The sequence below is a fragment of the Veillonella orientalis genome (assembly GCF_018406505.1).
Lineage (GTDB): Bacteria > Bacillota > Negativicutes > Veillonellales > Veillonellaceae > Veillonella > Veillonella nakazawae.
Genome location: NZ_AP022322.1, coordinates 173,015 through 230,685, shown reverse-complemented (window position 1 = coordinate 230,685; position 57,671 = coordinate 173,015). Strand labels below are relative to the sequence as shown.

The 57,671-nt window shown below is 39.0% G+C and carries 49 protein-coding genes and 1 pseudogene (2 of these 50 running past the window's edge); 13 read left to right on the top strand and 37 right to left on the bottom strand.

Going from position 1 to position 57,671, the window contains the following annotated elements; all coding sequences use genetic code 11:
• The 4 genes from VEIS1202513_RS00960 to VEIS1202513_RS00945 all read right to left on the bottom strand — a co-directional run.
• Positions 1-826, bottom strand: the 5' portion of a protein-coding gene (locus VEIS1202513_RS00960) for a phosphoenolpyruvate carboxykinase (ATP) (protein ID WP_105094600.1). Its footprint begins 803 nt before the window's first position; only the first 826 of its 1,629 coding nucleotides appear in the window; it begins with the start codon at positions 824-826; its stop codon lies off the left edge, out of view.
• A gap of 393 nt (positions 827-1,219) precedes the next feature.
• Complete coding sequence (locus VEIS1202513_RS00955) at positions 1,220-2,848, bottom strand: PAS domain-containing protein (RefSeq protein ID WP_213467584.1); 1,629 nt, start codon at positions 2,846-2,848, stop codon at positions 1,220-1,222.
• A gap of 223 nt (positions 2,849-3,071) precedes the next feature.
• Positions 3,072-3,419 (bottom strand): energy transducer TonB, encoded by a 348-nt coding sequence (locus VEIS1202513_RS00950; protein ID WP_213467582.1) that lies wholly within the window; start codon positions 3,417-3,419, stop codon positions 3,072-3,074.
• A 10-nt stretch (positions 3,420-3,429) separates the two neighbouring features.
• Positions 3,430-3,807, bottom strand: a complete 378-nt coding sequence (locus VEIS1202513_RS00945; RefSeq protein ID WP_024064750.1) for an energy transducer TonB — start codon at positions 3,805-3,807, stop codon at positions 3,430-3,432.
• A gap of 460 nt (positions 3,808-4,267) precedes the next feature.
• On the opposite strand from VEIS1202513_RS00945, the gene VEIS1202513_RS00940 reads away from it, so the two are divergent.
• From VEIS1202513_RS00940 to VEIS1202513_RS00925, 4 genes are all read left to right on the top strand, one after another.
• Entirely contained in the window at positions 4,268-5,209 is a 942-nt protein-coding gene (locus VEIS1202513_RS00940) for a metal ABC transporter solute-binding protein, Zn/Mn family (RefSeq protein WP_213467580.1), read from the top strand.
• A 106-nt stretch (positions 5,210-5,315) separates the two neighbouring features.
• Positions 5,316-6,047 carry a metal ABC transporter ATP-binding protein gene (locus tag VEIS1202513_RS00935; protein WP_213467579.1) on the top strand — a complete coding sequence of 244 codons (732 nt, stop codon included), beginning with the start codon at positions 5,316-5,318 and terminating at the stop codon, positions 6,045-6,047.
• Positions 6,044-7,009: a metal ABC transporter permease gene (locus tag VEIS1202513_RS00930; RefSeq protein ID WP_213467578.1), complete on the top strand. Its 966-nt coding sequence runs from the start codon at positions 6,044-6,046 to the stop codon at positions 7,007-7,009. Before VEIS1202513_RS00935 ends, VEIS1202513_RS00930 begins: the two co-directional genes overlap by 4 nt.
• Entirely contained in the window at positions 7,006-8,106 is a 1,101-nt protein-coding gene (locus VEIS1202513_RS00925; RefSeq protein ID WP_213467577.1) for a metal ABC transporter permease, read from the top strand. Before VEIS1202513_RS00930 ends, VEIS1202513_RS00925 begins: the two co-directional genes overlap by 4 nt.
• A 109-nt stretch (positions 8,107-8,215) precedes the next feature.
• Here the strand turns inward: VEIS1202513_RS00925 and VEIS1202513_RS00920 are convergent, their stop codons facing one another.
• The 13 genes and pseudogenes from VEIS1202513_RS00920 to VEIS1202513_RS00860 form a co-directional block, all read right to left on the bottom strand.
• Positions 8,216-8,704: a GNAT family N-acetyltransferase gene (locus tag VEIS1202513_RS00920; protein WP_213467575.1), complete on the bottom strand. Its 489-nt coding sequence runs from the start codon at positions 8,702-8,704 to the stop codon at positions 8,216-8,218.
• Between the two features lie 136 nt (positions 8,705-8,840).
• Positions 8,841-9,260, bottom strand: a complete 420-nt coding sequence (locus tag VEIS1202513_RS00915) for a GNAT family N-acetyltransferase (protein ID WP_213467574.1) — start codon at positions 9,258-9,260, stop codon at positions 8,841-8,843.
• A gap of 80 nt (positions 9,261-9,340) precedes the next feature.
• On the bottom strand, positions 9,341-9,805 hold the full coding sequence (locus tag VEIS1202513_RS00910) for a GNAT family N-acetyltransferase (RefSeq protein WP_213467573.1): 465 nt from the start codon (positions 9,803-9,805) through the stop codon (positions 9,341-9,343).
• A 30-nt stretch (positions 9,806-9,835) separates the two neighbouring features.
• A complete protein-coding gene (locus tag VEIS1202513_RS00905) occupies positions 9,836-10,159 on the bottom strand; it encodes a hypothetical protein (protein WP_213467571.1) in 324 nt (107 codons plus the stop codon).
• Between the two features lies 1 nt (position 10,160).
• Positions 10,161-10,577 (bottom strand): hypothetical protein, encoded by a 417-nt coding sequence (locus tag VEIS1202513_RS00900; protein ID WP_213467570.1) that lies wholly within the window; start codon positions 10,575-10,577, stop codon positions 10,161-10,163.
• A gap of 234 nt (positions 10,578-10,811) precedes the next feature.
• Positions 10,812-11,218, bottom strand: a pseudogene (gene tnpA / locus VEIS1202513_RS00895) (IS200/IS605 family transposase).
• A 109-nt stretch (positions 11,219-11,327) separates the two neighbouring features.
• Complete coding sequence (locus VEIS1202513_RS00890; protein ID WP_213467569.1) at positions 11,328-12,431, bottom strand: DUF3644 domain-containing protein; 1,104 nt, start codon at positions 12,429-12,431, stop codon at positions 11,328-11,330.
• 155 nt (positions 12,432-12,586) lie between these two features.
• Positions 12,587-15,733, bottom strand: coding sequence for a type I restriction endonuclease subunit R (locus VEIS1202513_RS00885; RefSeq protein WP_213467568.1), 3,147 nt, complete (start codon positions 15,731-15,733; stop codon positions 12,587-12,589).
• A 140-nt stretch (positions 15,734-15,873) separates the two neighbouring features.
• Positions 15,874-17,052: a restriction endonuclease subunit S gene (locus tag VEIS1202513_RS00880; RefSeq protein WP_213467567.1), complete on the bottom strand. Its 1,179-nt coding sequence runs from the start codon at positions 17,050-17,052 to the stop codon at positions 15,874-15,876.
• Positions 17,042-18,574, bottom strand: a complete 1,533-nt coding sequence (locus VEIS1202513_RS00875) for a type I restriction-modification system subunit M (protein WP_213467565.1) — start codon at positions 18,572-18,574, stop codon at positions 17,042-17,044. Before VEIS1202513_RS00875 ends, VEIS1202513_RS00880 begins: the two co-directional genes overlap by 11 nt.
• Before the next feature lie 324 nt (positions 18,575-18,898).
• Positions 18,899-20,434, bottom strand: a complete 1,536-nt coding sequence (guaA, locus tag VEIS1202513_RS00870; protein ID WP_039969514.1) for a glutamine-hydrolyzing GMP synthase — start codon at positions 20,432-20,434, stop codon at positions 18,899-18,901.
• Between the two features lie 257 nt (positions 20,435-20,691).
• Positions 20,692-20,889, bottom strand: coding sequence for a DUF362 domain-containing protein (locus tag VEIS1202513_RS00865; RefSeq protein ID WP_119206251.1), 198 nt, complete (start codon positions 20,887-20,889; stop codon positions 20,692-20,694).
• 276 nt (positions 20,890-21,165) lie between these two features.
• Complete coding sequence (locus VEIS1202513_RS00860) at positions 21,166-22,305, bottom strand: HAD family hydrolase (RefSeq protein WP_213467564.1); 1,140 nt, start codon at positions 22,303-22,305, stop codon at positions 21,166-21,168.
• A gap of 149 nt (positions 22,306-22,454) precedes the next feature.
• On the opposite strand from VEIS1202513_RS00860, the gene VEIS1202513_RS00855 reads away from it, so the two are divergent.
• On the top strand, positions 22,455-22,805 hold the full coding sequence (locus VEIS1202513_RS00855; RefSeq protein ID WP_178884265.1) for a hypothetical protein: 351 nt from the start codon (positions 22,455-22,457) through the stop codon (positions 22,803-22,805).
• Positions 22,806-22,853: 48 nt separating this feature from the next.
• Here the strand turns inward: VEIS1202513_RS00855 and VEIS1202513_RS00850 are convergent, their stop codons facing one another.
• Positions 22,854-24,035: an amidohydrolase gene (locus VEIS1202513_RS00850; RefSeq protein WP_213467563.1), complete on the bottom strand. Its 1,182-nt coding sequence runs from the start codon at positions 24,033-24,035 to the stop codon at positions 22,854-22,856.
• A 173-nt stretch (positions 24,036-24,208) separates the two neighbouring features.
• On the opposite strand from VEIS1202513_RS00850, the gene VEIS1202513_RS00845 reads away from it, so the two are divergent.
• A complete protein-coding gene (locus VEIS1202513_RS00845) occupies positions 24,209-24,991 on the top strand; it encodes a basic amino acid ABC transporter substrate-binding protein (RefSeq protein WP_105094582.1) in 783 nt (260 codons plus the stop codon).
• A 140-nt stretch (positions 24,992-25,131) separates the two neighbouring features.
• Entirely contained in the window at positions 25,132-27,501 is a 2,370-nt protein-coding gene (locus VEIS1202513_RS00840) for a tetratricopeptide repeat protein (protein WP_213467562.1), read from the top strand.
• 114 nt (positions 27,502-27,615) lie between these two features.
• On the opposite strand, the gene VEIS1202513_RS00835 is transcribed toward VEIS1202513_RS00840, so the two are convergent.
• From VEIS1202513_RS00835 to VEIS1202513_RS00815, 5 genes are all read right to left on the bottom strand, one after another.
• A complete protein-coding gene (locus VEIS1202513_RS00835) occupies positions 27,616-28,866 on the bottom strand; it encodes an inverse autotransporter beta domain-containing protein (RefSeq protein ID WP_155086872.1) in 1,251 nt (416 codons plus the stop codon).
• A gap of 62 nt (positions 28,867-28,928) precedes the next feature.
• Positions 28,929-30,194: an inverse autotransporter beta domain-containing protein gene (locus VEIS1202513_RS00830; RefSeq protein WP_213467561.1), complete on the bottom strand. Its 1,266-nt coding sequence runs from the start codon at positions 30,192-30,194 to the stop codon at positions 28,929-28,931.
• A 24-nt stretch (positions 30,195-30,218) separates the two neighbouring features.
• Entirely contained in the window at positions 30,219-31,349 is a 1,131-nt protein-coding gene (locus tag VEIS1202513_RS00825) for an inverse autotransporter beta domain-containing protein (RefSeq protein ID WP_024065912.1), read from the bottom strand.
• Between the two features lie 513 nt (positions 31,350-31,862).
• Positions 31,863-34,697, bottom strand: a complete 2,835-nt coding sequence (gene ileS, locus VEIS1202513_RS00820) for an isoleucine--tRNA ligase (RefSeq protein WP_213467560.1) — start codon at positions 34,695-34,697, stop codon at positions 31,863-31,865.
• Between the two features lie 433 nt (positions 34,698-35,130).
• Positions 35,131-35,784 (bottom strand): hypothetical protein, encoded by a 654-nt coding sequence (locus VEIS1202513_RS00815; protein ID WP_238672597.1) that lies wholly within the window; start codon positions 35,782-35,784, stop codon positions 35,131-35,133.
• Between the two features lie 121 nt (positions 35,785-35,905).
• Between VEIS1202513_RS00815 and VEIS1202513_RS00810 the strand changes: the two genes are divergently transcribed.
• Genes VEIS1202513_RS00810 through VEIS1202513_RS00800 form a run of 3 tightly spaced genes read left to right on the top strand, consistent with a single transcriptional unit; the run spans position 35,906 to position 37,829 of the window.
• On the top strand, positions 35,906-36,547 hold the full coding sequence (locus VEIS1202513_RS00810; RefSeq protein WP_119206242.1) for a hypothetical protein: 642 nt from the start codon (positions 35,906-35,908) through the stop codon (positions 36,545-36,547).
• Between the two features lie 9 nt (positions 36,548-36,556).
• Complete coding sequence (locus VEIS1202513_RS00805; protein WP_213467559.1) at positions 36,557-37,171, top strand: hypothetical protein; 615 nt, start codon at positions 36,557-36,559, stop codon at positions 37,169-37,171.
• 13 nt (positions 37,172-37,184) lie between these two features.
• Complete coding sequence (locus VEIS1202513_RS00800; protein WP_213467558.1) at positions 37,185-37,829, top strand: hypothetical protein; 645 nt, start codon at positions 37,185-37,187, stop codon at positions 37,827-37,829.
• A 62-nt stretch (positions 37,830-37,891) separates the two neighbouring features.
• Here VEIS1202513_RS00800 and VEIS1202513_RS00795 read toward each other — a convergent pair whose 3' ends face one another.
• From VEIS1202513_RS00795 to VEIS1202513_RS00785, 3 genes are all read right to left on the bottom strand, one after another.
• The gene (locus tag VEIS1202513_RS00795) at positions 37,892-38,527 is read right to left on the bottom strand and encodes a DUF805 domain-containing protein (RefSeq protein ID WP_213467557.1); all 636 of its coding nucleotides are present in this window, start codon (positions 38,525-38,527) and stop codon (positions 37,892-37,894) included.
• 218 nt (positions 38,528-38,745) lie between these two features.
• A complete protein-coding gene (locus tag VEIS1202513_RS00790) occupies positions 38,746-39,315 on the bottom strand; it encodes a DUF805 domain-containing protein (RefSeq protein ID WP_213467555.1) in 570 nt (189 codons plus the stop codon).
• A gap of 1 nt (position 39,316) precedes the next feature.
• Positions 39,317-40,240: a DUF805 domain-containing protein gene (locus VEIS1202513_RS00785; RefSeq protein ID WP_213467553.1), complete on the bottom strand. Its 924-nt coding sequence runs from the start codon at positions 40,238-40,240 to the stop codon at positions 39,317-39,319.
• A 166-nt stretch (positions 40,241-40,406) separates the two neighbouring features.
• Between VEIS1202513_RS00785 and VEIS1202513_RS00780 the strand changes: the two genes are divergently transcribed.
• Positions 40,407-40,697 (top strand): hypothetical protein, encoded by a 291-nt coding sequence (locus VEIS1202513_RS00780; protein WP_156719402.1) that lies wholly within the window; start codon positions 40,407-40,409, stop codon positions 40,695-40,697.
• A gap of 120 nt (positions 40,698-40,817) precedes the next feature.
• Here the strand turns inward: VEIS1202513_RS00780 and trpA are convergent, their stop codons facing one another.
• The 7 genes from trpA to VEIS1202513_RS00745 all read right to left on the bottom strand — a co-directional run bounded on the left by trpA (position 40,818) and on the right by VEIS1202513_RS00745 (position 49,240).
• On the bottom strand, positions 40,818-41,609 hold the full coding sequence (gene trpA, locus VEIS1202513_RS00775; RefSeq protein WP_213467552.1) for a tryptophan synthase subunit alpha: 792 nt from the start codon (positions 41,607-41,609) through the stop codon (positions 40,818-40,820).
• On the bottom strand, positions 41,602-42,795 hold the full coding sequence (gene trpB / locus VEIS1202513_RS00770; RefSeq protein ID WP_213467550.1) for a tryptophan synthase subunit beta: 1,194 nt from the start codon (positions 42,793-42,795) through the stop codon (positions 41,602-41,604). Before trpB ends, trpA begins: the two co-directional genes overlap by 8 nt.
• Before the next feature lie 138 nt (positions 42,796-42,933).
• Positions 42,934-44,433 (bottom strand): bifunctional indole-3-glycerol-phosphate synthase TrpC/phosphoribosylanthranilate isomerase TrpF, encoded by a 1,500-nt coding sequence (gene trpCF, locus VEIS1202513_RS00765; protein WP_213467549.1) that lies wholly within the window; start codon positions 44,431-44,433, stop codon positions 42,934-42,936.
• 3 nt (positions 44,434-44,436) lie between these two features.
• Positions 44,437-45,447: an anthranilate phosphoribosyltransferase gene (trpD, locus tag VEIS1202513_RS00760; protein WP_213467547.1), complete on the bottom strand. Its 1,011-nt coding sequence runs from the start codon at positions 45,445-45,447 to the stop codon at positions 44,437-44,439.
• 417 nt (positions 45,448-45,864) lie between these two features.
• Complete coding sequence (locus VEIS1202513_RS00755) at positions 45,865-46,431, bottom strand: anthranilate synthase component II (RefSeq protein ID WP_213467546.1); 567 nt, start codon at positions 46,429-46,431, stop codon at positions 45,865-45,867.
• Complete coding sequence (locus tag VEIS1202513_RS00750; RefSeq protein WP_213467545.1) at positions 46,431-47,900, bottom strand: anthranilate synthase component I family protein; 1,470 nt, start codon at positions 47,898-47,900, stop codon at positions 46,431-46,433. The genes VEIS1202513_RS00755 and VEIS1202513_RS00750 overlap by 1 nt, the downstream gene beginning before the upstream one ends.
• A gap of 410 nt (positions 47,901-48,310) precedes the next feature.
• Positions 48,311-49,240 carry a DUF805 domain-containing protein gene (locus VEIS1202513_RS00745; protein ID WP_005387551.1) on the bottom strand — a complete coding sequence of 310 codons (930 nt, stop codon included), beginning with the start codon at positions 49,238-49,240 and terminating at the stop codon, positions 48,311-48,313.
• A 327-nt stretch (positions 49,241-49,567) separates the two neighbouring features.
• Here VEIS1202513_RS00745 and VEIS1202513_RS00740 point away from each other — a divergent pair, with 327 nt between their 5' ends.
• Positions 49,568-51,781, top strand: a complete 2,214-nt coding sequence (locus VEIS1202513_RS00740) for an SEL1-like repeat protein (RefSeq protein ID WP_213467544.1) — start codon at positions 49,568-49,570, stop codon at positions 51,779-51,781.
• Positions 51,782-51,830: 49 nt separating this feature from the next.
• Positions 51,831-53,009: an MFS transporter gene (locus VEIS1202513_RS00735; RefSeq protein ID WP_039969502.1), complete on the top strand. Its 1,179-nt coding sequence runs from the start codon at positions 51,831-51,833 to the stop codon at positions 53,007-53,009.
• Positions 53,010-53,193: 184 nt separating this feature from the next.
• On the opposite strand, the gene dcuC is transcribed toward VEIS1202513_RS00735, so the two are convergent.
• The 4 genes from dcuC to VEIS1202513_RS00715 form a co-directional block, all read right to left on the bottom strand.
• Positions 53,194-54,447, bottom strand: coding sequence for a C4-dicarboxylate transporter DcuC (gene dcuC, locus VEIS1202513_RS00730; RefSeq protein WP_213467543.1), 1,254 nt, complete (start codon positions 54,445-54,447; stop codon positions 53,194-53,196).
• A gap of 156 nt (positions 54,448-54,603) precedes the next feature.
• Positions 54,604-55,848: a M20 family metallo-hydrolase gene (locus VEIS1202513_RS00725; RefSeq protein WP_213467542.1), complete on the bottom strand. Its 1,245-nt coding sequence runs from the start codon at positions 55,846-55,848 to the stop codon at positions 54,604-54,606.
• A gap of 132 nt (positions 55,849-55,980) precedes the next feature.
• The gene (locus tag VEIS1202513_RS00720; RefSeq protein ID WP_213467541.1) at positions 55,981-57,276 is read right to left on the bottom strand and encodes an amidohydrolase; all 1,296 of its coding nucleotides are present in this window, start codon (positions 57,274-57,276) and stop codon (positions 55,981-55,983) included.
• Between the two features lie 192 nt (positions 57,277-57,468).
• Positions 57,469-57,671, bottom strand: partial view of a DMT family transporter gene (locus VEIS1202513_RS00715; RefSeq protein WP_213467540.1) — the 3' end only. 739 nt of this gene lie beyond the right edge of the window; only the last 203 of its 942 coding nucleotides appear in the window; its start codon lies beyond the right edge, outside the window; the stop codon is at positions 57,469-57,471.

The following is a 57,671-nucleotide window of genomic DNA, read 5'->3' as shown; positions in this document are numbered from 1 at the left end:
TATCATAACGACCATCATGCTTTTCATGAGTTAATGTGGATTTACCAGAACCGGACAAGCCAAATACACCGATTGTATAGCTTTTACCATTGTCAAGATTGTAACGTTTCATACCACCGTGGCATGCTACATAGTCGAAGCGGTTCGCCAAGGACCACGCCAATGTAAGGGTACCTTTTTTATGTTCACCGAAGTAGCGCATACCAAGAATCATAGCGCAGTTATGAGCTGGGTCAAAAATAGCAAGCCCACCTGGATGGCCTGGTACCACATAGTCAGGATCAGAATAGATATAAATGTCGCCTTCTGGAATTTCTACGCTATCATTGTAGAATTCTTTTACAGCTGCATCAAAGAACTTAAAGTTCATGATCCAAGAATACAAAATAGATGCGTGATCTTTTGGAATCATCAAATGAGCACGAGCAGTAAATTTTTTATCAAGACCTACGATAGTATCAGCAGAAATCCATTCTTTACCACGGCTATCATAGACTGCATCACGTGCAATATTAGCGAGTTCCACTTCGTCAATGCCTTCATCGCCAATAATACGACGAGCTTTTGCATAACGACCTGTAGTTTTACCATCATTTGTAACAAGTACCTTTGCATCAGCTGGCAAACCTTGCTCGCATGGTTTATATACAGGCATATCGAGGACGATAACGCCAGGTTCTTCAGTGGCAAATTGGTACGCTTGTGCCACAGATGTAATAGGCGTTACATTGTTTCCATAAAATGCAGTTTCAATAGTACTGCGCATCTTAGAAAATAATGGGTTTGTTTTAATTTCACTTTGCTTCCAAACGCGTCTTGTCGACATAGTATCCAGATCCTCACCTTTAATATATACGTAATTTCTCTTGTAAAAGTAGTTTAAGATAAGAAAATACTGCATCCGCAAATACTTTCATTATGTTTTATTGTACCCTTTTCAGACAAATTTGTATACACAAAACAGATGAATTATAAGAAATTAATGCATGCTTTTTTTAAATTAGTGCAACACATTTTATATAAAATATTTTAATAACTCTATCTGTTTTATTGAATTTATTCTAATAATGATTAATATAAAAGAGCTAACTGAATATACATCAACTAATAAAAAATAAAATGAGGCTAGGTCATATGACCTAGCCTTTTATTCTAGAAAAACAAATATTTATCTTCTAAATTCAAGTTCCAAATATATCCTCTATATCTATTTTCTAGTTTACTTTTTATTTCTATTAATAAATCCATCAATTTTACCGACTAAATCATCTACATTAAAATCACCGCGCTCTGCAATCATCTTAATAGTAGCTACCTTTGCCATCACTTTTACCATCGGCGTTTTCAACTTCTCAAATTTAGGATTTAAGGAAATCAAATAATCTACCACTTCAGGGCTCTGTTTAATCAAGTTAGATAGAGTTGTCTTTGCATCGATATGGAAACGACCGTCAGCATCGGTAGTGAGTGGTTCTTCATCTACTTCTTCTGCAGCCTCTTGAGCTAGGGATTTATCATTACCATTACTATTGTCTGTATTTCCTACAAAATCAGTCTTATCCCAAGTCAACAATGTACGAGAGCCTTCAAGTTCACGAATATGAGTACAATCTTGCATCATTTCTAAGACACCGCGGAATTTACCATTTTCATCACGTACCGCTGTATAAATAACGTAGATAAACAATCCCGGTTTATTGATCCAGAATTCAGCTTGGTTTTGCTCACCAGAACGGAATTTCTCTACGATTTCCTCTACAATGTGAACAGACTTTGCAGGGTGACAATTCTTTACCTCACGACCGATAACATTGGCACTGCGAGGGAAAATGCGATGTGGCGTATCGCTATAGAACTTAACAAGTTCGTTTTCATCTACATAGGATAAATCTACTGGAAGATGACGGAACAGCAAATTGATTTGCTCTAAGGTTAATTTACCTGTCGCCACATCGAGGACTGTATCCTTGCCAACTTGTGCTCCACCTACAGGACCTACATACTTAGATAACAAGCCTGCCAAATCATTTAGAAACTCATTAGATACTGCACTATTTTGACTAGCAGCATTTCCATTTAATGAGGCTGCGGAATCGTTAATACCTGGCACGACATATAAACCTGGTGCGTTAATAATAGCATAGCCGATTTCATGATCATTTTTACTCATGCGCACAAACTCTTCATCGCTTAATAATTTAAAGGATGTTGGCAATAAAACCTCTAACTCCTTAGAGTTCAAATCACGTAACTTTGCCAATGTTTCTGGAACAGATGCTAAAAACTCCTCATATTTATCTTCCCGAAGCAAAGCATAGGATGCAGAGATAGCATCGCGTACGCCGTCATCAAAGGTCCACATAATACGGGTAGGACGATCAAACCCATGATTTTCTAACATTGGATATAATTGATTTTGCTTACGAGATAGATGGATACGCCATTCTGCTAAGGAATCAAATATGCCAAGCCAAGGATTTTTAATAAACTTATCTTGTTTTAATAATTCATCCGCTTCAAGAGCTACTTTTTCAACAGCATTGATTTCTTCTAAATAAGCCCACAATGGATGATTCTCTGGGTACTCATTTTCGGCACGCACTAATACACCGTCAAATAAATTCAACAAATCATCCATCTTGTCTAGTATTTCTTCATCCTTATAGACACCTTTCAAACTTTGCTCTGCATAAGCAAATTCGTCAGGCGTGCAAGTACCTAACTTTTCTTTTAAAATACGATTACCCTCTTCCAAGGATAATTTACCGTCTAAATAATCCTCTTTAATAGATACAATAATTCTGTACCGTTCGTTATTAATGTCTAGCTTTTGCTGTAATGGATTCATATGCTTATACCTCCACGGGTCAAAGACTATTAGTATATACAATATATTATTACTATATTAAATATACATTTATTATACTTATTTTGAAAGTAATTTTCAGTTGCTGTGGATACATTTCTCAAGATAATTGAGCCACAAAATACTTTCACCCCATATAATTAAACCCTTAAGTACTTTCACCAGCACATAAAAAAGCACCCATACAATGTATGAGTGCCTTCTATTAATTTCTAAAATCAATATATTCAGTTTTAGAAGATGCTACTGGATTACCATTAGAATCTGTAGCAGGGGTAAAACGCCATGTAGAAATTTTTTCAACAAGCGCTTCGTCAAGGGCAGTAACGCCACTAGATTTTACGACCTCTATATCCCCTACAGAACCATCTTCATTAATGGTAAAACGCACATCTGCACTATGAATCGAATCGCCATAACCAGTAATATTAATTTGATCTACAGATGGAGTAGATATGGCTACAGGCAATTGAAATGGAGCCGCCAACACAGAGGCTACCATACTAGTTACAAACAATGCGCTTAATACAGTACAACGCAACACTTTTTTCATCACATTCTCCTTATTTAGCTGTTACAGCTTGTTTAGGTAGAGTAATTGTCATTCCAATAATAGATTCATGAGCCTTTTGGTCCACTCCAATAGCAGGTGTGAATTTCCATTGAAGGATTGCCTTTTTCACAGCTTCATCTACTGGTGCATAACCAGAAGAACGTTCTACGAATACATTTTTAACATTACCTTTTTTATCAATTAAGAAGCGTACGCGCATATTAGGCGCTACTGTAGCTGTTTGAGGAACCTCAGGCAACTCAGGTTTTACAATTTCCACTTCGCGCGGAGATTCTAAGAACTTAGCGGCATCAGCTGTATAGTTACCTAATACGCCAAAGGATGCAACAAGTAAAGCCGCCGCAGTGAATCGGAATAATTTATTCATAATATGCCTCCTTAGTTATTGTAAGTCTATAAATAATATCATACTAAATAAAGATGAATATTTAAAGAATATTTTCTTATTGATAAATTTTCTCATTTATGATATATTGAGTTCAAGATAACTGTTCGGACTTACATATCAGGTAGATATGACAAAAAACTACACAAAGGAGGTTCATCATGAGACGTAGAAAGCGTATTCAAATGAAGGTCATGATGGTACTTGGTATCGTTGCCCTCATTGGGCCAAACCATCTACAAGCTCTCATCCACTAATGGATCGTGACCCAAGCAGACGAACGTATTACTGCCAATAGCCGCTACGTTAGTAGCGGCTATTTTTCCGTTTAAATTCAGAGAAATATTCCTTTTCAAATTAATTCATTATTAGAGCAAAATATTTCCCTCAAACAAGATTGTTAAGGTTTTTAAAATTAGTATCTATAAAAAGGAGGTTTATTATGAAGTTCAACCGAGTCGTATTAGTCGTCGTATCATTAGCACTTATGCTATTAGCTCTTGCAGGTTGTGGTAAAGATGCAGCACAAGATAGTCAAAAGAAATTAAATGTTGTTGCTACAACGACAATGTTAACGGATTTAGTAAAAGAAATTGGCGGTGACCATGTAGCAGTACAAGGTCTCATGGGCCCAGGCGTAGACCCTCACCTCTATCAAGCGAGCGCTGGCGATGTAACAACTATGTCTAAGGCAGATGTTGTGGTGTACAACGGCATTCATTTAGAAGGTAAAATGGGTTCCATTTTTGACAATTTAACAAAACAAAATAAAGCTACCATCCGCGTATCCGACGCTATTGATCCAGCTACTTTACTCGACTTTGACGAAGAAGATGGCGTGAAAACTAAAGACCCTCATATTTGGTTCGATGTAGCTAACTGGAAACTAGCTGCTAAAGCGGTTTACGAAGGTCTTGCGAAAGCAGATCCAGCTCACAAAGAGGATTTCAAAAAACGGTATGATGCGTACCTCACTAAATTAGATGAAACAGATGCATACATCAAAGCTCAAGCAGAATCTATTCCAAAAGAATCTCGCGTTCTCGTAACAGCACACGATGCCTTCCAATACTTTGCTCGCGCGTACGGCTTTGAAGTAAAAGGTTTGCAAGGTGTTAGCACTGCTACAGAAGCAGGCACACAAGATGTGAATGAACTTGTTCAATTCATCGTAGATCACAAAATCAAAGCGATCTTCGTAGAATCTTCTGTACCACACAAAACAATTGAAGCCGTTCAAGAAGCAGCTAAGGCTAAAGGCTGGAATGTTGCCATTGGCGGTGAATTATATTCCGACTCCCTCGGTTCTGAAGGCACTGAAGGCGGCACATATATCGGCATGGTGAAAGCCAATATCGATACCATCGCTAAAGCACTTAAATAACAAATAACGTTTCAAAACAAGGACGACATACAGTGTACGCCCTATGTAAATACAAGTACTACTAACAATACAGCGATAGTAGCACTATTGATAAAAGGAGGTCTCTATGGAATGGGCCGTTGAAGTTGAAGATATGACCGTAGCTTATACGACAAAACCCGTATTATGGGACGTAGATATGAAGGTACCCATCGGTTCCTTAGCGGCCATCGTCGGCCCGAATGGGGCCGGTAAATCTACATTATTAAAGGCCATGTTAGGCCTATTAACAGTTATCTCAGGTAGTGTTAAGTTTTATATCGACCACCACCTTGCAATGGACAAAAAGGATTACAAGAAAATCGCCTATGTACCTCAAAGCGGTAGCGTAGACTGGGACTTTCCTACTACCGTATTAGACGTTGTACTTATGGGTCGCTATGGTCATCTAGGTTGGTTCAAACGACCAAGTAAAAAGGATAAGGAGCTGGCCCTCTCCATGATTGAAAAGATGGGCATGAGCGACTATGTAAATAGGCAAATCCGTCAACTTTCAGGGGGCCAACAACAGCGTGTATTCCTCGCGAGAGCCCTCGTACAAGAGGCAGATATTTACCTCATGGACGAGCCTTTCAAGGGCGTCGACAAAACGACGGAGCACGCCATTATCTCGCTTTTACAAGAAATGAAAGCGCGCGGCAAAACGGTGATCGTCGTACACCACGATTTAAATACGGTACCTCAATATTTCGACTGGGTAACGATGGTCAATAAGCAAACTGTTGCCAATGGCCCCGTAGCAGATACCTTTACTGATGAGGCCATCGAGCGCACCTACGGCAAGGGGAGGATTGTATGACCATTCTCCAATCCTACACGACACAGATGGTATTGCTCGGCACAGCTCTCTTGGGCCTTGCCAGTGGTATTGCAGGCACCTTCGCAGTACTGCGCAAGGAAAGCCTCATCGGTGACGGCCTCTCCCACGCAGCACTGCCTGGTGTAGTCATCGCATTCTTGCTGACAGGCATCAAAGATATTGAGGTTCTCATCTTGGGCGCCGCACTATCCTCTATCACTGCGGCGTGGCTCATTACCATCACCGTAGAAAATAGTAAAATCAAATTTGATGGTGCTCTAGCTACTATACTATCTGCTTTCTTTGGTCTTGGTATGGTTCTACTCACCTACCTTCAAAGTCTAAACAATGCAGGTCAGGCGGGGCTTTCAAAATTTATATTTGGACAGGCCGCCACCATATTAGCTCGCGATGTGTACATTACATCGGCGGCAGCGCTCATCATTATCGTTTTAACAGCCTTATTTTGGAAAGAACTAAAGCTCATTTCCTTTGACGTAGAATACGCTAAAACATTGCAAACTCCCGTCACCTTTACACTCATTTTATATCGTTCACTATTGATCATGACCATCATCATCGGCATTCAATCAGTAGGTGCTATCTTGATTAGTTCCTTACTCATTGCACCGGCCGTAGGGGCCCGTCAGTGGACGAACAAGTTAGGTACCATGTGTGTACTAGCAGGATGTTTCGGCATGGTATCTGCTATCGGCGGTACCATTTGGAGTACAACAGTACAAAAACTGCCTACAGGTCCTGCGATCATCGTCATTCTGTCGGTTATCGTACTGTTGAGCCTCATATTTGCACCTAATAGAGGCATCTTGTGGCAATATCGTAGAAACAAACAATCAAAACAAGCTTTATTATCAGAAACCGCAAGGATAAGTCCCGCCGATTTACAACAAAAGATATATAGAGCAGAGGGTGGACAGCCTCGCATAGGAGGTGCCCCATGACAGTACATACAGAGATTTTACTCATCGCCATCGCAGTATCCATCGCGTGCGCTATCCCTGGTGTATTCCTCGTGCTGCGCCGCATGTCCATGATGGCTGACGCCATTACGCATACCGTATTCCTCGGCATCGTGCTCGCTTTCTTTGTAACGGAAGACTTAAACTCTCCCTTGCTTTTAGTAGGGGCAACACTAGTCGGCGTAGGAACGGTATGGCTTACAGAGATGATTCATAATACGGGCCTCGTCAACGAAGACGCATCCATTGGTATCATCTTTCCCCTTCTATTCTCCATTGCCATCATCCTCGTCAGTCTCTATAGCGGCAACGCACACCTTGATGTAGATACGGCACTTCTAGGGGAAATCGCGTTCGCTCCATTCGACAGATGGATTGTAAACTCCACCGACTTAGGTCCTGTATCTCTATGGATTTCCCTAGGGGTAGCGGTCATCAACCTCGTATTAGTTATGCTCTTCTACAAGGAATTGCAGCTATCTACCTTCGATCCACTATTGGCAGGGCTCTTCGGCTTCATGCCCGCCCTCATCCACTACGTGCTGATGACCATGGTGTCCCTTACCGTGGTGGCTTCATTCCAAGCAGTAGGCGCTATCCTCGTTATTGGACTCATGATTGGACCAGCAGTTATCGCTTATTTATGGACTGATTCTGTGAAAGCCATGCTCACTAGCAGTATCATCATCGGTATTATCTGTGCCGTTATCGGTACGGAAGTCGCTTTCACCCTAGACGTATCCATTGCAGGTGCTATCGCAACAACAATCGGTCTCGCATTATTAATTGCCGTTATTTGCACACCAAAGACAGGCTATATTGCAACCTATCTTCGCCAACGCCACTTGCGTCGTCACTATCGAGAAACGATGATGCTCTGCCACATCTATACCCATATGAATACACCTGTGGCGGCCATCGAAAATGGTATCGGCACCATTCATGAACACTTGAACTGGAAGCCAGACTATACCCACCAAGCCGCATCACACCTTAAGAAACAAGGCCTATTGTATGTAACAAATGGGTACTATATGCTGACCGATAAAGGCGTGGCACAAGTTAAAGAAATTATTTAATTAATTTTAATCAGACTCCTTCAAAATACATATCTTCCCAACAAAAAGAAGCTGAAATCAATGTTAGTCTGCAAGATTTCAGCTTCTTCTTTTGTATTTAATTATATGGCTAGAACACAATACGCATCTGATACCACTTAGCACCGCCATGATCAGATACAGATTCACCTTCGTTCACAAAGCCAAACTTTGCGTAATAATGAATCTTTTCTTCCTTGCATGTCAAAATAACACCCTTACGCTTTTCCTCTCTCGCAAGATCGATGAAAGCTTCAATTAACTTACCGCCTACGCCACGATTCCGATACGCTGGCAATGTATTTAGTCCAAATATCATCTGCCAAGCACCGTTTGGATTGTGCAAGGAAGCATCAGCGAACATCTCATCTGTTAAGATTTCATCATCAGATACAAAACCATCGATAAAACCGATTGGCGTATCGCCGTCAAAAGCAATTAAAAACTGCCCTGCATAATGGTCTAATCTTTCCTTAAATGCCTCACGAGGGGCCGCCTCCGCAGGAGGAAAGCAAGTTGCTTCAATATGTGTCACTAAATCTAGATCTTTGGTTGTTGCTTTTCGTATTAAAATATCCATATCCTTCTCCATCGTATCTACATATCCGTTTTAGTATATACTGTTTTACATAACAAAGGCTACACGTAATGATATGTACGTGTAGCCTTTTATTAACAATTTGACCACTTACTTGCTATACAGATTATCCCACCAATTATCTTTTTGTATATTTCGGCACATTACGATATTGCATTGGCAAGGAATCTTCTTTAATTTTAAATCCATGCTTCTCGTAAAATGGTGCATTCTTGCTATCACCAATCATAACATTAATGTACAAGTAAGACTTGTAAGCCTCTTTCACCATTTCTAGCAAATGACCTGCAATACCTTGACCATGATAATCAGGATGTACCAGAACATAATTGATGAAGCACACCAACTCGCTATCATCCATGACACGAATAAGACCAACTAAACGGTCACCATCCCAAGCAGAAATCACACGAGAAGAATTCATGAGCGCCTTGTGTAATCGATCAGGATACTTGCCTACCACCCAACGAACAGATAGAAACAAATCTGCTACCTGTTGAGGCGTAAAACTCTTTTCTTCGGTATACGTAATCGCCATAAAAGCCCTCCAATGAATTCCTAGCTTCTTAGAATTCTTGATCCCAAGATTATTATACATACATTATCTAATAGATGATATCAAATAAGTGATTTACTCATATAGATAACATCATCCATTGGATTATGATAATACGGCTCACATTCAACAAAACCATGCTTCTTATACAAATGGATTGCTGCTTGCAACGGTTCAATTGTATCCAACACCATTTCTTTATATCCAGATGCCTTAGCATGGTCCATAATACTTTCAATCAGACGATCACCGATAGCATGACCACGCCCCTCGGGACGCACATATAAACGTTTCATTTCACAACGAGTATCGCTATGCTGATAATACGCCACCATGCCAAGCAGCACATCATTATCATCGATAGCCACCAATAATTCACCATTTGGCGCCGTATACTTCTCACTAATATCTGCTAATTCCTTATCTAAATTCTGAAATGACAAATCGCGACCGAGCCACTGCGTATATTCTTGAATCAGCTCTTTTACTTGATCTAAATACGGTTTGCCATCAATAATATGAATCATATAAACTCCAACGGATATAATACTCTACAATTATTTCTTCCCATACGGTTTATGCTGAAAGATTTCTTTTACAATCCCTTCACCAACAACATTGCCATCTTCCATGATAAGGAACTCTGTACCTGCTTGTAGAGCAGAATATTCTACAGTTTCATACAGTGGCAACGCATTAGCTCGTATTGACCGATCAAAGATGACATCGTCACCATCAATAAAGTTTACTCCTAACAGCTGTTCAGAGCCCTTTATAACAAGATGAGGGCAATACTTTCCATTATTCAAATTCGGTGGAGTTCTCCTCTTCTTGCTGAAGAAAGTAACTGTACAGCAAATAGTAAAATCTAAATCACTCATTTCAAGCCTCATCAACTACATATACCATATCCCCTTTAAAGTATATGTTCATTATACAATGTACGGGATTTCCTTCGGTCCATAACCACCCTTGGAATACTGCTCGGCCCCAGTTATAAGTCTCTGTAATGACCTCGAATTCACTTTCACTATATTTCTGCTGATACTGAGATAACTCAATCCTTTTACCTGTGAAAGCATCTAATATTGTACTATTAAAGACAAGAATTTCTAAATCATCAACATCACATCTCTCAAATACAATCTTGGCCTTATGAGTTTGTTCAACACCATTCTCATAAGAAAAAATATAGTCAAATGTAAAGATTAAACTATCGTCTACGTATTCTATTTTCTGTACCCTTGCATCGTGGAGAGAATATTTGGGATACTCGCCAAAAGATCTTGTGGTTTTCATAGTTCCTCAATTTCACGATCTAACATCTAAAACATAATATTTATTAACCTAAAATCAGTATACCAATTTTTTAGACTAATCAGAACCACCCGTAAAACGGGTGGTTTGCTCACGGGCTATAAGCCCGTAGTGAAAGCCGCATAGCCATTGAATCGTAACGGTCCCCTTAAAGAGGATATGTATTACTTGCCACCCTAAAAAGGGTTATTCTTTTACACTAAGTTTATCTTTCATTTAGTCATGTAACTCTTGCTCACGTATATATTTTTTTACGGTAGCTTCATTTAAATCTACTGTACTTACATAATCCCCCTTGGACCAAAAGCTTCTATTTCCAAATTTATACTTTAAGTTTGCGTGTTTATCGAACATCATTAGTGCACTTTTACCTTTTAAATATCCCATAAAAGATGAAGCTGATATTTTAGGTGGGATTAATACTAGCATATGCACATGATCTACCATAAGCTCCCCCCCTCTATAATCTTGACACCCTTATATTCGCATAAATGTCGCAGTATTTCACGTAAACTATTTCTATATTGATTATATATAACTTTACGTCTATACTTAGGTGTAAATACTATGTGGTATTTGCATAACCATTTTGTGTGCGCAAGGCTCTGTGTCTTTGTTGTCATATAAAATCACCTTTCTTTTGCATATAATGCGGCTTGAACACCTACATTATACTTAAGCAAGGTGATTTTTTGTATAACTTTCGTTGCCGCAACCGCATAGCAGGTGGTTTTATGATTCCACAATATAATCTGATACGTTAATCCCACCCTTACAGTTAGTATGTATATTCTCCTTATTAAATCCATGATTTTCAATCAGAACAGAAAGTAACTCTACCCATTCAATTGTATATAAATAATCATTATGTGCTTCATCATAAATACAATATTTTGTATCTGTATCAAACTTTGAAGTTGCGTTAGTTTCAGGCCTAACTTTAAAGGCTTTCCATAAATCACAATGATTTCTCTGACTAATTTCAACTCCCGTTTTCTCTTTAATCGCATTTATAACATCTTTTGGTCTCAACATATTTGCATTTGATACAGGCTGTTTAATTACCTTATCTTTTATTATAGTAGTTAGCTTATTATAATTAGCCTTATCTTCTTCATTAAGATTACTCCAGTTAACAAATTCAACCGATAAATCACATCGATTAGTATTACTAACCTTTGGTATTTGTATTAATTTTACACTATATTCCTGACTATTAAAGATCTCATCAGATAAATCTGTTTTATATTTATCAATATATCTGTTTATATCCTGCATATCTTTAGAAAGTAAATCTCTTTGTGCTTGCAATTGTTCACGAGCTCTAAGATGCGAAAACTGCAAAGCATAGGCTAAGCTTGTATTCAATGAGTAATCATTTCCAAATAATGAAACTATTAAATTTTCATAATTATAAAGCAAAGATTGGCACTCACCAAAAATCAATATATCAAGAGAATTAGAATCCCAATAACGATGCTCTATTTTATTTCTTATCCCTATAAAAAATTTTAAATTTGCAATAATTGACTCTGTTAATTTTTTATCCTCAGAATTCTTTTGATAATTTTTTATACATTCTGTTAACTCCCAGGCCTTTTTCTCACCATCAACGAGCTTATATCTTCCATTTCGCTCTTTATAGAAATAGCGTTCTCCGATTGTAGCTTGAAAATATGCATGAAATAATTTTGTCCAAGCTATAATCATTAGAATAATATAGTTTTCAATTCTAAACTGAGTGCGTGGCCTATTATATGTTTCCACCGCAGTAAAAGCGCTATTTAAAGAACTTTCTAAAATCGTTTTTGCTTTTCCTTGTCTAAGAGTAATCATAGAATAACTCCCACTATAACTAATGAACTATAACTAATGAACTATTACAGTAAACGTTTTACTTACTTAGTATAGGCGCGTTTTGTCAAAAATATAAAGCTATAGAATTACAAAATCCTATTCATAAGTATTCTCTCTGTTATCACAGTGTAGGATCAATTATCTTTCCCTATATTATCGGCAACCAGGGATAACGGTTTCTCCGTTGGCGTCGGGTAGGAATAAACTTTATGTTCTTCTTCCATATCATAATTATCCGTCCATAGCTCGCATTGTGTTATTACAGTCTGAACTGCATCATCCATTCCTTCTGGAGGGTATTTGTGCTTTTTCAAAAGCTTTTTAATGATCATACGCATTTTGGCTCTTGCTGATTCACGTTTTTGCCAGTCTATTGTCCTATTCTTACGCAGTGTCTCAGCCAATTCTTTCGTTATCGAGATTAGCTCTTCATTTTCATAGAAATCTTTAATAGCCTGTGGTTTTACCAATGCATCATAAAAGGCTAACTCATCTGCAGTTAAACCAAGTTTTTCCCCTTCTTGTCTATCAGCTGCGATTTGCTTTGCTAGTTTTAACATCTCTGCAATAACTTCTTCATTTGTTAGCATCCCATTTAAATAAGCATTTAGTGAGCGTTGCATAATTTCACTAAACTTCTCAGACTTAACTACATTTGTTCTGCGATAAACAGAGACTTGGTTAGAAATTAATCTCTTCAACAATTCAATTGCAAGATTCTTTTCCTTCATATTAGCAACATCTTGCAAGAATTTAGGATCGAATAAAGAGAACTCTTCTTTAATATCAGAGAATAAATTAATTACACCATCACTCTTAATACTATGTTTTAAAAGTTCATTTATTCTTGCATTCATCTCTGGTAATGAAATCTTTTTACCAACGCCAGTATTAGTAAGTCTCAAAACAAGTACACGAACAGCTTCAAAGAATGCTGCTTCAAATCTATCATCTTCATTAACTAACGACGAACAAAGAGAGAGTGCTTGATGAAGCATAAGGGATTCTTTTACAAATACCTCCTTATCCTCTGCCCGTTCTTTATCCATAATGAAATTCACTGCACCACTAATCGTTTTAGCTCTTTCAAGATCCGTACCACTTTTAAATTTAGAATAATCATATCCATGGAATATATCTCGACATATAGACAATTTTTCTAAGAATTTAGGATATGCAACCATAGAAACATCTGTATCACCATAATTCTTTTTATCACGAGATGTATAATCGTTCATCGCCTGCTTCAAAGCAGTAGCAATACCCACATAATCAACAATAAGCCCGCCTTCTTTATCACGGAATACACGATTAACACGAGCAATTGCTTGCATTAGATTATGTCCAGTCATAGGCTTGTAAATATACATGGTAGCAAGAGAAGGAACATCAAAACCTGTTAACCACATATCAACTACTATAGCAATTTTTAAAGGGCTATTATTATCCTTAAATTTCTTAGCAAGTTCGTTTTTATGATGCTTATTGCCAATAATTTGTCGCCACTCTTCTGGATCATTATTACCAGAAGTCATGACTACAGCAACTTTTTCTTCCCAATTAGGTCGAAGCTCTAGAATACGTTTATAGATTTTCATGGCAATAGAGCGAGAATAGGCAACAATCATTGCCTTACCGGTAAGTAAATACTCCCTATTATTTTCATAGTGATCAAGAATATCATGCACAAGAGAATCTAGAGTATTATCATTACCAAGAATGGCTTCCATCTGTCCTAACTCATGTTTGCTTTTCTCTATAACTTCATTATCTGCATTCAAAGACATCAAATCATATTCAGCATCAATCAATCTCAATGTTGCTTGATCAAGATTCAATCTGATAACACGACTTTCATAATAAACAGGTCGTGTTGCACCATCTTCAACAGACTGTGTCATATCATAGATATCGATATAATCGCCAAAGACCTCCCGCGTACTACGGTCTTTTGAAGAAATAGGTGTTCCTGTAAAACCAATATATGTAGCATTAGGCAATGTATTGCGAATAAGTCTGGCCGTACCAATAACACGTTTTGCTACTTCCTCACCAGATTCATTCTTTGTAATCTTAATTTTTTCAGCAAGTCCATATTGCCCTCTATGTGCTTCATCCGCCATAACTATAATATTATGACGTTCAGATAGAGGTTCATCTGATTCCTCAAACTTTTGCATCGTAGTGAAAATAATACCATTTGCCTGTCTCCCAGCTAGTAAGGTTTTAAGATTCTCTCTACTTTCTGCTTGTAACGGTTCTTGTCGTAAAAAGTCTTTACACTTTACAAACTGACTATAGAGTTGATCATCAAGGTCATTTCTATCAGTAAGAACAACAATAGTAGGGCTATCTAGGGCCTCCTGCAACAAATGGGCATAGAATACCATTGAAAGGGACTTACCACTACCTTGAGTATGCCAGAAAACTCCACCCTTACCATCAGTAACAGTAGCGTGCTTAGTCGATTCAATAGCTTTTTTTACTGCAAAATATTGATGATATCCAGCAAGGATTTTATAGCTATTTATTCCTTCATTTGAAAAACAAATAAAGTTCTTAATAATATCAAGTAATCGTTCTTTTTGGAATATACCCTCAAAGAATGTATCAAACTGTGCATATTGGGTATTCTCATAATTACCGTCTTTTGTTTTCCACTCCATAAAACGGTCTTCACCTGAGGTAATTGTACCCGCTTTAGAAATCAACTGATCACTCATAACACAAATAGCATTATAAATGAACATTGATGGAATCTCTTGCATATAGTTACGAAGCTGCCTATATGCTTCAGAAGCATCTGTTTCTTCACGAGAAGGAGACTTAAGTTCCATTAATACTATTGGTAGACCATTTAGAAATAGAATGAGATCAGGGCGTTTATTACTGTTTTCAATGAAAGTCCATTGATTGGCTACAACAAATGAATTATTTTCAGAGTTCTTATAATCCACAAGATAAACAATGGAAGAGCGTTCTTCTCCATCAACAAAATATCTTACAGGAATACCATGCTGTAAGTAGTCCATAAAGATAGCATTCTTCTGTACAAGCTCCCCATTTTCAAAATTTTTAAGTTTAAATAATGCATCCTGAATCGCATCATTAGTTGCACCATGATTTATACGATATAAAGACTCAATTAAAATGTCTTCATAGAAGGGACTATAAAAATCTCTTTCTATATCTGGGCCATACACATATTCATACTCTAAATCATTCTGAAATAATTCAATTAATGATTTTTCATAATCTTCCTCTCGAAAAAAATTCAGCATTACTATTCCCCCCTATTAAAAAGTTAATTTTATTCCTATAACTCTCTTGTAAATATATTTACATTCTCTCTATTATCAAAAATGAGTATTTCATAAAATTAATATTTGCCACCATGTATAATAAACAAGAATTTAGCGGCTTAAAAACTTATATTGGAAATGTCAATTTCACCAGACATCAATCGTGGTAGTAGCAAGTCTCTCATCTTTGCAAGTATCAAATTTTCAAACTGATTATTAATAATCAGTTCAAACATAGGTGCAGTCTTTAAATTAAAGTTATTTATCTTGTCTGTTTGAGGAATGACACAAGGAATAGACATTATATCGGATGCACTGATGTTGGGCTGAGCACTTCCTTGACCACGATTAATAATTTCTGAGATTATTTCTGGTTGCTTGAGTGTACAATATATAAAAGGAATTTTATTAATCGGATTTTCGCCAAGGAAAAATTTTCCTACACGCTGATTAACCAGTATTGTTTTATGCATTTTCGGTACCATGGTGAATTTTCCAATGGTTGCCCCTGTCATGGCAATGAGGAGATCACCTCCAGAAACAATGAAATCTTTTGCGAGTGATATCTTATCTTCTGAGACATGGGAGCAGTTAGATAGATTTAAATAATCTTGATTTATAGAGCCTATTTTTATAACAGGAATCCCGGAATCTTGCCACCACTTACTTTTGAAAGCAAAACCAGATTTGAGAGTACAATAATCACCGATACATCCATCTTTTGAGGTACTGTTAATTAGGGTTTCAAATATGTATAGGGATTGCTGAAGTAAATTCTTGTTTATAGCACTATTAAGTTCAATTTTCTCATCAAGTTTAGATAATATATTAACAATGCAATTCTGAACATCAATACTAGGAATCTTAATATTAAAGTCCCTAACAATATCAGTTTTTAAATTTTGAAATACACTTCCATTAGCTTGATTTACAAGCATTCTACGAATATCAATAAATTTATAGTATAAGAAGTCACGTGTTACGCCTCTATAATTTGAAAATACTAACCATCCATCATGAACACATGCTTCTATTTTCATAATTTTAGGCAAGCCTGGAGTTGCACTATTAGAGACTATTAATGTTTCAGGATCTACCTTAACTGATTTACTTACGCCTTTATTAATAATATATTCATTAGTTCCCCATATATATCGAGAAGGATCCGATGTAGCATCTGCAATTTTCACCCAAGGCATACCCTTTGTTGACAAAAAATTATGAATAGGTCTAGGTGATGCTCCACGCCTTATATCAACGATATCTCCAATTTTTTTATTATCCCAATTAAAGTTCATATCCAATTGCTCCCAAAATCTTACGAATTTCTACTTGCAAATCATTAGACTTTTTAAACATATCTGAGAGTGCTGAAGTTAATTCTGTCATTCTTTGTTCAAAGGGAACCTCATTATCATCTTTATCCTCAATACCTACATATCGTCCAGGAGTTAATATATAATCTTGCTTTTCAATATCGTCTATTGAGGCTATAGCAGAAAATCCTTTTTTTTCTTCTAATACACCATTTTGAAAATCCTCAAATGTTTTTGCCAGTAAATCAATATCGCCAAGACTACCATCTGCCTGTATGCCTTCACTAAAATCTCTATGTTTTCTATTAACCATATACCCCATATTTCTAGCATCAATAAAAAGTGTTTTTCCTTTTTGTTTCTTATTCTTCGAAATAAACCAAAGGGTAACTGGAATAGTGACACTATAAAACAACTGTGTTGGTAAAGCTACTATGCCTTCAATAAGATCATCTTCTATTATTCTTCTTCTTATTCCCCCTTCTCCTGAAGATTGTGATGATAGTGCACCATTCGCTAAAACAAGACCAATTTTTCCATTTGGCGCAAGGTGATGTATCATATGTTGAATCCACGCATAGTTAGCATTACCTGCAGGAGGTACTCCATATTTCCAGCGAACATCATCTTTTAACTTTTCCTGCCCCCAATTAGACAGGTTAAATGGAGGGTTTGCCATAATAAAATCAGCTTTTAATATTTTATGTAAATCATTAAAGAATGTATCTGCATGATATGGACCAAAATTAGCATCAATACCACGAATCGCCATATTCATTTTAGCCATCTTCCATGTATCAGCATTGGATTCTTGACCATAAACAGAGATAGTTCCTCTGTTATCACTATGAGCTTGTACAAATTTCTCACTTTGCACAAACATACCTCCACTACCACAACAAGGATCATATACGCGGCAATTATTAAATGGTTTTAAAATAGAGACAATAGTTTTAACGATACTTGACGGTGTATAAAACTCGCCACCCTTAGTGCCTTCATAAGAAGCAAATTGAGCAATACAATATTCATATGTTCTTCCCAATAAATCCTTACTCGCCTCGGTACCGTCCATTTTGACTTCATTAGTGAATAAGTCAACAACTTCGCCAAGTACTCTTTTATCTAAATCAGGACTAGCATAATTCTTTGGTAAAACATTTTTAAGTGTTGTATTCTCTTTTTCAATAGCTCTCATTGCATTATCAATAACTATTCCAATTTCAGGTGTATGTGCAGCAGATGCAATTGTACTCCACCGAGCTTCTTCTGGAACAAAGAAAATATTTTCTTCTGCATATGCATCTCTATCATTTTCAAATCCGTCGCCTTCTTTTATAAGCTCTTCACAGCGTTTCTCAAAAGCACTTGATATATAACGAAGAAATATTAATCCTACAATTACTTTTCGATATTCTGCAGCAGGAATATGCCCCCAAAGAACACAAGCCGCATCCCATATTTGTTTTTCAAACCCAATATCTGTATTATTTTTTGCTGCCATAACTTATATACCATCCTCATTAAAACTTACAAATCAAGATTATTTTTATGAAATTCATGCAATCTAGTAAATATACTATAAATCTTAATATTTTTATTATAACACCTTAGATAATTAGACCACATCATTAATTTCATTTATTTTTCATAGTAACAACAAATAAATACGATACTTTTATCATTTTAATCACTAATACGAAATTTCTATTACCATCTAAAACACATTTTTTGAAGACCTATAAAAAAGTCATCCAAAGACAGACTCTTTGGATGACTAAACTATATTATGTATTTTTTGTATGTTAGCTATATTAAGCAAATCATCTTATTCCCACTCAATTGTAGCAGGTGGTTTAGATGTAATATCGTACACGATACGGTTGATGTGTTGTACTTCGTTTACGATACGACGGGAGATTGTGTCCAATACGTCGTAAGGGATACGCGCCCAGTCAGCAGTCATGAAGTCTGTTGTTGTTACGCCACGCAATGCCAATGTGTAATCGTATGTTCGGAAATCACCCATAACGCCTACAGTACGTGTAGATGTTAATACTGCAAAGTATTGGTTGATGTCACGATCAAGACCAGCTTTTGCAATTTCGTCACGGAAGATGTAGTCCGCATCACGCAAGATGTCGAGTTTGTCTTTCGTGATTTCGCCCATTACGCGAATAGCAAGACCAGGACCTGGGAATGGTTGACGCCATACGAGGTAGTCAGCCAAGCCTAATTCAGAACCAAGTTCACGTACTTCGTCTTTGAAGAGGTTGCGCAATGGTTCGATAAGGCCTTTGAAGTCTACAACTGCAGGCAAGCCGCCTACGTTGTGGTGAGATTTGATAACTTCTGCTTCACCAGTACCGGACTCAATAACGTCAGGGTAGATTGTACCTTGCGCCAAGAAGTCAACGGAGCCGATTTTACGACCTTCGTCTTCGAATACGCGGATGAATTCTTCGCCGATAGCTTTGCGTTTAGCTTCTGGGTCTTCAAGACCAGCCAATTTATCTAAGAAGCGTTTTTCTGCATCGACGCGGATGAAATGCATGCCGGAATCTTTGAAAGCTGCTTCAACTTCGTCGCCTTCGTTTTTACGCATTAAACCATGGTCAACAAAGATACAAGTCAATTGGTCGCCAACAGCTTTAGAAATAAGAGCTGCCGCAACGGAGCTATCTACACCGCCAGACAATGCCAATAATACTTTACCATCGCCTACGGTGTTACGAATTTCATCAATAGCAGTTTTTGCATAGTTTGCCATTGTCCATGTGCCTGTGAAACCACATACTTCATACAAGAAGTTGTGAAGCATTTCTTTACCATGTTCAGTATGCAATACTTCTGCATGATATTGCATAGCGTATAATTTGCGTTCTTTATTTTGCATAGATGCAACAGGGCAGTCTTTTGTATGCGCAATGATTTCGAACCCTTCAGGAACTTTTGCTACATAGTCAACGTGCGACATCCACACAACTTGGTCTTCGTCCAAGCCTTTGAACAATGGAGATGTAGTGTCCACTTTAGTAGGTGTTTTACCAAACTCACGGTTGTCAGCAGATTTAACTTCGCCACCCAATGTATGCGCCATAAATTGCATACCATAGCACATGCCAAGAACTGGAATACCAAGTTCAAAAATCTCTTTTTCGATTTTTGGAGAGTTTTCTTCATACACGCTGTTAGGGCCACCTGTGAAGATGATACCTTGCGGTTTTAATTCTTTAATTTTGTCCAGCGCTTTGTTGTATGGATATACTTCGCAGTATACGTGATTTTCACGAACACGGCGCGCGATCAATTGATTATATTGACCACCAAAGTCAACAACAATAACAAATTCCTTGTTTTCCATGCCTTCCTCCATATGCATCTATTTGTGAAAGTATATTCACTATTTTTTAATACCCTTACATTTCTGTACTGGCGGTGCGTTTTCTCGAACAAAACGCTAAATTTCATTACATTTCATTATACCATACGAAGTATATGGACTCCATATATTCCGTATGAAATTTATGATTAATATTTTAATGTTCGGATTTTAGTTTTACTCTATACAAAACTCAATACAATGAGATGCCCTGTAAGAGACTCTACCCTTTCAAGAGACTATTCTTTCTCAGGCTCACGTTTAGACATCTTTACCGCACCTACGGGACAGATTGAATAACAATCGCCACATCCGATACACCCTTTACCTATGTTAAACCGAGTCTCTCCTTGGGTGATGCATTGAACAGGACAATCTACGGCACACGCACCGCACTTAACACAAGTATCATCTATATTAAACTTTAGATTTCCCATTCTACATCACCTCCTATGGGTTTAATAAAACTAACTTAGCATTCGCTCTAACAGCAGCTAAAGCAATGTATTACCTGTAATACACTTTCGAGCAATGCCTCACTATAAAACCGACTGGAATACAAACCGACAAACAAATATATATAGTTTTTTCAGATACTACCAGTTAAAAGTATTTATTTTTAACTGGTAGTATCTCAGATTTACACATATCGAACACAATCCAAATTAGAAAGATTTACATTTAACTGGTAGTATCTCTAATTTGAGATATGATTACTGTTTTTTTAGTAATTCATTGTTATACGCAATGGCGGAATAGATTGCTTTGGCCACGCCATGATGGTTATTATCTGTCGTCACATAACGCGCTGCTTCTTTAATATTTGGCTTCCCATTGCCCATAGCTACGCTAGCACCTGCAAAACGCAGCATGGATAGGTCGTTTTCACTATCCCCTAAGGTCATGACTTCATCGGGACTAAATTTCCAGTGATTTGCCAGTGCTTCTACAGCGGTTCCCTTTGTGGTATGTGGTAGTACGAATTCAAGATTACCTTCACTAGAGAGCAGTACATCATAAAAGCGTTCACGACCTGTACCATCATGAGACATACCTTGATATTCATCACGCAAATCTTGTAAGATTCTTTGGCGCATAGGCTCATCGCCGTAAAAGATTTGCATCTTCTCAGGACCTTCATCTAAGGCTTCCATATGAGCTAGTAAATCAGGCACCATAGTTCGTGTTGCCAAGATAAATGGGCGGATATTAGGTCTAAAGAAGAAATTAGACTGTTCTACTTCACACTCAGACATCTTTGTATGCGCTGCTGCATCACCTTCGGCCAAGGCATAGTGATCATGGGTTTCACCAGGTAGATGTCCTTCTGTATCAGCAGATATATGATTATTCATTACGCTATAAGAACTCTTTGTATTACTGTCATCGCCCTCATTACGTTCATCTACACAGGCACATAAGCGTTCAGGTGTAATACAACGAGACGGCGGATACATGCCAAAGATTTTATCTTTCACATAGGCCTCTACATAAACGCCATAGGTTAAGAGTTTACGCAATAAATATAAGGCCTGTACTTTATCAAATGTTACATGGAATAAAGTGCGTTTTTCATCTTTATCCATTACATAGGCACCATTGGTACACATAAAATAGCGTAAGCATGGCAACTTCTCGATGACATCGTTCATTTCATTCCAAGCACGACCAGAAGCGATGGCTACACGAATGCCACTTTCACGAGCGGCACGAATCGCCTCGATAGCCTCATTAGGAATTGCTTTCGCATCATTAACCAAGGTACCATCTACATCAGATGCAATGAATCGAATGGGTTTATCGCCGGTGAGACCTATATAATTTTTAATTTGTAAGGTTTCAGTTGAGGACATAAAGCCTCCTTTAATACGGTATATAAATGGATAGATATTATTTTCAATCAGTAGTACAGTAATAGTTACAAATATATCTGTTAAAAGAATACACAGATAGTATGTAAGACATAGATAGTATATAAGGCATAGATAGGAAGTGAAACTATATGCGTATCATAATTGATCGAGATGCAGTTTGTGCAGCCGATGATGCTAGTTGGCATCGCGAAGAATTTATCGTACCAGATGATATATCCATAGCCGGTTTATTCGAATTTCTTGAGCTTAAGTACATTCCGGTCATCGCGGGAAATAACGTGGTCTGGACGCTCTATTATCACGACCGTGAGTTAGGTGCCTATTTCACCAAGATTCAAAGTTTTATCAATGGCAACATCCCATTATCGTCTATTATCAGTAATTCTGAAGGAGGCAATGAATTTTATCTAAGATATTACAGCTCACCCCATCGATATAGAAAGCACTGTATTAGCATTAATCCCTTATCTAAATGCTAGTTGGTAAGATTGCATACAAATAAAGTTATTTAGATGCATTAAATTCAGCTACTTAGATGCATTAAATTCAGCCACAATCTCTTCTAATACTGCTGGGTTTTCTACCAAACTTAATAATGTACGACCAATAATATTGGCTCCATCAAGGATTGTTTGTTCAATGGTTGGTTCTAGCATAGCGGCTGCGAATTCTTTAGAGTGGCATACTTTATCGTCCCCAGCAAGTCGTAATTTAGGGTGGAACGCCGCACATTGATAGCTCACATTACCGATGTCTGAGCTGCCCCCAATATCTGCTGGGCCTGGCTTAAATTCAATGCCCATATCAGTCATCACCTCTTCAATGAGAGTAGTACCGCGATGGTTTTGGTTCATATCATCATAAGGATTGCCATAGAACTCTACATCTACTGTTGTACCAGTACAAAGAGCAGCGCCTTCAAAGATTTTTTTGATTTGTTCAGATAGGCCATTTAAATATTCACGTTCAGTGTGACGTACTGTTACCTCTAACTCGCCAAACTCAGGGATAACATTAGATGCAGTACCACCAGCAATGATCCATGTGCCGATGCGCGTTTCAGGTCGCACTTGTTGGCGCATCATATCCATCGCGTGAATAGCAAGTTGTACTCCGTTTACCGCATTAATACCGTTCCAAGGCTCACCTGCTGCATGGGCTGGTTTACCATGATACTTAGCACGGAAACAGTCTAGTGCCAAGAATTGTGAATTAGGTCGTGTTTCTTCACCATCGAGGTGAACCATGATAGCTAAATCATAGTCTTTAAACACGCCTGCATTGCACATATCCACCTTGCAACCTGTGGCTTCTTCATCAGGTGTACCGATGATATCGATGTCCATATTGAAAGCAACGCCGTCTTGTTGCATTTTGCGTAGCGTTAATGCAGCGAGTACACTCAGGGAACCACTGGCAGAGTGACCACATGCATGACCTACTTCAGGCAATGCATCATATTCACAGAGGATAGCCAAGCGCCCCTTTGGATTATCTACTTTTACAGCAGACGCCTTAAACGCTGTTGGCAGATTACAAAATTCATAAGTTACATCCATACCATATTTTTCAAGAACAGCACCAATCGTTTTTACGGTCTCAAATTCATGACTAGAAAGCTCAGGATTCTTAGCTAATGTATAGTTAATAGCAAACGCATCAGGTGCAAATCTTTTACAAAGATCTGAAAAGGTATTCGTAAGAGACATATTACCTCCATGTATATATCCAAATTATTGTAAAGAATTTTAGTACTCTACAATAAAGAATAGAAAACTCATTTACTCTTAATTATACAATGTTATTGCCTATTATTGTAAAATTCCGTACAATATAAACAGAATTTGATAAATCATGTATATGGATGTTTGAGGAGGTTTCTATGTTTAAATTCAAAAAGTTGACAGCCATCGCCCTCGTAGCGGTAGCAGCAATGGGTTTATTGGCTGGTTGTGGTAATGACAAACCAAAAATGACACAACAAGAGGGTGTATTGCGTGTAGGTTCTGAAACTACATTCCCACCATTCGAATTTACTGAAGGCGACAAATACGTTGGTTTCGATGTTGATTTGTCCGAAGCAATTGCTAAAAAATTAGGTTTAAAAATGGAATTCAAATCCATGGGCTTCGATGCTTTGATTCCAGCAGTTCAATCTGGCGATATCGACATGATCGCAGCAGGCATCAATGCTACGCCTGAACGTGAAAAAGCATTGGACTTCTCCGATGTATACTTCGATCAAGGTGGTTTCATCACAGTTGTTCGTAAAGACAACACAACAATCCATAACATGGATGAATTAGCAGGTCATACTGTAGGTGCTCAAATCGGTACTATCCCTGTTGAAATGGCTCAAAAAATCCCTAATACAACAGTAAAACAAATTGATTCCAATGCTAATATCTTCATGGAATTGAAAGCTGGTACAATCGACGGTGCTATCATCGATAACGCAGTGGCTATGTACTACCTTAAACAAGGTGCTGACAAAGACCTTAAACTCGTAGGCGAACCTACTAAAGCTGAAGGTACAGTTCTTGGCATGAAAAAAGGCAACAAAGCTTTACAAGAAGCTGTTAATAAAGCTCTTAAAGAACTTAAAGAAGACGGCACTTACCAAAAAATCTACGACAAATGGTTCGGCGATTACAACAAAAAATAATATCTATCTCTATGAACTAGGATAAATATGACCCCTCTGAAAGACTTCAGAGGGGTTTTTTCCTCTTTTGCGGTCTCTTACGTTCGTTATATAATAAATATGTATTCTATAGTAAATGTAATTAATATAAAGGAGGCCTTATGGCACAGTACTTTACGGAACGCCTAGAAAAGGTCTTCCACATGATTTTCACATCATATAATCAAGAGATGGCTCAAGAAGGCTTACGCCAATTAGAGCTCATCGTAAACAATCAGCAAAGCCCTGAGCAAACGAAGCATCAAGCCTTGCGCAACGATATGACTACCTCTCTGGAAAACGAAATTGACACTAAAGAGGACGCATTAAAAATAGCAAACAATCCAGAGTCTCGAGAGATAGCTGATGCATATGCTTTATTGGCTCGTATCTACGCAGGTCCACGCTTTACGTGGGAGGAATCTAATTTCCCTGAAAATAACATGCGTACCTATCAATGCTTGCACGATAGCATTCGCCGTTGTAGTCCTATCGGCACCTTACAAGCATTGCGTATCAATGGAACCATTACGCCTACGGTTGAAAAGGATATGTTAATATCCTTTAATGATGCATTTCATATCGTTTACGACTACGCTAAACAAGGCGATGCCTTTTGCCAATACATTATAGGTAATGTCTTTTTCTGGCGCGATGATGATCGCATTAGCCTAGCTCGAGATATGATTACACCGCCCCGCCTAAGCTTGGCAAAACGGATTCAACAAAGCTTACAAAAAGGTTCTATACAAGAACGCATTTCAACCTTACAAGGCACTGTTTCAGACGAAACATTACAGGAAAATGCTACTACATTCGCCAAAGAATGGTTTAACAAGGCCCTCAACAATGGACTTGCCATGTTCCAAGGCAATTTACGTAACATCTATATCGACGAAGGCGATTTTGATAATGCGCGCCGTGTAGCTTTAACGGCTGCTGAGCTAGGTAATCCAACCATGATGCTCTACACGGGCCTAGACTGTCACGAACATGGAAAATTTGAGGATGCTTTCACATGGTTCACGAAAGGTGCCGCCTTGGGCCAAGCTGAAAGCACAGCCGAATTAGCGGATTATTACTATCACTTTTATGATACGAAAGAACTACGCCGCCTAATTCCGTATAATCCTGTAAAAGCAATCGGCCTCTACCGTCGCGCAGCTACTAAGCATTTTAGCGACGCCGGCTATGCTGCATTGCAAGCGGCCTTCGGTTATATTTTCCACATAGGCCACCTTCCTCTCGACTGGAGTCTCATTGCAGACTTAACACACATGGCAGCCACAAAAGAGCGTTTTATGTTCTCCTTACCATATATTGGTTATATGCGAATCCATGGCTTAGGGGTAACGAAAAATATACGTTTCGGTGTACAATCCTTAACACGTGTACTAGATGAGGAAAAGCGCGCATTAGAAGAGGAAGATCGTGTTCTCTTCTATGATATTACACGAGCTTTAACGCGAGTTGCCTTAGGGTATGCCTATGAAAAAGGCTATGTCACAGGCAAACCGGATTTAGATGCCGCTGTAGCCTATTACGAAGAGTCTCATCAATATATACTATCTCACAAGGCAAACCTTGATGAAGAGCTGAAGGATATCCCTATCGATAATGAAGCAGAAGAGCGCTTAGCAGCCTTCGAAGAAATAGATGGCCATTGGCACTATAAAGAGGGCTTTACAGAGTCTACCTCAACAGTACGGCCTGGTCACACTGAATGGCCTCAAAATGCAGCTCGCTTATCTGTAAACATGGATGACTTCTTATGGGATACCACCTTATATGATTGGCAAACCATCGAGCATGCTTTAGAATCACAAGAAGAAATGAAACTGAGCTTTTACAATCATTTCCTCTCCATACCAGACAAGCTACGAAACATCTTTAAGCTAGATGTAAAGCGTATGCCACGTGATACGTACCAAGTCAGAATACATGGCTATGACCCTACAGAAGGTCAAGAGATGATCTATCGAGCACTATTCAAAAAAGAGAATACCATTCAGCTATTAAAAGACCTCTACGATACGCACCAATTACCTGCATTAGGAGATAACTGGTCCATCGAAACGAACGAGGAAAAACCAACTTGGCATTATGTACTCGATGTAGATCAACAAGCATTCCTACTTGAGGAGTACGACGATGCTAACGCAATGATACAAACCGCATTACAAGGCTTAAAAGACAAAAAGTACGAACAAATTAATGTCCGTACCCATGACTTTATTGGCCCCTCCTATTTTATTTTCAGAGGCAATCACGCAAATCCTTTTAGAGTGCAACTCTATCTGAAAGAATCCATGCGCCACTCCATCGACAAGGATGGTAAACCTCTCGATACACCAGGCAATACCTATTTATTTGAACAACAGTTAGGTAACGAAGTATCCTTAAACTACTGGATTCAAAAAACAATCAACACCTTGGAAATACCTGAGCTAGATAATTGGAAAAAACTCAGTGTGCCTAAGGCATTACAATAAAAATGACCCAGAACATAAAAGGAGCTAGTACATAATGTACTAGCTCCTTTTTTATAACCTATGAACAAGCTAAACTATTATAAATAATCATGAGGGTAGTGTATGCGGAAGCCCCTATAAACCTACATCGACAACGCCATGATCATAAGTTTCTTCTACAGTTTCTTGTACAACCATATCACTGCGATGTACCTTATCAAGCATCTTAGAGCGTGCTGTTGTAATGGCACTTTCACTATGTTTACCACCACGCCAAGCAAACTTAGATGTACCGATTGTATATTTCAAAGTTGCATAAGGACCACTCAAATGATGAGACGCTGTTTTATAACCCGCATCAAGAGTAAGATGTGGTGTAATATGGAATTCTGCCCCCACTTTAAAGCCTTTAATAGCATCGCGTTTAGGTAATTTATAATACCCTACTTTTACAGCCTCTCTACCACGCCAGTTATAATAGTCTGCATAGACACGAGCCCATCTAGCATTTTTAAATGTTCGAGCATAGCCAATATCATAACCTCTAGCTACAGTATTTTCACTTAGAGCCCAGTGATTTTCATAATCAACCCTAGCATAATCATAAAGACTTTGATCAGGATCCATTCCATATGGATACAATCCTGTAGGATCATACCATGTATCAGTTCGCCCATGAAGGCCTATATATTTTCTTTCATTAGATCCTAAATTTTTATAAATATTGGCATGGAATTCATTAAGCCCTACCACATATTCTAAGCCACCACTAACACGTTTATATCCATTTTTAAATGCATGGTCATAGAATGCATTGACACCAACGTAAGCATGCTCACTTTTACTAAGGCGACGATACCCTACACCAACATTAGCATTTACACCTAAGGACTCTTCCTTATCTGTTTGCCCATTATATACCGTAAACGTCCCTGCAGGTCTAGCTGGAACCCAATAATTATTTAATTTATTAGAGGATATCTTTTCTCCACTGCGTCCAATACGACCTTGTACAAAGACAACACTTTTAGCATTTTCATCGTAATGGGTTATAGGTTGTAATGTCTCAATGTATAACTTGTTGAGTTCTGTAGATTTGGATTTATCAGAAGTCCCCACAATAGGATGATTTTCCCAAGACGTAAAATTATGGAAGTGATGGCTACTCGACTCTTCAGAATCTTTCATGCCAACACCGACTACGATATCTGTACGATCCATCCAGCTAGAACGAACTGCTTCATGCTTAGCCCCATTCACTTCTGTTGTAGAATCTGCAATACCTTGGCCATGCCCATTTTGTACATCTGCTGCAAAACCTGTAGCACTAAATGCACATGCTACAGCACCTAAAACCATTGCTTTTATCATTAATGTCTTGCTCATATAAATTACTTTCCTATTATTACATGTCTTATTTAATATCTATAATCTAAACTACAGTGGTATTATAGATGATCAATTGGCGCCAAATAATCGTATTCAATGTCATCAAAGGATTCTACAATCATGTCTTGACGACGTACCTTATCTAGCATTTTAGAGCGAGCTGTAGTAATCGTATCATCACTATGCTTGCCACCCCAGAAGGCAAATTTAGATGTACCTAATGTATATTTAAGAGTACCATATATACCTTTCGACATATTATTAGCATTGTTATACCCAATATCTAAAGATATATGTGGTGTCAATTGTAATTCAGCACCGATTTTAATGCCTTTATAATGGTTAGCATTTCGTGCAGTAAACCACGGCACAGACCAATGACCTGGACGCCCCCAATTATATTCTTGTTTATGGCTAAATCCATTGCCGTTCCAACGATACCCATTTACATAGGCACGAGCCCAACGTGCATTTTTAAAGGACCTTACGATCCCTATTTCGTAGCCATCTAACACGCCACCACCTACATAGGTATTATAATTTTCACTAGGAATGGTATTGTATGGGAATGTATCTGGATAGCCATTAGGATACAACCGTTTAGGATATGGATTACCGCCACCGCCTTTTACGAGTTCCTTATCACCAAGGCCTCTATACACATTGGCATACACTTCGTTGAGTCCATTCACATACTCTACACCACCGCTGATACGATTGTAATTTCCTGTGAAAGCACGATCTACAAAAGCGTTAACACCTACATAAGCATGTTCATGTTTACTAAGAATACGATAACCAACACCTAAGCTACCAACCGTTCCTAACGACTCAGATGTTTTTTCATCTGTATTGATTTCCGTAAAAACATCAAACCCAAATGGTGACATTACAAGGTCTGGAGTGAAATAACCTCTTACCTCTTTAGAGGAGATTTTCTCACCACCACGGCCAATACGACCTTGTACGAACACAACGCTCTTAGAGTTTTCATCATAATGGGTAATAGGTTGTAATGTTTCTATATAGGCTTTAGTGATATTCCCGTAATCTGATATTGTATTGTAAAAGTTATTATTATAATCACTAGGGAACATCCCCTTGTGTGAATCAGATGAGCCCCCAGTTTGCACACCTATAGCAATATCTGTTCGATCTAACCAATTGGAACGAACCGCTTCATGCTTAGCCCCATTTACTTCTGTAGTAGAATCTGCAATACCTTGTCCATGTCCATTTTGTACATCTGCTGCAAAACCTGTAGCACTAAATGCACATGCTACAGCACCTAAAACCATGGCTCTAAATACTAACTTGCTTATCATATATTACTGTCTCCCCACTAGCCTTTATAAGTGATCATAAGGTACTACCATCCAGAATTCTTCATAGGTATTACCTACTCGCATCGGGCTGCGATCTACTTTATCTAACATTCTAGCCCGTGCATTGGTAATAGTATCATCACTATGCTTACCACCATGCCAAGCAAACTTGGATGTACCTAATGTATATTTAACAAAGCCATAGGCACCACTAGAATTGTTATTGTCTGATGTATACCCTACATCTAGAGAAACATGTGGTGTAAGTTGTAATGTAGTACCAGCTTGCCAGCCGTGGCTTTTACCAACATTAAGAGTTAAGGCAGGACCTTCACCATGTGTTGTGGCGCCTAAGCCATTCCAATGATAAGCACCTACATAAGCACGTGCCCAGCGAGCATTCTTAAAGGTGCGTGCATAGCTTACATCATATCCGGACAATGCTTTTTGAGACTTGTAAACTGTATAACCTGCAGTGCCACCATCTAACAAGAATTCAAAATAACCTTCATATAAAGGTACATTATAAGGTTCAGATTTTGTACTATTTAATCCCTTATAGATATTAGCGCGAACTTCGTTAAAGCCAGATACATATTCCAAGCCACCGCTAATACGGTTATATTTTTTCGAGAAGGAATGATCATAAAACGTATTAACACCTACATAAGCATGTTCATGTTTACTGAGAATCCGATAGCCTAACCCTACATTAGCAACAGTTCCCAATGATTTAGTATTATGATGTTCTTCAGGTCTATACCGTTGTTCGCCTTTTTTAGTAACTGGATTGTATGGATACCAATATCCCCCATTGCCACCAGAGAAATAGCTAGCTTGATCCTCTTGTCCGCCTTTACCGATGCCACCTTGTACGAATAGAACTGATTTAGAGTTTTCATCATAATGGGTTAAGGGTTGTAATGTTTCTACCGAAACTTGAGCCCCTACCTTAGATTGGGTACCGACTATAATATCTGTACGATCCATCCAACTAGAGCGAACCGCTTCATGCTTAGCCCCATTTACTTCTGTAGTAGAATCTGTAATACCTTGGCCATGTCCATTTTGTACATTTGCTGCAAAACCTGTAGCACTAAACGCACATCCTATAGTCCCTAACACCAACGCCTTAATAATTATGTTTCTTCTCATGACTTATACGCTCCCCTCGTTTTGCATAAGAAATAAAACCACACAACACTGCCCGTTCTTCACGTTCATTTCATGGTTAATTCATCTTCATTATAGGTATGCTTGTTTCTATAGTCAATATAACTCCTTATAGTTAAACGACACTTAAAGATTCTCTAAATCATTATGTTACAAATTGATTTCTATTTTCAGGCATAAGAAAAAGACCACCCGCAAGCTGGGTGGTCTTTTTTCTGGGGAATGAAATTGTTATTTGAATAAAGGCAAGATTGCGTTTGCTAAACCAGTAAGTGCAGCCAAAATTGCTTTAACGATAGTTGCTACCATTGCTCTTCCTCCTTCTCATATAAGCACAATAACTAAACTAACTATAAACATCTTAAACTAGGACATTAAATCTAATGTGAAATGAGTAAAAATTTACACATTAAGATTTCATGAGGAAAATGACAATGTCACAATTAATACGATTAGTTATATGAGAAAGATAGTATACAATGAATTCATAAATTTCTATAAATTTTTAACAACCTCTGCACAACGATGGCAAAGTGTAGGATGTTCGCTGTCTTGGCCTACTGTATCGCGGTGGATCCAGCAGCGTTCACATTTTTCAAGTTCAGATGGAGCAACTACTGTCGCTACGCCTGTTTCTTCGTCTTTTACAGCCTCTGCTGGAGCAGCGCCATTTACGATGTGAGCTTCGGATACGATAACAAGTTTAGCCAAGCCTTCTTCACCAAGGGCGTTCAATGCGTCGAATGCAGCACCTTCAGCATATACTGTAACAGATGCATCCAATGGGTGACCGATTGTTTTGTCTTGACGAGCAAGTTCCAATGCTTTTTGTACAGATGTACGCAAGTCTAACAATTGGTTCCATTTATCAGCCAATTCTTGGTTGAAGTGTTCAGGATGACCTTGTGGCCAATCTTGAAGCATAACGGATTCAGGCATGCCTTCTTCTTTAGGCATGTACTTCCAAACTTCTTCTGCTGTGAAGGAAAGTACAGGAGATACCATAGCTACCAATGTTTTCAAGATTTCATACATTGCTGTTTGAGCAGAACGACGAGCTACGTTATTTTTGCTTTCAGCGTACATAGTATCTTTCATTACATCAAGGTAGATGGAGCTCAAGTCTACTGTGCAGAAGTTATGAATTGCATGGTACAACATGTGGAATTCATAGTTTTCGTATGCGTCAGTAACCTTTTGACGTACTTCTTCTAAGCGCAACAATGCCCATTTATCGAATTCGGACATATCAGCATAAGCCACTTTGTCAGTATTTGGATTGAAGTCATCCAAGTTACCAAGCAAGAAGCGGAATGTATTACGGATCTTACGGTATACTTCGGATAATTGTTTTACGATGTCTTTGGACAAACGTACGTCTGCTTGATAATCCGCAGAGGATACCCACAAACGCATAACGTCAGCGCCGTATACGTCGATGATGTCGCTTGGTGCTACTGTATTACCTACAGATTTAGACATTTTACGACCTTCGCCGTCCACAACGAAGCCGTGAGTCAATACGGAATTGTATGGTGCTTTACCTGTTGTTGCTACTGCTGTTAACAAGGAAGAGTTGAACCAACCGCGATGTTGGTCAGAACCTTCAAGGTACATAGCACATGGTACATCTAAGCCGTTAACTTCAAGTACGCCAGCCCAGGAGGAGCCAGAGTCAAACCATACGTCCATGATGTCTGTTTCTTTTTTGAACTCATCATGACCGCAATGAGGACATTTGAAGCCTTCTGGTAACAATTCTTTTGCACTGTGAGCCCACCAAGCATCGGAGCCTTCTACAGCAACTTTTTCTTGTAATGCTTTGATAGTATCATCGTTGATGATGTGCTCGCCGCAGCTTTCACAATAGTAAATAGGAATCGGCACGCCCCAAATACGTTGACGGGAAATTACCCAGTCACCACGGTCGCGAACCATGTTGAAGATACGGTCATGGCCCCATTTAGGAATCCATTGTACTTGGTTGTCGATTGCATCTAAAGCTTGTTGACGGTAACCATCTACAGAGGAGAACCATTGTTCTGTAGCACGGTAGATGACAGGGTTTTTACAACGCCAGCAGTGAGCGTATTGGTGACGCAAGCTAGATTTATGAAGTAATGCATTGTTGTGTGCCAAGATTTTGATAACAGGCACTTCAGCATCATGAATTTCTACGCCAGCCAATGGGAATTCAGTATCACCATAACGGTTGTCGTCTACTTGTTTAGTATAGTTACCAGTTTCGTTAACAAGGGATACGATAGGAAGTTCAGTTTTGCCTTCCTTGTTATAACGCATAACGATGTTAAAGTCGTCTTCACCATGTGCAGGAGCTGTATGTACGCAACCAGTACCTGCTTCAAGTGTTACGTGGTCGCCACACAATACAGTAGAATTACGTTCTACGAATGGATGTTTGAATTCAGCCAATTCTAAGTCTGCGCCAGAGAAACGATTTACGATTTCGTAGTCTTCGATGCCGATATCTTTCATAGCTGCATCAACGAGTTCAGTGGCCATCAAGTAGTATTCGTCGCCTACTTTTACCCAACCATATTCAAGGTCAGGGTTAACGGAAATAGCTACGTTGGCAGGCATTGTCCAAGGAGTAGTTGTCCAAATAACGGAGTATGCTTGTTTTGGATCTACGCCAGCTGGCAATGTAACCTTTTTCTCAGATACGTAAGGGAATTTTACGTAGATGGAGAAGGATTTTTTCTCAGCATATTCGATTTCTGCTTCTGCCAATGCAGTTTCACAGTGTGTACACCAGTATACAGTTTTAAGACCTTTATAGATGTGGCCGCGTTTTGCCATTTCGCCGAAGATACCAAGTTGTTTAACTTCAAACTCAGGGCGCAATGTCAAATAAGGGCGTTCCCATTCGCCTAATACACCAAAGCGAATGAAGTCTTGTTTTTGAGTTTCTACGCATTCTAATGCATATTCCTTACATTTGTTGCGCAAATCTAATGGCGCCATTTCATGACGGTTAAGACCAGTATTTTTAATAACCGCATGCTCGATTGGCAAACCGTGCGTATCCCAACCAGGGATGTAGCGAGTATAATGACCAGTCATTGTTTTGTATTTCATGATGATGTCCTTCAACGTTTTGTTGAGGGCATGACCGATGTGCAATTTACCGTTCGCATATGGAGGGCCATCATGCAAGATGAATGGTTTTGCGTCTTTACGCAATTCCAAACGTTTTTGATAAATTTTGTTGTCTTCCCAGAACTTTAAAATTTCTGGTTCGCGCTTAGGCAAATTGCCGCGCATTGGGAATTCTGTTTCAGGCAAATGTAACGTCTTACCGTAATCCATGATGTGCTCCTTTTACATAAAAAAATCGCCCGCCCCCGAAGGGACGGACGTAATATCCGTGGTACCACCCTACTGACCTTCGTTACTGGTGAAAGCTTCGCCCTGCTTTTCTTTGATTGTCAGACCATGCTAGCGCATGACTGTAACACATTAGGCGAGCTAGTCACGTAAACAGTGAAAGCCACTTAAACATATAACGGTGTTCACCGGCGGCGTTGCCGCTTGCTCCAAAGTGATCCGCAAATCTCTAGATTTCCAAACCTTTCAGCCCATGAGTTTGGTCTCTACTAAATCCGTCTGAGACGTGCCGTCTTTTTCAACGCAATATTCATATAATAGATAATTATAGGGCTCCTAGACCTATATTGTCAAATAGATTCTACTAAGTTATAGTTATTTAATTAGAGTAATTAGAGTAATTAGAGTAATTAGACTAATTATAATCTCGCTCTAAATCAGGAAATCCAAAAGAAGCAAAATCATACCAAACTATTTTCCACATACCATCTGACAATTGTTTCATTTCTAGAGACAAACTTTTCAAGTTATTATCTTTTGTATCTAAACCAACAATTACAACGCTAATTTGTTCCGAGGACATCTTATATGTTTCTAAAGAAATTAGTTTAAATCTATCAACTTCACGTAACATAAGAATATGCTCAACAAATCTAGCATTTGGAGATTCCCCTTTCATTAGAGAATCTACATCACCACCTGTAAAAATAGTATGTATATCATTATTAAAACGGTCGTTAGCTAATAAATGCTCTAACTCAGCAAGATTTACCTTTCGATTTTTATAGGGAAATAAAATCTCTTTTTCCTTACCTTCGTTTATTAATTGTCTATAAAGAGCTAACTTTTTTTCATATCTCCTATTCGCCAAAGTATCAATATCAATTAATTTTTTTAATGTTTCTTCATCACCATTTTGAATCACATCGTAAATCAACTTTAGCGAATACTCTGGAGTACTCTTATACGTCATATTTTTATATACGCCGTATCCAACGCCTACTAAAGCACAAATTATCACTAAAATAATTAATATACTTTTAAACATACCAACCTGTTTAAACTTCATTAACATTTCATCATTCCTTTCAACCACACATATTGCCTAGATTTATCTAATTAATGTACAATATATCATAAATAACATTTTATAGATAGTTTATATTTGTAGTGCGAAAGAGAGGAATACTATGAGAAAATTATCCCTTATGATTCTTAGTTTATGTATGTTACTACTATCTGGGTGTGCCACAATAGATTCAGATGTAAAAATTGATAGTGATGGTAGTGGCACTTGGAATGCTCAAATCAATTCACAAGCTGGCCCATTGCCAAAAGACTCTATTACAGAAATTATAAATGAATACAATATTCAAGACTATACCATCAAGGCTCTTGATGATCAAGGAAAAGAGATTACTGTAGATAATGGTGATGAAACACCTTATAATGTTTGGACTGTTAACTCAAAGTTCAACAACGTTGAAGAACTTAATAAAGTTAGAGATGCTATGACGTTAAGAAATAAAAACCAAGGGCCTTTACTTGCCTTAGAAAAAACAACTTCTGGTACTTATATTGTAGATTTAGGAACATCTCAAGGCAAAACAACAGTTACCGTATCTGGTGAAATTGATCCAGCAAGTGTTCAAACCGGAACACTAACAGATAAAAATACTGTTACCTTTACGCAAAACAGTCATATTCGTTTTATTTTTAAACCAAGCCACGGTTGGTTATTCTATATTGGCATCGGCGTAGCTATTGTTGCTGTCATTGGTGGTGGCTACATTTTCTACTTACGTCGTAAATATTATGGCGATGCAGCATAAGGAGAGCATATGAAACGTAACTTTATAATTACACTATTACTCACTTTTACGATGCTCTTCGTAACTGCATGTGGTAGTGATAATAATAACAAAAACAATAATGCTAACAGCAAATTTGAAGGCACTTGGATTGCTTATAATAAAACTAATGATAAAGATGATATTCAAGAATTAATCATTGAAAATATCGACGGCCAACTATTAGTATCTTTATATGATTACTCCTATTATCCTTTAATGGATTATTTTTCTAGTGGTCTTGAGGAAGCCGATGACACTAAAAATGGCGGGGATACAGCTCCTGCCAATGCAGACTATCTCTTAACAAAGTCTAGTGATTCTTTACACAACAAACTTACTGTTGCTATCGACAATAAATTAGATGTAGGTCCTAAACCAATTATTTATAACGAAAAAGATGGCACCTTAGTTTTCGACAAAGTAATCTTCAAAAAGCAATCTGACGATAATTCTGTTCAAGCCTATTTACCAGCCTTAAAAGAAGATATGAAAAAACTTGTTGTGGAAGAACGCAAAAAAGATACATTTGGTAGTTTTAAACCAAAGCCAACAATTCAATTTGATTTTTCCTTTAATGATTCTATTTTAGATACCGCAAAATAAGGAGATATGGCATATGAAATACATTCTTAAACTTAGCTTAATTATGGTTATGCTGTTATCTACTATTATCATTGTAGGCTGCGGCAAAAGTGAAAGCGAAAACAAGTATCTAGGAACTTGGGTTGGCTATGATGGCAACAATGTTATGTACCGTATAACATTCCAAGAAAATGGCAAAGAATATATGGTAACAGAAGATAAACTATTTTATAAATCAGAGAAAAACTACCCTAGTCCTCATGGAACTCTCTTCCCATCAATTGATGATAGTGTAAAGCAAGCCAATAATACGTATAACATCAACTTTATTCTTCAAAAAGACTCTCGGACAACAACAGCTAGAGAGATTACACCTCAAAATGAAAAAGATGATAAAGAAAAAGATAAGTATAAAAACCAACTTAGCTATGATGAAGGTCGTACAATCATTAGATATATTGAAAAAGACAATACGTTATTAATTAATGGTATTCGATATAAAAAAGAAACATCTCCAGATGTAACTAATGATATTTTAAAGCAAATGCAAAATGCTAGACGTCTTGAATTAGAAACAAAATTCCATAAATATGGTAATCGTGCTATCGGATCTAACCACAATCTTGTCATCATAGATAAAATCACCTTTGATGATAGTATATTAACTAGTAGTAAATAACACCAAAAGCTCCTACATTAAGTAGGAGCTTTCTTTTATAAAAAAATATATTATTTATATGACTACATCACACTTGTCGTTAGTAATCGATCTACCAAGAACCACAGCACAAAGATTGCACATAGTAATCCTGCTGTAAGGCCTGTGGTAGGTGTAGCATCAATCAAACCAATTTCATGAGCCATTTGCTTTGTGAGAATAACGTGCCCTGTTGGTAATCCAAAACGGTTTGTATGGCTTTCACCAGGAAGAGCCATTAACACTAACAATATAATTGTACCAACGACAGGAACGAGTCCCACAAAGACAATTCCGCCAGAACGGCCTTGATCGTGCAAGCGTCGTACTGCAACAGCTACGCTAGGGATGACCATAACGACGGACATAAGTACAAGAATGACTAGCCCGAAGCCAACGCCAACCACACTAGAGAGCGGACTGATATAGCTCAAGAATGCACAAGTAAATAGAATGGCTACAAATAGCAATTGATACACCAAAAAGAAATTCCAATATTCGCTACGGCTAGCACGCCCTTCAAAGTCAGCGTATTTATAAACAAAACATTGTTTAAAGTTTTCAATCATGCCTAGACTATATTTATCTAACGAAATGGGTGCTTTACGAATACGTCCACAGTTTGGACAGTATCGTTCACTTTTTAACACCTCGTGTCCACAATAGGGACAAGGTCTCATACTAAACTCCTTCCATTCACAGCAGGAAACAGTGAAGCTCATAAAGTCCTGTTGTTCTTAACACATATAGTAACTTAGATATGTTGTAACATAACCATATCTATATTTTTAAATTCATCTTGATTTCATTTTACTACAAAGTGTTATATTGTCTATAAAGGAGTTGTTAAACTTTTATAAAATAAAATAATAAGTATGCTATTTGATACAGGTTAATACTATATGTAACCATTGGCATTAATGCCATACCATAATATATCACCGATAGTATCACCAAAGACGATGGATTGGAGAACAAAGATGGTAATGCCCATAACCCAGTCTTGTTTTCGAGATGGAGTTGCTTCAAGCCCTGTAGATTCACTTATATTCCTAGTAATAGGTATATAGGCAGTTCTTTCACCGTAACCATTCTCTCCTTCATCGCCTCGTTTCAATTCATAGTTCAAGAATATAAAGAAGCCTATAATGGGAATAAAGGAGATCAGTTGAGTCCAGCCGCTACGGCCAATATCATGCATACGTCGCGTTGTGATGGCAATATTGGGAATCACAAAAAATAAAGTGACTAACAACCTAATCGTATCAATAATAGACTCGAAGTTATAAAGACCAATACCTTTACAAAGAATGGCTACGCCCCCTAGTGTTCCTTGAATCATCATCATTCCAGCCATGAATCGCCAGTATTCACTACGGCTCGCACGACCTTTAAAATTGGCGTAGTTTTTGATGCCTAGCACGAAAGCATCGGTATAGTTTAAATCGTATACATTTACAGATGCCATACTAGTCCTCCTCAAACTCTTCAAAACCAACGATTTTCCAACCGTTACCCACATTATATAAACGTACTAATGTAGATGGTCTTTTATCTACAAAGTCCACTCTATATCCGATATAATCCACCGTTACATCATCATCCACATCTTGAGACACATAATCCAATCGTATAGTTTCCACAACAGAACGTTGTTCCTTCGCCTTAGCCTGTTGCCAAAGATCAAAGGTGCCATATCGTTCCATTTCACGACTACTCAATTCTCGATACGCACTATGATAATCCCCATTCGCAAGTGCTTGGTAATACTCTTTTACAACTAGATAACCTTCTGTTGTAGCAGAATCACTACGTAGTAAACGATTTGCTTTTTTGGTAAAAGCACCTTGTCCTAAATTACCAAAGACTGTTTCTTCTACCATATAATTATGCCCCATCATAGATGTCCCTACACTGCTAGCAACCCAACCTAAAACAAGGATAGCCACGATGAAGACACCAGAAATTGATTTCTTTTCCTTTATACTTGGTTCTGCAGATATCTGTTCATTAGTTACGTTTACTTCTTGTGTTGGAGCCGACCGTTTACATAATAGGTACAGCAAAACCAACCATCCTAAAATAGGAACAAAGACAAGGATCATCAATGTTGGATCATTATTAGAATCACGCAACCGTCTTGCAACGAGCATAATGGTCGGCAATGTTAATACTACCGTCAATGCAGTCAATACACCGCCCCCTAAGGATATGGCATATAGAAATCCATTAGGAATGAAAGTCGCAAGACCTGTTATGAATATAACTAGACCGTATACAAAGGTCATAGCGCTTATGGTAAGCCAAAAGTCGGCTGTCGTTGTTCGTCCCTTATGATTCGCATAGTTTTCAACTAGCTCACGATAGAGGATTTCAAATTCTCTCTGCTTCATAAATCTCCTACTATATTTAGATATGATACAAACTTAGATAATCCTATTATACTATGCTTTACCAAACCTTTTATTTCATTTTTTCTTCATTAAATTTATCTATACTAATAATATATTTTTTACAACTAAAATTCGTGCAATTAAGTTTGTATAGGAGATAATAATTATGAACGCTAAATTGACTAAAGTAGTAGCTATGGCCAGCTTGGCAGCATTCTTATCAGTTGGTATTGGTGCCAATGTAGCACAAGCCAAAGATTACCACTTCAAAATCGGTGAAAACCATCGCATGGTAAAGAACGATGATGGCACAGTGGACAGCAGTGCTCATCCATGGTTCAAACCAGATCAAAAGAAACATAGAAAACACAAAATTTCTGAACGCGAAAAACATGACAAAAATGCAACTGCAAAACGCAGTGAACAACATCAACGTTCCGAATCTACAAACGGCTAATCATTCCCCTTTCATAACTGGTTATCCAGTCATATAACACATAACTAAACTAACTAACCTAAAAAGGACGTTATACACATGTATAACGTCCTTTTTAGTATGTATTGTATTATCTATTTATTATGCGTCAGCTTTTAGCACAGCTTGTTTCATAAATTGTACGTAGTCAAACAACGCTTGGTCCGCATGTTCGCCATGTTCTGCAACGATTTTAACGATAGCAGAGCCTACGATAGCACCGTCAGATACGCGCGCCATAGCCTCAGCTTGGTCCGGAGTAGAGATACCAAAACCTACAGCTACAGGAATATCTGTATATTTGCGAATCGTTTCAACGATGGATTTAATATCTGTTTTGATTTCGCTACGCATGCCTGTAACCCCGAGGGAAGATACGCAGTACACAAAGCCTTCTGCGTCTTTTGCGATCATTTCAATACGGTTTTCAGATGTTGGAGCGATCAAGGATACCACTTCAACACCGTGTTTATTAGCAACGCTAGCGAGTTCTCCTTTTTCTTCAAACGGCATATCTGGCACGATAACGCCGGAGATACCAACCTCTTCGCAGAGGGTAAAGAATTTTTCACGACCGAACACATAGATTGGGTTCAAGTAGGTCATGAACACGAGTGGGATAGTCACGGCATCCTCGCCAGTACGTAAACGACGCACCATATCGAAGATATCATTAATTTTTACACCTGTAGAAAGTGCACGTGTACTCGCTTCTTGAATAACTGGGCCTTCTGCTGTTGGATCGGAGAACGGAATACCAATCTCTACCATGTCGGCGCCAGCTTTCACCATCACGCGAATATAACGTTCTGTATTTTCAATACCATGGTCACCAGCACTGATGAATGGGATGAATGCCTTGCCCTTTGTGAAAGCGTCTTTAATTTTACTCATGAAGATCCACCCCTCTGTATTTCGCCATAGCCGCTACGTCTTTGTCGCCACGACCAGATAAACAAATAATAATGATATCGTCCTTGCTCATAGTAGGCGCAATTTTACGTGCATGTGCCACTGCATGAGCACTTTCAATAGCTGGAATAATGCCCTCTAAGCGAGACAAGTATTCGAAAGCATCTACTGCTTCGTCATCCGTTACAGGTACGTATTCAGCGCGACCGCTATCATGCAAGTACGCATGTTCAGGACCGATACCAGGGTAATCAAGACCTGCGGAGATAGAATATACTGGAGCAATTTGGCCGTCTTCGTCTTGGCAGAAGTAAGATTTCATGCCATGGAAGATACCAACAGAACCTTTTGCAATTGTCGCTGCATGTTCCTCTGTATCGATACCGCGACCTGCCGCTTCACAACCGATAAGGCGAACGCCTTCATCAGGAATAAAATGATAGAACATACCCATCGCATTGGAACCGCCACCTACACAAGCCATAACAGCTGTTGGCAATTTACCTTCTGCTTCAAGGATTTGCTCACGCGCTTCACGGCTGATGATGGATTGGAAGTCACGAACGATCATAGGGAATGGATGAGCGCCCATAACAGAGCCCAATACATAGTGCGTATCGGACATGCGGTTTGTCCATTCGCGCAACGCTTCAGAAACAGCATCTTTTAATGTGCTAGTACCACTTGTTACAGGATGCACCTTAGTACCTAATAACTCCATACGGTATACGTTAAGCGCTTGACGTTCACAGTCTTCAGCACCCATGTATACTTCACATTCCATGCCCATCAACGCAGCAATAGTAGCTGTTGCTACACCATGTTGACCTGCGCCAGTTTCAGCAATAACGCGAGTTTTACCCATCCGTTTTGCCAATAACATTTGGCCGATTACATTGTTCAATTTGTGGGAACCAGTATGGTTCAAATCTTCACGTTTCAAATAAATTTTGGCGCCACCAAGGTCTTTTGTCATGCGATCTGCATAGTATAAAAGGGATGGACGGCCTGTATATTTTTTATGTAAATCCTCAAGTTCGCGTACGAAATCAGGATCATCTTTGTACTTGTTGTATGCCTCTTCCAATTCGATGACTGCATTCATCAATGTTTCTGGCATAAATTGGCCACCGAAGGAGCCAAAATAACCATGTCTTTGTTCACTCATATAACTTACCTTTCCATATGCCATTCCTACTAACACGCCTGTATAGCGTTACTATTGGCATCTATCTCAACAATCGATGAATTCCATCGGATGTGTCTAAAATATTATTATATCTTAGATTTATGTATTTTTTGTGATTTAGTGAGCTATTGTTCTCACAATGTTGGTGAAAGCTTTAATCTTTTCATCGTCCTTCACACCATCTGTTTCAATTCCGCTACTAATATCGATGCCATAAGGTCGAACTGTGCGAATAGCACGCGCCACGTTAGTAACGTCGATACCACCTGCGAGCATAAACGGACGTTCAAACTCATCTAAGCAAGACCAGTCGAACACTTCGCCCGTACCGCCTCGTTCATCCTTATGGTACGCATCAAATAATAGCATATCGGCACTGCTATCGATCCACGCCTCTGCATCTGCAGCACTACGGATTTGAACAGCCTTCCAAACCTCTACATCTGTTTTCTCCTTGAGAGCTTGGATGAAAGCTTCATCTTCATCGCCGTGCAATTGCACCGCATCAAGATTGACTTCTTTAGCAATTGTAACGAGGTTATCTAGTATTTCATTGACGAAGACACCTACCGTTTTAATGTTCTCAAAATTAGGATTTTCTTGGACAAATTCCTTATTATCTTGTGCTGTTTCAACATTCATTGGTGCTTCAACTGCACCATATGTTTTTGCGTATTGTTTATGAAGTTCTTCCACTAATGTTTTAGCTTGGTCTACTGTGACTTGCCGTTTGCTTGGCGCGAATACAAGACCCATGTAATCTGGTTTTGCCTCTACTACTGCAGGGATTGTTTCCACCTTAGAGATGCCACACATCTTAACCTTTGGTGTATAGTAGGTTGGGCCGTAGAGATATGCCAACTTTTCAACCTTGTTAGGAGAACGCATAAAGGTTTCCCCCATCAAGGCTACACCGATATTGTTATCCCGCAATACTTGGATGTCCTCTGGTGTTTCTAGACCGCTTTCGGATACGAAAATCACATCGTCTTGAACGAGATTTCGCAGGCGTACACTGTTTTGTACGTCTACGGTGAAGTCTTTTAAATTGCGGTTGTTAACGCCAATAATACGGGCACCGCAATCGATAGCCATTTGTACCTCATGCTCGTCGTGAGCCTCAACCAAGGAAGACAAGCCAAGAGAGTCTGCTAACTCGCGAAACTTTGTTAATGTCGGCACATCAAGGCATGCACAGATTAATAGGATTGCACTAGCGCCCCACACCTTTGCTTGGTAGATTTGGTATTCATCGATGATGAAGTCTTTGCGTAATACAGGGATTTCTACGGTGCTAGCGATTTCTTGTAAATATTTTTTGTCCCCTTTAAAGAAGTCTGGCTCTGTCAATACAGAGATGGCTGCTGCACCAGCAACCTCATATTCTTTAGCGATGTCTAAATACGGAAAGTGCTCAGCGATAATCCCTTTTGAAGGAGATGCCTTCTTCACTTCGCAAATGAAGTTAAAGTCTTGCTGACGAAGGGCTGCTTCAAAAGGAAATCCTGTATCAGATGGTAACGCTAAGGCCGCTGTTTTCACAGCCTCATGCGTTTCTACCTCTTTTTCTTGGGCCACTCGAACTTTAGTAGCCTCTACAATCTTATCTAAAATCAATGGTTATACCTCTTGGGTTGCTTTCACAAACTGTTCCATCGTAGCAAGAGCCTTGCCAGAGTCGATCATATTTTTCGCCTCTTCAATGCCTTCTGCTAATGTAAGGCCCTCTTTTGCAAGGTAAATCGCCATACCAGCATTGAGAAGAACTGCGGTGCGTTTACCGCCTTGCTCACCACCGAGAACGCGGCGTGTAATCTCAGCATTTACCGCAGCGTCGCCACCTTCAAGCTCAGTTTTATCAGCATATTCGAAACCATAGTCCTTAGGATCGAACTCGTAGCTTGTGAAAGCGCCATTATTAATTTCGCATACGTACGTTTTGTTGGTAGCCGTAATTTCATCAAGGCCATCAAAGCCGTGTACCACAGCACCGCGTTTCACACCGAGGTTAGCCAATACGCGAGCCAATGGTTCTACTAAAGATTTATCGTAAACACCCATCAACTCCACAGTAGCACCTGCTGGATTTGCCAATGGTCCAAGAATGTTGAATACAGTACGAACGCCCAATGCTTTACGTACAGGGCCTGCATATTTCATCGCTTGGTGGTATACAGGAGCAAACATGAAGCACATATTAGCTTTATTGAGAACTGCTTCGTTTTGTTCACCATTAAGCTCTAATTTAGCGCCCAATGCTTCGATCAAATCAGCAGCGCCACATTTACTAGATACACTGCGGTTGCCATGTTTTGCTACAGGAATACCTGCGGCAGAAATGATGAAACCAGATGTAGTAGAAATGTTGAATGTATTCGCTTCGTCGCCACCAGTACCTACGATTTCTACAACTGTACCTTCGTGAGGCACAGAACCAGCCTTCTCGCGCATAACCTCAGCAAAGGCTGTAACCTCATCTACAGTAGGGCCTTTTGCCGCCAAGGCGCACAAGAAACCAGCCATAGGAACCTCGGCTACCTCGCCGCTCATAATCTTGTTCATTGTATCTTTAGCAAGGTCGTAGGATAAATCTTGACCGTGCGTTACTGCATATAATGCGTCTTTAATCATTTATAACTCCTTACTTGTTGTTCATTTTTATTGTATTCAATGCAATGGTAGGGCATATATTTGCATTCATATTACATGTGATTCACGTGGACCTATGCCCTCCACTGGCCGGGTCTGACTTCGGCCTGCGGCCTTCTCAGGGCCAAAGTCGGGCCTAGAACCCCGTGAACTCACATAAACACTATGACATTTAATCATTTATATGCCCTACCCACATTCATAACCAATATAAAATGAACAACAATTCAATATATATTAAATGATCCTGCGCATTATATGGAGTAATGCACAGGTCATTTCTTTATTGGGAATGGGAATGGTGGTGTGGTGGCCACTCGGAGTTCCGAGAGGCCTTATTTCTGCCTTATCATTCTAGAGCCAAACAATGGCCCCTCGATACATACATTAGACTGTAGTTTATTTTTCTAAGAAATTGCGAATCATTTGTTCCCCGTTCGGTGTCATGATGGATTCTGGATGGAATTGCACGCCATAGATTGGGTAGTCTTTGTGTTCTACGCTCATTACTTCGCCGTCGTCTGTAACGGATGTAACGATGAGTTCGCTTGGCATGGTTTCATCAATGATCGCCAAGGAGTGGTAGCGTGCTACTTCAAATTGTTCTGGTACGCCTTTAAGGATTTTGGATGGGTGTACTTGTTTAGCTACGCTTTGTTTGCCGTGCATAACTTGCTTAGCGTAGGAAACGGTACCGCCGAATACTTCGCCGATGGCTTGGTGACCGAGGCATACGCCGAGGATTGGGAACTCACCTTTGCATTCGCGCAATAGGTCTTCGTATACGCCCGCATCAGCTGGTCTACCAGGTCCTGGTGAAAGTATCACGTAATCTGGTTTCAACGCGCGGATTTCTTCAACTGTTAATTCATCGCTGCGGATGACTTTAATATCTGGATCGATAGAGCCTACTAATTGGTATAAGTTAAAGGAGAAGCTATCGTAATTATCTATAAGGAGTACCATTATTCTACCTCCTGTGCATCTGTAATTGCGGAAATCATGGATTGGCCTTTGATCAAAGTTTCGTTGTATTCGCTTGCAGGAACACTATCGCGAACGATACCAGCGCCAGCTCGAACGTAAACCTTGCCACCTTTATTCATGGCCATGCGGATGCCGATACATACGTCCATGTTACCGGAGAAATCGATGTAACCTACAGCGCCGCCGTATACACCGCGCGGGCTTTTTTCAAGTTCATGTAAAATCTCAATAGCACGAATTTTAGGAGCCCCGGACAATGTGCCAGCTGGCAATGTAGCACCGATAGCATCGAGGGCATCTTTACCGTCTTGAATGTCGCCGCTGACAGTAGATGTAATGTGAATGACATGGGAAAAGCGTTGTAACATATGTAACGCCTCTACTTTTACGGAACCGAATTTAGAAATTTTGCCTAAGTCGTTACGGCCAAGGTCAACAAGCATGTTATGTTCAGCTAACTCTTTTTCGTCGTTAATGAGTTTTTCTTCAATAGCGAGGTCCTCTGCTTCCGTTTTACCACGGCGCATAGTACCTGCAATTGGGAAGGTGTACATTTTACCATCTGTTAGTTTTACCAATGTTTCTGGAGAGGCACCAGTAAGCTCTACATCGCCACCAGATAGGTAGAACATGTATGGAGATGGATTCAATGTACGCAATACGCGGTATGCATTTAACAAGCTGCCATCAAACTCAGCTTCACGGCGGTTAGATACAACGCATTGGAAGATATCCCCTTCCTTGATGTAATGTTGTGTCTTTTTAACAACTGCTTCGAACTCGTCCTTTGTAAACTCAGAGGTAAACTCTGTTTTAAGGATGCCTTTTGGAACATCTGCCTCTTTGCCGTTTACAACGAGATCAGCTAATGCTTTCAACTCAAGCTCAGCCTTGTTGTAGTTGCGTTCCAAATCGTTTGTGCTGATGTTAGCAATCAAGTAGATTTTGTTTTTGTAATGGTCGAATGCGATAACCTTATCGAAAAGCATAAGGTCAACATCGTTGACCATAGCAGAGTCGTCATCTGGTGTTGGGAAGTCCAATGTTGGCTCGATATAGCGAATATATTCGCAAGCAAAGTAGCCTACAAAGCCACCTGTGAAGGTTGGCAACTCTTCTAAGCGAGGGCTTTTATATTGGCTCAAAATATTACGAATCTCTGCAGCTGGGTCAGAACACTCAAAGGTACGTGTTGTACCGTCTTTAATAGTCATTTGATGATTTTTGCAGAAGAGCTCAATCTTAGGATCATAGCCCAAGAAGGAGTAACGGCCCCAATGATTACTATTATCCGCACTTTCAAGCAAGTACGTATGACTGCTCACTTGTTTTAATGCTTTCAACACACTAATCGGTGTGCGTACGTCGGATAAAATTTCCATATATACAGGCACGATATCGTAGCCCGGTGCGATAGCTTTCACACGGTCTAAACTAGGAAAAATCATGAGAACCTCCATCTGGCATTTGCCAATAAAAAAACTCGCCCATGACAATATAACGTCAAGGACGAGTCTATAGTTCTATTTTTACAAGAGTATTAGAAAATACTTGTATTAGGCTATAAATCGCGGTACCACCTTGTTTGAATGCAGCGCACTCCTCTTTCGCAGGATACTAACATATCCCTCACGACTAACGCTCGTGTGACGTCGCACCATACTAGGAATGAAATTCATTCTGTTCCATGCGCCCTCGGTGGTCCATTTAATAAGCTGCGTACTACGGGTTCTCAGCTAATCCCGCTCTCTGTGAGTGCATTTCCTATTTTTATCTCCACCTCATCGGTTTCTTTTAGGCGAGTATAAAATTATAATCTGATTATAATGTTTCTATAGAATGAAAGTCAAGGAGAATCTTAACTTTCAATATGCCAAGATTTTTTAAACAAAAGATGATAACTAACAAAAATATTAATATACGGAACGAAAAGACCAATAATCCATAACCCACTTAATAGGGAATCATGAAGTCTACGTATGCCTAATGTAATCATTGCTATAGCTGGCCATATCAGGATAGCCATAAATCCCCAACGTGGTATATAAAGAGGTATACCAAGCTGAACAATTAACGATACTACGGCTATAACCATATTCATAATGACATCCATGAAAAGACGAGTTCCTATGAGACCAACCCAAAAAGCTGATACAGGAGTCCTTCCCTTAACATCAAAGATTCTAGCAAATAAAACATCCCATATACAGCTACAAATATAGTCAAATTTACTATTATTTGTAGCTTTAGTAATCGTGGAACTTCGAGTATAGGAAATAATATAGTTATTATAGCTATCTCGTCCTTCATCTAAACCATACTTATTAGAATCCGGTACACTAAGAGGCAACGCAAAGCAAGCCAAGATGAAATATTGCCAGAAAAATCCGTCCCAATGAAAGCCTGTATTGATAAAGGTTTCAGATATAGATTCCCAACTAAAACTCATCCCCCAATACACCCACAAACTTAGGTATGCTATGGGAACTAATATCATATACCACAAGGATGAACCACAGTCATTTAGTCTACGTTTGAGGATAAAAATAGATGCAATTACATGTATAATCTGCAAACATCCAAAATAAATATATGACAAATATGTACTGCCTTGAAACAGACCATCTTGAATAAATCCTATCAATACCACAAATAGAAGGTACGCTAAAAATTTACTTCCCATTAAACCGAGCACAGCCCACAAAAATGCCAATCGGCCTATACGTTGATTCACTCGCAGCATTTCTATATTTTGTTTAAATAGTGAAATTTCATTATGTAACCACATTAAAATAAAGCTCTCTTCTCTCTCATACCGAAGGATATCTACAAATTAAAGCTATGTAAATATAATCAATACAAAAATATATAGATAAATAATAATATCAAGCTCCAAATACGGCAATCATCATATCAAAATTTATATTTCTCATATTCATCCCTTTTATTGTTATATCACACCCAGTTTTCTATCTATTCTAATATAAATAATTAAAATTGAATATATTATTCCTCAAGCAATCGATAATTTATATTGTGTTCCTCTAAATACTAATAGTATACTGAAACTACATATGTTATCAGGTTTTACTGATTATTATGCGGAGGAGAGAGTATGAGTTTTTATTTCACTGATCAAATACAGCAGTCTTTCAATAAAATATTCCACCAGTGTAATAAAGATATAGCTTGGGCGGGGAAGGCTGAGCTTGACACCCTTGTGAAACTTGACGAGGAAGGCCAAAAGATTCCTGGTATTGGCGATGTGTATGCTATTTTGGCGCGCGTCTATTCTGGCCCTCAGTTCACCTGGATTGAAGCAGGCTTTCCTGAGGATGACACAAAGGCATATAGTTATTTACATACAGCTATTCGCAAAGGCAGTGCCATCGCTATTTTACAAGCTATGCGTACCTCTGGTGCCCTTACACCAACTATTGAAAAAGAGTTACCTATGACGAAGAATCAAGCATTCCAGCGCGTCTATGAGGGAGCCCAAAATGGTTGTTCCTACTGTGCCTACGCCATTGCCAATGTATTCCAATGGGGAGATTACCAGTTCTTGCCATCTGCACGAAAGATAGTTAATGAAGGTGAACCATCCGGTGTTGTTCATTTTTTAAAATCTTTATTTGTACAAGTAGATCAACATAGATTGGCAAATAAAGTAACGGCCATTGCGCAGCAATGGTTACATAAATCCGCAGCGGCAGGCCTTGTCATTGCGTACCGCAACTTGCGCCTTACCTATGCCGAGCAAGATAATAGGGCAATGGAAGAACAAGTCATTTTTGAAGGGGCTGCAGCAGGTTTGCCACTCATGATGTATTTAGCAGGCGATATTTGTAAATCTCGGGGGGAGCATGAACGAGCCCTCGAATATTTTGAGCGCGGTGCCGCCATGAATAATGGCATGTGTTTGCGTGAAGTTGCCGAGTACTATGCAAAACCATGTGAGTCTAACAAAAGAATTCCTCAGAATATTCAAAAGGCCCTCAAATACTACGAGCGTGCTGCTATAAGCCCAGATTATTTAGACTTTGACGACCACGCTTATGTTACAATGCAAGCCATCATTATTCGCACATTGAATATCGATGGTCAGTCCCAAGACTGGTCTCGCATTGCTCACTTATTGCAACAACCGGCTATTTACACGCTCGATGCTATCTGGCCATATCTCGCTTATGTATTTACTTTCAAAAAAGGTAATACCCATGCAATGAGAAGTGCCATAGAGTGCATTAATCAGGCTAGCAAATGTCACGATAGATATGGTAGTTATGACTATGCGGACCATCTATGGCAACTGGCCGCCGGCTATTGCTACGAAATTGGTGCCTTTACAAAAGAACCTGATTTAGACCAAGCCGTTACGTTCTACGAGCATGCTCGTGAAAGCATCAAACGTCTCAACACAACAAACGATAATTGGTTAGGCACTGGTGAGCCGTTAGCGATTCCTGACGAAGCATCTGAGCGATTAGAAGCCTTTGAGCTAGTTAATGGACATTATCAGTACAAAGCAGGCATTAAACAATCTTCTACAACTTGTAATCCTATGCCCCCTGCTTGGCCTCAAAACTCCGTAGATGTATTAGAAATCTTTGAGGACTCTACTACTGGTTGGCGCACGAATAAATACGACTGGAATTTCATTCAACGGGAATGGGATACACAAAAATATCTCAGCTTTATCATCTACGATAATCGCCAATCCATAGAAAACGTAATTTACGATGTGTACAGTATCGTTATGTACCACAATGAAGACAAAAACTCTTGTACTATCTATCTATACGGCTACATTGAGGATACTAGCAGACAGGATGAAAACGTGGATCCTAGAGTATATGAAATAAGATACTTTAAAGAAATGTCAATTCCTGCAGGTCTCGCTTTAATTAAAGACTTCTATGATCATGCTACATTACCTGTTATTGATGAAAGCTGGGAGAAACAGTACAAAAACACTACGCCTCCACGAGAATATGAATTAACTTGTGACAACGATATCTTCTACCTCAATCAATATGAATTTTCAAATCAAATGATTAAGGATGCCTTAGAAGGAGTGGCGAATGGTAAGTATGATATGATTTCTGTTCGCCCTTCTAGCATTGATGAGCAATGCATTAGCTATTACATCGAGCGCGCAAAAGGAAAAAACTTACGCATTCGACTCTATGCCACTGTAGACGAAGACAACGTATATGGCTTTGAACGAGAGTCTTGCAACTTAACCTCCATCAACTACTGGATTCAGGAGTCTATAACAAGCAATAAACTTCCGGACTTAAGCGATTGGGATGAAATTAAAAAGAAATAAGCGTATTATTTTATTAAGAACATACTAAAACTAAGAAAGGAGGGATACGTTGGAAACGTGGAAACGAACGGTGTACATCAGTTTAGTCTGTGTATTCTGTACAGCCTTTGGTGTAAGCCAGTTAGCTCCAATTCTGCCTTTATACTTTCATGATTTAGGCGTACAAACTCCAGAAGCTATGTCCTTATGGTCTGGGTTAGCCACAGGTGCAACCTATATTATAGTTTGCTTGGCTGCTCCATTTTGGGGACGTGTGGCCGACAAAAAAGGTCGTAAAATTACATTAATACGATCTAGCTTTGGCATGGCATTATGCAATATATTAATTGCTTTTCAAACTACACCCGAAGGGGTTGTTTTAATCCGGCTCGTCCAAGGTCTAGTAAGTGGCTTTTACTCGGCATCAATTACATTAATAGCTTCAGAATCACCTATTGAGCGGACAGGTTGGGCCTTAGGATTATTAGCATCTGCTAATCTTGCTGGTTCACTAATAGGGCCTTTATTGGGTGGATATATTGCAGATACAGTAGGCATTCGCAATGACTTCATCATCGTCGGTACGCTCATGGGTTTAGCTGGTGTGCTGGCTACTATATTCATCCATGAAAATTATGTACCACAACCGAATCCTGAAAAACTTTCCATCCGTAAGTTGAAAGAGCAAATACCGGAATTTAATAGTATTGTCGCATTATGTGTAGCATCCTTTATCTATGCAATATGCATCATGTCCTTACAACCTGTTATCTCTGTATATATTAAGGGAATCGTTCCTAGTGATACAGAAAATCTAGCATTTATTGCAGGCGCTGTATTCTCCGCTATGGGTATTGCTCAACTTATGAGTAGTTCTCCACTAGGTAAATTAGTCGACAAGATCGGGCCACGGAAAGTATTAGTAGTATCTCTTATTTATGTAGGGATTCTAAATATCCCTCAAGCCTATGTTTCTGATGTATATCAACTTGCAATCATCAGGTTCCTACAAGGTTTTGGTTTAGGTGGCATGTTGCCTGCTTTAAACACCTATCTATCCTCAAAAACGCCTCGTGAATTTACAGGACAAGTATTCTCCTACAATCAATCTTGTCTATTCTTTGGCTACTTCTTAGGATCCGTCGGTGGTGCTAGCCTTATGGCATGGCTAGGCTTTACTACCCTATTCTGGGTTAGCGGTGGCTTATTTATTATTTCCGCTCTCTGGATTGGCTTCAAACTTAAATAATATAAAGATATATAAAAAGAACCCTATCATGATTGAACTGCACCTCCAAAAATTGGGCACAATTTTTGGAGGTGCAGTTTTTTATGTCAAAATAGGGTTCTTTTATTGTGTATTCTAAAGTTTAACGTCTTTAATATATCTGTAATTTATGAATTTATAGTTTTACAGCTACATTTTAATCTAATCATAGTAACAATAGCATAATCACTACTGTAGCAATAATACATGGTACAGCATTGCGTTTTGCCATTTCCATAGGGTTAATGCCTGCAAGGCCAGCAATGATGATACCTGCACCTGCTACTGGACTCATACTACGACCGATGCCAGCACCTAATTGGGCCATAGAGCCGAGTTGCATGATGCCATAGCCAAAGTCTGCCGCATGAGGTGTTACAGCTCCGTTAAATGCAAGGGCTGCTGCATTACCAGAACCAGAGATAACAGCTAATAAGAATGGACCAAAGGCCGCACCAATTTGAGCGATTTGTTGAGAGTTCTTCATACCATCAATGAGTGCATTTGTAAGCCCAATGTACTGCATACCCGCAGTAAAGGCTGCCGCCGCAGCCATAAGACCCACAACATCACACATACCATCGCCAGTACCGCGGAAGAATTTTTTAACTGCTTCCGTTACATTAGGACGTACGGCAATAATACCGATAGCTGTACCAATGAGCATAGATACAGGAACAGAAATTTCTGGAATCACTGCTACTTGTTTACTACCGAGTACGAGTAATACAAGCGGAATGATTGGGATGATAGCATATAAATAATTTACTTTAAATTCTTTGCCTTCTTCCGCATTAGCATCTTTTAATACATATCCTGTATTTTCCTTTTTAACAATAGCTACGATATTGAGCAAAATAGCTGCTACGACAATGCCAATAATGGCTTGCATAGAGAAGCTAGCGATAACGGTCATTACGTCTTCACCAGCGAGTTGTGCTACTTGAGGGTTAAACATAAGACCAGGGCTCAATGCACTACCCCAAGTGCCTAAGAAAATAGCGGAACCTGCCATCGCTGGATGCACACCGGAGCGAATAAGTGCAGGAATTAATAGAGCACCTACTGCAGCTGCACAGCCTGCCGCTGTAGGTAACGCAATGTTGATCAAGAACGTAATAATAACAGCACCAGGAATGATGATTTTAGTCATTTTTTTAAGGCCTGCAGAGATGAAATATACCATGTGCTCTGTACATTTTGTATACTCCATAACATAACTAAAACCAAGCACTGTACAAATAGTTGGTACAAGACCTGGATTTGTAAGCTCTTTTACAAAGGCTGTCGTACCAGCACTAAGCTGTCCACCAATAAAACACATTAATAAGCCCGATAATAACAACACAAGCCGTGTTTCAAACTGCTTAATAATGGCAATAAACGTTGCCACTACGATAACAATACCAGCAATAACCATAATCTCTCCAATCCATGTATTCCCTACCAATCGCAAGTATCCTCTGCCATTCTATTACGGAATACATCCTTCTAACTACGTAAAATATGATATCTTAGCTAGTTAACATAGAGCTAACTAAATTATATCTACCTCAAATATTCCACAATACTCAAACTAGTTAAGTTTAGTACTTTCTAAGCTAAGCTTTCTTAGCACCGTGTCTAATATCTTAGCTCCCGTAACGATGTCATCCATATCTGCAAATTCAGCTGGATTATGGCTGATACCTTCACGGCATGGGATAAAAATCATTCCTGTAGGAACATCATCAGCCCAATGCATGGCATCATGACCAGCACCGCTTGGCATAGTCATATAATCTACGCCTACAGACTGAACAGCCTCTTCAATTTCTCGAATCATAGCTGGATGCATCGCTACAGGATGATCCTGTGCAACAGGCTCAATCGTATAGGATAAGCCTCGTTTCTCTGCAATAACATCAATATATTCCTTAATGAGAGTAACCACAGAATCACGGGCCACCTTAGAAATACTGCGAATATCGACGCCCAGTTTAACGGCCCCAGGAATAACGTTCATCGCTCCGGGCACAACCTCTACTACACCGACTGTACCCACCACTGGAGGCTCTTCTTGCATGGATGCAATCTCCTCAATACCGAGAATGATTTTAGAAGCCCCACAGAGTGCATCATGGCGCAAGTTCATTGGTGTGGCCCCACTATGATCCGCGTTACCACGAATGGTTACATAGAACCGCTCTGGTGCGGCAATACCAGTTACAACGCCGATCGGTTTCGCTTCGTGTTCTAGCACCTTACCCTGTTCAATATGTATTTCAGTGAAAGACTTTACAGGTCGTTCATATTCCATATGCTCAATAGCATCGGGATTTAAATTACGACCTTTCAACGCATCATACAGGGACACACCTTGTTTATCTACTAAGCGTTGTAAATCTTGCAATGTCAATTCACCACGCATAGCTTTACTGCCTAATGTGGCTGCTCCAAAGCGGCTAGACTCTTCACACATAAAGTCTACTACTGCAATGGTATGGTCATGTTCAAAACCATCATCAGTCATACTGCGAACCGCTTCGATAGCAGATAATACACCTACAACACCATCATAATTGCCCCCATTCGGTACACTGTCCGTATGAGAACCAACCATAACAATCGGTAACTCAGGATTCTTACCAACCTTATAGCCTATAACATTCCCGAAACCATCAGTTTCCACTGTAAGTCCCGCATTAGTCATGCAGTCAATAATATATTGGCGTCCCTTCCAGTCTGCATCGGTGAAAGCTAGACGATTAATACCTTCTCCAGGTGCAGTCAACTGTGCCATAGCCTCAAAATCTTTAGTTAAACGATCTCGTTGAATCATATAACACCTCACAATCTAATACTCATATTAGATTTAATATATAGCACACTATACATATTTCGATGTATACATCTATATAGTTATGTACCTATAGTTTAGATGTATGCATCACAATATCTCAATCAATATATCCTATTTTAAATAGTGAGTAGCAATTGTACCTAACGCAACAATACCATTTAACATATCTTCTTCATCGATATCAAATAATGGATTATGATGCGGTGCTTTAATAGCTGAGCCCAATACCATATATGTTGCTCGACCGCCACGATCAATTACACGGTTCAAGAAGTACGCGCAGTCTTCACTACCACCGCCACTATAATCAAACGGTACTTCTTTAAAGATGCCCAATGGTTCAATGATTTCTTGTACTTCACGAGCTAAATCATCGCTAATACGACCAGCTGGTGTTTCGCCTTGTTTTGTAATTTCAAAGGTGCAGTCATGCATTTCTGCAGCACCTTTAATAATAGTTTTTGTGCGTTCAATCATGTAGTCATTGATTTCTGTAGTAGCACCGCGAGTTTCTAATTTAAGAACAGCTACATCAGGTGTAACATTGCGACCTGTACCACTTTCAAAAACGCCTACATTCATACGAGAAGCACCTTGGCTATGACAGGCGATAGCTTGTAAGTTAAGAACTGCTGTACAGCCTGCAAGCATAGCATTTTGGGCCTTTTCTGGAGAACCACCAGCATGAGCAGAATAGCCATGGAACACAGCATCAAGTTTCGTAGTCGCCAAGAAGCCATGGTCACTACAAGCAAAGCAATTGGATAGCTTTTCGTTAAACCCAATGTGCATACCAAACATCAAGTCTACGTCGTCTACTACGCCAGCCTCTACCATCGCTTTAGCGCCACGTACACCTTCCTCAGCAGGTTGGAAGATAAGTTTGATAGTACCCTTTAATCCATCTTTATGTGTGGCTATATATTCTGCAAGGCCAAGGCCCATTGTCATATGTGTATCATGACCACAAGCATGCATCGCTTTATCATGGCGAGAACGGAACCCAATCTTAGCTGGAATATGGTTAGACGCTTTAGATTCGATAACATCATTGGAATCCATATCTGCACGGAACGCTACTACAGGACCATCATCACTAAACTTCATAGTTGCCACAATAGCTGTTTTACCATAGCCCATCTTCTCTACTAGTTCAGGATCAGCACCTTCATCCATAGCACGAGCCATGGCTGCTTTCATAACATCCTCGCTAGGCAAACCCATACGAGAATCTAAATCAAGCACTTCTGCACCGAGTGCCACATCATACCCTAAGGCAATTAGCTTTTCAGCTACTTTAGCGGCAGAACGATATTCGAGCCAAGCTGGCTCTGGATACATATGAAAATCACGACGTAAAGAGATAAAATCATCGCGGCGTTGTTGTACGAAATCTTTTACAGACATACTTACCTCCTAAAATACAATAGATACCTATACTTCAACTATATAAAGAGCTACACAAATAGCTAATTAAATAGTCAACCAATAAGATTATGTATACAGAATTATAAATTTCTATATACATCAATAATAATTCTTGTATTTATTATAACTTATATTGAGGTTTTTAGAAATAAAAGAGCATACATACGCAGATCACACAATTTCCTCTTTATTTAATTTTTTTAGTACTTCTCGTTTGATTTGACGGTGTCGATCCCAGGCGATAATGAATACGGTTGCAATGATGCAAATCATGCCAAAAATACCGACCAGCGTAAAATGATTCCCTAGCAATACCCATCCAAAGATCGCTGCTGAGATTGGTTCTAAGGATGAAAGTATAGAGCCTTGTAAAG

Excerpts from the sequence above, each read along its gene's own strand:
- VEIS1202513_RS00955 (WP_213467584.1), bottom strand. The coding sequence starts at position 2,848 with ATGAATCCATTACAGCAAAAGCTAGACATTAATAACGAACGGTACAGA.
- VEIS1202513_RS00950 (WP_213467582.1), bottom strand. The coding sequence starts at position 3,419 with ATGAAAAAAGTGTTGCGTTGTACTGTATTAAGCGCATTGTTTGTAACT.
- VEIS1202513_RS00945 (WP_024064750.1), bottom strand. The coding sequence starts at position 3,807 with ATGAATAAATTATTCCGATTCACTGCGGCGGCTTTACTTGTTGCATCC.
- VEIS1202513_RS00940 (WP_213467580.1), top strand. The coding sequence starts at position 4,268 with ATGAAGTTCAACCGAGTCGTATTAGTCGTCGTATCATTAGCACTTATG.
- VEIS1202513_RS00935 (WP_213467579.1), top strand. The coding sequence starts at position 5,316 with ATGGAATGGGCCGTTGAAGTTGAAGATATGACCGTAGCTTATACGACA.
- VEIS1202513_RS00930 (WP_213467578.1), top strand. The coding sequence starts at position 6,044 with ATGACCATTCTCCAATCCTACACGACACAGATGGTATTGCTCGGCACA.
- VEIS1202513_RS00925 (WP_213467577.1), top strand. The coding sequence starts at position 7,006 with ATGACAGTACATACAGAGATTTTACTCATCGCCATCGCAGTATCCATC.
- VEIS1202513_RS00920 (WP_213467575.1), bottom strand. The coding sequence starts at position 8,704 with ATGGATATTTTAATACGAAAAGCAACAACCAAAGATCTAGATTTAGTG.
- VEIS1202513_RS00915 (WP_213467574.1), bottom strand. The coding sequence starts at position 9,260 with ATGGCGATTACGTATACCGAAGAAAAGAGTTTTACGCCTCAACAGGTA.
- VEIS1202513_RS00910 (WP_213467573.1), bottom strand. The coding sequence starts at position 9,805 with ATGATTCATATTATTGATGGCAAACCGTATTTAGATCAAGTAAAAGAG.
- VEIS1202513_RS00905 (WP_213467571.1), bottom strand. The coding sequence starts at position 10,159 with ATGAGTGATTTAGATTTTACTATTTGCTGTACAGTTACTTTCTTCAGC.
- VEIS1202513_RS00900 (WP_213467570.1), bottom strand. The coding sequence starts at position 10,577 with ATGAAAACCACAAGATCTTTTGGCGAGTATCCCAAATATTCTCTCCAC.
- VEIS1202513_RS00890 (WP_213467569.1), bottom strand. The coding sequence starts at position 12,431 with ATGATTACTCTTAGACAAGGAAAAGCAAAAACGATTTTAGAAAGTTCT.
- VEIS1202513_RS00885 (WP_213467568.1), bottom strand. The coding sequence starts at position 15,733 with ATGCTGAATTTTTTTCGAGAGGAAGATTATGAAAAATCATTAATTGAA.
- VEIS1202513_RS00880 (WP_213467567.1), bottom strand. The coding sequence starts at position 17,052 with ATGAACTTTAATTGGGATAATAAAAAAATTGGAGATATCGTTGATATA.
- VEIS1202513_RS00875 (WP_213467565.1), bottom strand. The coding sequence starts at position 18,574 with ATGGCAGCAAAAAATAATACAGATATTGGGTTTGAAAAACAAATATGG.
- guaA (WP_039969514.1), bottom strand. The coding sequence starts at position 20,434 with ATGGAAAACAAGGAATTTGTTATTGTTGTTGACTTTGGTGGTCAATAT.
- VEIS1202513_RS00865 (WP_119206251.1), bottom strand. The coding sequence starts at position 20,889 with ATGGGAAATCTAAAGTTTAATATAGATGATACTTGTGTTAAGTGCGGT.
- VEIS1202513_RS00860 (WP_213467564.1), bottom strand. The coding sequence starts at position 22,305 with ATGTCCTCAACTGAAACCTTACAAATTAAAAATTATATAGGTCTCACC.
- VEIS1202513_RS00855 (WP_178884265.1), top strand. The coding sequence starts at position 22,455 with ATGCGTATCATAATTGATCGAGATGCAGTTTGTGCAGCCGATGATGCT.
- VEIS1202513_RS00850 (WP_213467563.1), bottom strand. The coding sequence starts at position 24,035 with ATGTCTCTTACGAATACCTTTTCAGATCTTTGTAAAAGATTTGCACCT.
- VEIS1202513_RS00845 (WP_105094582.1), top strand. The coding sequence starts at position 24,209 with ATGTTTAAATTCAAAAAGTTGACAGCCATCGCCCTCGTAGCGGTAGCA.
- VEIS1202513_RS00840 (WP_213467562.1), top strand. The coding sequence starts at position 25,132 with ATGGCACAGTACTTTACGGAACGCCTAGAAAAGGTCTTCCACATGATT.
- VEIS1202513_RS00835 (WP_155086872.1), bottom strand. The coding sequence starts at position 28,866 with ATGAGCAAGACATTAATGATAAAAGCAATGGTTTTAGGTGCTGTAGCA.
- VEIS1202513_RS00830 (WP_213467561.1), bottom strand. The coding sequence starts at position 30,194 with ATGATAAGCAAGTTAGTATTTAGAGCCATGGTTTTAGGTGCTGTAGCA.
- VEIS1202513_RS00825 (WP_024065912.1), bottom strand. The coding sequence starts at position 31,349 with ATGAGAAGAAACATAATTATTAAGGCGTTGGTGTTAGGGACTATAGGA.
- ileS (WP_213467560.1), bottom strand. The coding sequence starts at position 34,697 with ATGGATTACGGTAAGACGTTACATTTGCCTGAAACAGAATTCCCAATG.
- VEIS1202513_RS00815 (WP_238672597.1), bottom strand. The coding sequence starts at position 35,784 with ATGAAGTTTAAACAGGTTGGTATGTTTAAAAGTATATTAATTATTTTA.
- VEIS1202513_RS00810 (WP_119206242.1), top strand. The coding sequence starts at position 35,906 with ATGAGAAAATTATCCCTTATGATTCTTAGTTTATGTATGTTACTACTA.
- VEIS1202513_RS00805 (WP_213467559.1), top strand. The coding sequence starts at position 36,557 with ATGAAACGTAACTTTATAATTACACTATTACTCACTTTTACGATGCTC.
- VEIS1202513_RS00800 (WP_213467558.1), top strand. The coding sequence starts at position 37,185 with ATGAAATACATTCTTAAACTTAGCTTAATTATGGTTATGCTGTTATCT.
- VEIS1202513_RS00795 (WP_213467557.1), bottom strand. The coding sequence starts at position 38,527 with ATGAGACCTTGTCCCTATTGTGGACACGAGGTGTTAAAAAGTGAACGA.
- VEIS1202513_RS00790 (WP_213467555.1), bottom strand. The coding sequence starts at position 39,315 with ATGGCATCTGTAAATGTATACGATTTAAACTATACCGATGCTTTCGTG.
- VEIS1202513_RS00785 (WP_213467553.1), bottom strand. The coding sequence starts at position 40,240 with ATGAAGCAGAGAGAATTTGAAATCCTCTATCGTGAGCTAGTTGAAAAC.
- VEIS1202513_RS00780 (WP_156719402.1), top strand. The coding sequence starts at position 40,407 with ATGAACGCTAAATTGACTAAAGTAGTAGCTATGGCCAGCTTGGCAGCA.
- trpA (WP_213467552.1), bottom strand. The coding sequence starts at position 41,609 with ATGAGTAAAATTAAAGACGCTTTCACAAAGGGCAAGGCATTCATCCCA.
- trpB (WP_213467550.1), bottom strand. The coding sequence starts at position 42,795 with ATGAGTGAACAAAGACATGGTTATTTTGGCTCCTTCGGTGGCCAATTT.
- trpD (WP_213467547.1), bottom strand. The coding sequence starts at position 45,447 with ATGATTAAAGACGCATTATATGCAGTAACGCACGGTCAAGATTTATCC.
- VEIS1202513_RS00755 (WP_213467546.1), bottom strand. The coding sequence starts at position 46,431 with ATGGTACTCCTTATAGATAATTACGATAGCTTCTCCTTTAACTTATAC.
- VEIS1202513_RS00750 (WP_213467545.1), bottom strand. The coding sequence starts at position 47,900 with ATGATTTTTCCTAGTTTAGACCGTGTGAAAGCTATCGCACCGGGCTAC.
- VEIS1202513_RS00745 (WP_005387551.1), bottom strand. The coding sequence starts at position 49,240 with ATGTGGTTACATAATGAAATTTCACTATTTAAACAAAATATAGAAATG.
- VEIS1202513_RS00740 (WP_213467544.1), top strand. The coding sequence starts at position 49,568 with ATGAGTTTTTATTTCACTGATCAAATACAGCAGTCTTTCAATAAAATA.
- dcuC (WP_213467543.1), bottom strand. The coding sequence starts at position 54,447 with ATGGTTATTGCTGGTATTGTTATCGTAGTGGCAACGTTTATTGCCATT.
- VEIS1202513_RS00725 (WP_213467542.1), bottom strand. The coding sequence starts at position 55,848 with ATGATTCAACGAGATCGTTTAACTAAAGATTTTGAGGCTATGGCACAG.
- VEIS1202513_RS00720 (WP_213467541.1), bottom strand. The coding sequence starts at position 57,276 with ATGTCTGTAAAAGATTTCGTACAACAACGCCGCGATGATTTTATCTCT.